This is a genomic window from Modestobacter sp. VKM Ac-2977 (assembly GCF_026968045.1).
GTDB lineage: Bacteria > Actinomycetota > Actinomycetes > Mycobacteriales > Geodermatophilaceae > Modestobacter.
The window spans coordinates 112,040-169,710 of record NZ_JAPVBQ010000004.1; the positions used below are offsets into that span (position 1 = coordinate 112,040).

At 73.6% G+C, this 57,671-nt stretch carries 46 protein-coding genes (1 of these 46 cut by a window edge); 11 read left to right on the top strand and 35 right to left on the bottom strand.

The window, feature by feature from the left end:
- Positions 1-28: 28 nt before the first annotated feature.
- The 3 genes from O2V63_RS17185 to O2V63_RS17195 are packed head-to-tail and all read right to left on the bottom strand — an operon-like array spanning position 29 to position 2,515.
- Entirely contained in the window at positions 29-892 is an 864-nt protein-coding gene (locus O2V63_RS17185) for an ABC transporter ATP-binding protein (RefSeq protein ID WP_269168753.1), read from the bottom strand.
- Complete coding sequence (locus O2V63_RS17190) at positions 892-1,680, bottom strand: ABC transporter permease (protein ID WP_269168754.1); 789 nt, start codon at positions 1,678-1,680, stop codon at positions 892-894. Before O2V63_RS17190 ends, O2V63_RS17185 begins: the two co-directional genes overlap by 1 nt.
- Position 1,681: 1 nt before the next feature.
- A complete protein-coding gene (locus tag O2V63_RS17195; RefSeq protein ID WP_269168755.1) occupies positions 1,682-2,515 on the bottom strand; it encodes an ABC transporter permease in 834 nt (277 codons plus the stop codon).
- A gap of 223 nt (positions 2,516-2,738) precedes the next feature.
- On the opposite strand from O2V63_RS17195, the gene O2V63_RS17200 reads away from it, so the two are divergent.
- Positions 2,739-3,545, top strand: a complete 807-nt coding sequence (locus O2V63_RS17200; protein WP_269168756.1) for an IclR family transcriptional regulator domain-containing protein — start codon at positions 2,739-2,741, stop codon at positions 3,543-3,545.
- Positions 3,546-3,555: 10 nt separating this feature from the next.
- On the opposite strand, the gene cimA is transcribed toward O2V63_RS17200, so the two are convergent.
- From cimA to serA, 5 genes are all read right to left on the bottom strand, one after another.
- Positions 3,556-5,160 (bottom strand): citramalate synthase, encoded by a 1,605-nt coding sequence (cimA, locus tag O2V63_RS17205; protein WP_269168757.1) that lies wholly within the window; start codon positions 5,158-5,160, stop codon positions 3,556-3,558.
- A gap of 199 nt (positions 5,161-5,359) precedes the next feature.
- Positions 5,360-6,325, bottom strand: coding sequence for an NAD(P)-dependent alcohol dehydrogenase (locus O2V63_RS17210; RefSeq protein WP_269168758.1), 966 nt, complete (start codon positions 6,323-6,325; stop codon positions 5,360-5,362).
- Positions 6,326-6,370: 45 nt separating this feature from the next.
- Positions 6,371-7,390: a 3-isopropylmalate dehydrogenase gene (locus O2V63_RS17215; protein WP_269168759.1), complete on the bottom strand. Its 1,020-nt coding sequence runs from the start codon at positions 7,388-7,390 to the stop codon at positions 6,371-6,373.
- Between the two features lie 104 nt (positions 7,391-7,494).
- Positions 7,495-10,815, bottom strand: a complete 3,321-nt coding sequence (locus tag O2V63_RS17220) for a S8 family peptidase (protein ID WP_269168760.1) — start codon at positions 10,813-10,815, stop codon at positions 7,495-7,497.
- Between the two features lie 450 nt (positions 10,816-11,265).
- Positions 11,266-12,867: a phosphoglycerate dehydrogenase gene (gene serA, locus O2V63_RS17225; protein ID WP_269168761.1), complete on the bottom strand. Its 1,602-nt coding sequence runs from the start codon at positions 12,865-12,867 to the stop codon at positions 11,266-11,268.
- A 159-nt stretch (positions 12,868-13,026) separates the two neighbouring features.
- On the opposite strand from serA, the gene O2V63_RS17230 reads away from it, so the two are divergent.
- Complete coding sequence (locus O2V63_RS17230; RefSeq protein ID WP_269168762.1) at positions 13,027-14,001, top strand: hypothetical protein; 975 nt, start codon at positions 13,027-13,029, stop codon at positions 13,999-14,001.
- A 116-nt stretch (positions 14,002-14,117) separates the two neighbouring features.
- Here O2V63_RS17230 and ilvC read toward each other — a convergent pair whose 3' ends face one another.
- From ilvC to O2V63_RS17265, 7 genes are all read right to left on the bottom strand, one after another.
- Positions 14,118-15,143, bottom strand: a complete 1,026-nt coding sequence (gene ilvC, locus O2V63_RS17235; RefSeq protein WP_269168763.1) for a ketol-acid reductoisomerase — start codon at positions 15,141-15,143, stop codon at positions 14,118-14,120.
- A 102-nt stretch (positions 15,144-15,245) separates the two neighbouring features.
- A complete protein-coding gene (gene ilvN, locus O2V63_RS17240) occupies positions 15,246-15,770 on the bottom strand; it encodes an acetolactate synthase small subunit (protein WP_036340025.1) in 525 nt (174 codons plus the stop codon).
- A complete protein-coding gene (locus tag O2V63_RS17245; RefSeq protein WP_269168764.1) occupies positions 15,770-17,731 on the bottom strand; it encodes an acetolactate synthase large subunit in 1,962 nt (653 codons plus the stop codon). The genes ilvN and O2V63_RS17245 overlap by 1 nt, the downstream gene beginning before the upstream one ends.
- A gap of 249 nt (positions 17,732-17,980) precedes the next feature.
- Entirely contained in the window at positions 17,981-20,746 is a 2,766-nt protein-coding gene (locus tag O2V63_RS17250) for a bifunctional diguanylate cyclase/phosphodiesterase (RefSeq protein WP_269168765.1), read from the bottom strand.
- Entirely contained in the window at positions 20,743-23,382 is a 2,640-nt protein-coding gene (locus O2V63_RS17255; RefSeq protein ID WP_269168766.1) for a putative bifunctional diguanylate cyclase/phosphodiesterase, read from the bottom strand. Before O2V63_RS17255 ends, O2V63_RS17250 begins: the two co-directional genes overlap by 4 nt.
- 87 nt (positions 23,383-23,469) lie before the next feature.
- Positions 23,470-25,236 (bottom strand): dihydroxy-acid dehydratase, encoded by a 1,767-nt coding sequence (ilvD, locus tag O2V63_RS17260; RefSeq protein WP_269168767.1) that lies wholly within the window; start codon positions 25,234-25,236, stop codon positions 23,470-23,472.
- Between the two features lie 13 nt (positions 25,237-25,249).
- Complete coding sequence (locus O2V63_RS17265; RefSeq protein WP_269168768.1) at positions 25,250-26,209, bottom strand: bile acid:sodium symporter family protein; 960 nt, start codon at positions 26,207-26,209, stop codon at positions 25,250-25,252.
- Between the two features lie 142 nt (positions 26,210-26,351).
- Between O2V63_RS17265 and O2V63_RS17270 the strand changes: the two genes are divergently transcribed.
- Both O2V63_RS17270 and O2V63_RS17275 read left to right on the top strand, forming a co-directional pair.
- Positions 26,352-27,179 (top strand): helix-turn-helix transcriptional regulator, encoded by an 828-nt coding sequence (locus tag O2V63_RS17270; RefSeq protein WP_269168769.1) that lies wholly within the window; start codon positions 26,352-26,354, stop codon positions 27,177-27,179.
- A gap of 44 nt (positions 27,180-27,223) precedes the next feature.
- Complete coding sequence (locus O2V63_RS17275; protein WP_269168770.1) at positions 27,224-27,586, top strand: PH domain-containing protein; 363 nt, start codon at positions 27,224-27,226, stop codon at positions 27,584-27,586.
- A 60-nt stretch (positions 27,587-27,646) separates the two neighbouring features.
- Here the strand turns inward: O2V63_RS17275 and O2V63_RS17280 are convergent, their stop codons facing one another.
- Positions 27,647-28,612, bottom strand: coding sequence for a 2-hydroxyacid dehydrogenase (locus O2V63_RS17280; protein ID WP_269168771.1), 966 nt, complete (start codon positions 28,610-28,612; stop codon positions 27,647-27,649).
- A gap of 65 nt (positions 28,613-28,677) precedes the next feature.
- Here O2V63_RS17280 and O2V63_RS17285 point away from each other — a divergent pair, with 65 nt between their 5' ends.
- Positions 28,678-29,826: a PQQ-dependent sugar dehydrogenase gene (locus O2V63_RS17285; RefSeq protein ID WP_269168772.1), complete on the top strand. Its 1,149-nt coding sequence runs from the start codon at positions 28,678-28,680 to the stop codon at positions 29,824-29,826.
- Between the two features lie 11 nt (positions 29,827-29,837).
- On the opposite strand, the gene O2V63_RS17290 is transcribed toward O2V63_RS17285, so the two are convergent.
- Genes O2V63_RS17290 through gatC form a run of 5 tightly spaced genes read right to left on the bottom strand, consistent with a single transcriptional unit; the run spans position 29,838 to position 33,920 of the window.
- Positions 29,838-30,380 carry a GNAT family N-acetyltransferase gene (locus O2V63_RS17290; RefSeq protein WP_269168773.1) on the bottom strand — a complete coding sequence of 181 codons (543 nt, stop codon included), beginning with the start codon at positions 30,378-30,380 and terminating at the stop codon, positions 29,838-29,840.
- 9 nt (positions 30,381-30,389) lie between these two features.
- Positions 30,390-31,898, bottom strand: coding sequence for an Asp-tRNA(Asn)/Glu-tRNA(Gln) amidotransferase subunit GatB (gene gatB, locus O2V63_RS17295; protein WP_269168774.1), 1,509 nt, complete (start codon positions 31,896-31,898; stop codon positions 30,390-30,392).
- Positions 31,895-32,083: a hypothetical protein gene (locus O2V63_RS17300; RefSeq protein ID WP_269168775.1), complete on the bottom strand. Its 189-nt coding sequence runs from the start codon at positions 32,081-32,083 to the stop codon at positions 31,895-31,897. Before O2V63_RS17300 ends, gatB begins: the two co-directional genes overlap by 4 nt.
- An 8-nt stretch (positions 32,084-32,091) precedes the next feature.
- Complete coding sequence (gatA, locus tag O2V63_RS17305; RefSeq protein ID WP_269168776.1) at positions 32,092-33,624, bottom strand: Asp-tRNA(Asn)/Glu-tRNA(Gln) amidotransferase subunit GatA; 1,533 nt, start codon at positions 33,622-33,624, stop codon at positions 32,092-32,094.
- Positions 33,621-33,920, bottom strand: coding sequence for an Asp-tRNA(Asn)/Glu-tRNA(Gln) amidotransferase subunit GatC (gene gatC / locus O2V63_RS17310; protein ID WP_269168777.1), 300 nt, complete (start codon positions 33,918-33,920; stop codon positions 33,621-33,623). The genes gatA and gatC overlap by 4 nt, the downstream gene beginning before the upstream one ends.
- Before the next feature lie 195 nt (positions 33,921-34,115).
- On the opposite strand from gatC, the gene O2V63_RS17315 reads away from it, so the two are divergent.
- Complete coding sequence (locus O2V63_RS17315) at positions 34,116-34,778, top strand: ACT domain-containing protein (RefSeq protein ID WP_269168778.1); 663 nt, start codon at positions 34,116-34,118, stop codon at positions 34,776-34,778.
- Positions 34,779-34,813: 35 nt separating this feature from the next.
- Here the strand turns inward: O2V63_RS17315 and ligA are convergent, their stop codons facing one another.
- Positions 34,814-36,985: an NAD-dependent DNA ligase LigA gene (gene ligA / locus O2V63_RS17320; RefSeq protein WP_269168779.1), complete on the bottom strand. Its 2,172-nt coding sequence runs from the start codon at positions 36,983-36,985 to the stop codon at positions 34,814-34,816.
- Between the two features lie 88 nt (positions 36,986-37,073).
- On the bottom strand, positions 37,074-38,273 hold the full coding sequence (locus O2V63_RS17325; protein WP_269168780.1) for an HNH endonuclease signature motif containing protein: 1,200 nt from the start codon (positions 38,271-38,273) through the stop codon (positions 37,074-37,076).
- 143 nt (positions 38,274-38,416) lie between these two features.
- On the opposite strand from O2V63_RS17325, the gene O2V63_RS17330 reads away from it, so the two are divergent.
- Positions 38,417-38,809, top strand: a complete 393-nt coding sequence (locus O2V63_RS17330) for a hypothetical protein (RefSeq protein ID WP_269168781.1) — start codon at positions 38,417-38,419, stop codon at positions 38,807-38,809.
- Positions 38,810-38,818: 9 nt separating this feature from the next.
- Here the strand turns inward: O2V63_RS17330 and O2V63_RS17335 are convergent, their stop codons facing one another.
- The 9 genes from O2V63_RS17335 to O2V63_RS17375 all read right to left on the bottom strand — a co-directional run bounded on the left by O2V63_RS17335 (position 38,819) and on the right by O2V63_RS17375 (position 47,468).
- Positions 38,819-39,865: a methionine synthase gene (locus O2V63_RS17335; RefSeq protein WP_269168782.1), complete on the bottom strand. Its 1,047-nt coding sequence runs from the start codon at positions 39,863-39,865 to the stop codon at positions 38,819-38,821.
- A gap of 41 nt (positions 39,866-39,906) precedes the next feature.
- On the bottom strand, positions 39,907-41,004 hold the full coding sequence (mnmA, locus tag O2V63_RS17340; protein WP_269168783.1) for a tRNA 2-thiouridine(34) synthase MnmA: 1,098 nt from the start codon (positions 41,002-41,004) through the stop codon (positions 39,907-39,909).
- A 1-nt stretch (position 41,005) separates the two neighbouring features.
- Positions 41,006-42,196, bottom strand: coding sequence for a cysteine desulfurase family protein (locus O2V63_RS17345; RefSeq protein ID WP_269168784.1), 1,191 nt, complete (start codon positions 42,194-42,196; stop codon positions 41,006-41,008).
- A 198-nt stretch (positions 42,197-42,394) separates the two neighbouring features.
- Entirely contained in the window at positions 42,395-43,357 is a 963-nt protein-coding gene (locus O2V63_RS17350; protein ID WP_269164731.1) for an electron transfer flavoprotein subunit alpha/FixB family protein, read from the bottom strand.
- A gap of 46 nt (positions 43,358-43,403) precedes the next feature.
- On the bottom strand, positions 43,404-44,183 hold the full coding sequence (locus tag O2V63_RS17355) for an electron transfer flavoprotein subunit beta/FixA family protein (protein WP_269158845.1): 780 nt from the start codon (positions 44,181-44,183) through the stop codon (positions 43,404-43,406).
- 116 nt (positions 44,184-44,299) lie between these two features.
- Positions 44,300-45,409 (bottom strand): PLP-dependent cysteine synthase family protein, encoded by a 1,110-nt coding sequence (locus O2V63_RS17360; RefSeq protein ID WP_269168785.1) that lies wholly within the window; start codon positions 45,407-45,409, stop codon positions 44,300-44,302.
- 49 nt (positions 45,410-45,458) lie between these two features.
- Positions 45,459-45,872: a VOC family protein gene (locus O2V63_RS17365; protein ID WP_269168786.1), complete on the bottom strand. Its 414-nt coding sequence runs from the start codon at positions 45,870-45,872 to the stop codon at positions 45,459-45,461.
- Positions 45,869-46,654 (bottom strand): enoyl-CoA hydratase/isomerase family protein, encoded by a 786-nt coding sequence (locus O2V63_RS17370; protein ID WP_269168787.1) that lies wholly within the window; start codon positions 46,652-46,654, stop codon positions 45,869-45,871. The genes O2V63_RS17365 and O2V63_RS17370 overlap by 4 nt, the downstream gene beginning before the upstream one ends.
- A gap of 55 nt (positions 46,655-46,709) precedes the next feature.
- The gene (locus O2V63_RS17375; RefSeq protein WP_269168788.1) at positions 46,710-47,468 is read right to left on the bottom strand and encodes an ABC transporter ATP-binding protein; all 759 of its coding nucleotides are present in this window, start codon (positions 47,466-47,468) and stop codon (positions 46,710-46,712) included.
- Between the two features lie 105 nt (positions 47,469-47,573).
- Between O2V63_RS17375 and glgX the strand changes: the two genes are divergently transcribed.
- Positions 47,574-49,742 carry a glycogen debranching protein GlgX gene (gene glgX / locus O2V63_RS17380; RefSeq protein ID WP_269168789.1) on the top strand — a complete coding sequence of 723 codons (2,169 nt, stop codon included), beginning with the start codon at positions 47,574-47,576 and terminating at the stop codon, positions 49,740-49,742.
- A 7-nt stretch (positions 49,743-49,749) separates the two neighbouring features.
- Here glgX and O2V63_RS17385 read toward each other — a convergent pair whose 3' ends face one another.
- Positions 49,750-50,577, bottom strand: a complete 828-nt coding sequence (locus O2V63_RS17385) for an NAD(P)H-binding protein (protein WP_269168790.1) — start codon at positions 50,575-50,577, stop codon at positions 49,750-49,752.
- Positions 50,578-50,660: 83 nt separating this feature from the next.
- Here O2V63_RS17385 and O2V63_RS17390 point away from each other — a divergent pair, with 83 nt between their 5' ends.
- Positions 50,661-51,074, top strand: a complete 414-nt coding sequence (locus tag O2V63_RS17390) for a winged helix-turn-helix transcriptional regulator (RefSeq protein ID WP_269168791.1) — start codon at positions 50,661-50,663, stop codon at positions 51,072-51,074.
- Positions 51,075-51,115: 41 nt separating this feature from the next.
- On the opposite strand, the gene O2V63_RS17395 is transcribed toward O2V63_RS17390, so the two are convergent.
- Together O2V63_RS17395 and glgP are read right to left on the bottom strand one after the other, a co-directional pair.
- The gene (locus tag O2V63_RS17395) at positions 51,116-52,084 is read right to left on the bottom strand and encodes an FHA domain-containing protein (protein WP_269168792.1); all 969 of its coding nucleotides are present in this window, start codon (positions 52,082-52,084) and stop codon (positions 51,116-51,118) included.
- A gap of 156 nt (positions 52,085-52,240) precedes the next feature.
- On the bottom strand, positions 52,241-54,790 hold the full coding sequence (gene glgP, locus O2V63_RS17400) for an alpha-glucan family phosphorylase (protein WP_269168793.1): 2,550 nt from the start codon (positions 54,788-54,790) through the stop codon (positions 52,241-52,243).
- A 159-nt stretch (positions 54,791-54,949) separates the two neighbouring features.
- Here glgP and O2V63_RS17405 point away from each other — a divergent pair, with 159 nt between their 5' ends.
- Positions 54,950-56,956, top strand: coding sequence for an alpha-1,4-glucan--maltose-1-phosphate maltosyltransferase (locus tag O2V63_RS17405; protein WP_269168794.1), 2,007 nt, complete (start codon positions 54,950-54,952; stop codon positions 56,954-56,956).
- Between the two features lie 97 nt (positions 56,957-57,053).
- Positions 57,054-57,671, top strand: partial view of a maltose alpha-D-glucosyltransferase gene (gene treS, locus O2V63_RS17410; protein ID WP_269168795.1) — the 5' end (the start) only. Its footprint extends 1,254 nt past the window's final position; 618 of the gene's 1,872 nt are visible here — the first part of the coding sequence; the start codon lies at positions 57,054-57,056; its stop codon lies beyond the right edge, outside the window.

Sequence of the window (57,671 nt, forward strand, 5' to 3'; positions counted from 1 at the left end):
ACGGGGTGGAGAGGGGGCGGAGCCTGGACTAGTGACCGGGGTCCGCGGCCACGGTGGGCTGCCCGGCCCGGTGGCTGCCGGTGGTGAGCTCGTCGCGCTGGTGCTGGTCGCCCTTGCGGTGCTTGGCCAGCTGGATCTGCTCGTAGACGTGCCCGCGCAGCTCGGCGAACCGCGGGGAGGAACGGGTCTCCAGCTGGTTGCGCTCGTCGGGCAGGTCGATGGCGAGGTCCTCCATGATCACGGTGGGCGAGGAGGAGAGGACCAGCACGCGCTGCCCCAGGTAGACCGACTCGTCGATGTCGTGGGTGACGAAGAGGATGGTCACCCCCAGCTTGTGCCACAGCGACCGGATCAGGTCCTCCAGGTCGGCGCGGGTCTGGGCGTCGACGGCGGCGAACGGCTCGTCCATCAGCAGCACCTTGGGCTCGTACGCCACCGCCCGGGCGATCGCCACCCGCTGCTGCATGCCGCCGGACAGCTGCCACGGGTAGGCGCTGTGCACGTCGGCCAGGCCCACGGCCTCCAGCGCGTCGCGCACCAGCTCCCGCCGGCGGGCCTTGTCCAGCTTCTTCTGCTTCAGCGGCAGCTCGACGTTGCCCTCCACCGTCAGCCACGGGTACAGGCTGCGGCCGTACTCCTGGAAGACCACCGCCATCGCCTCCGGCGGCCCGTCGACCCGCGAGCCGGCGAGGGTGACCGTGCCGGAGGTGGGCTCCAGCAGCCCGGCGATGCACTTGAGCAGCGTCGTCTTCCCCGCGCCCGAGGGGCCCACGATGCAGACCAGTTCGCCGTCCCCGACGGAGAAGGTCAGGTCACGGACGGCCTCGACGGTGCGGCCAGAACCGGTGTAGGTCTTCTGCACCCCGGCGACGTCGAGCAGCGGCTGGGTCATCAGTTCTCTCCTCGCTGAGATCGGCGCAGGCCGTGGTACCAGCGCAGGGTGCGCCGTTCGAAGAGCTGGAAGAGCAGGGACAGGACGAACCCGAGCAGGCCGAGCAGCAGGATGCCGCTCCACATCTCCGGGATGGCGAAGCTGCGCTGGAACTGGATCACGCTGAAGCCCAGCCCGTTGGTGGAGGCGAACATCTCGCTGATGACCATGAGGATGATCGAGATCGACAGCGCCTGGCGCATGCCGGCGACGATCTGCGGGCTGGCGGCCGGGAGCACCAGGTGGCGCAGCCGGGCCAGGCCGGTGACGCCGTAGGACCGGGAGGTGTCGGACAGGACGTCGTCGACCGCGCGCACCCCCTCGACGGTGTTCAGCAGCACCGGCCAGACCGCGCCGGAGATGATCACGATGACCTTCGCGGTGTCCCCGATGCCGGCGAACAGGAACAGGATCGGGATCAGCGCCGGTGGCGGGATGGCTCGGAAGAACTCCAGCACCGGCTCGGTCACCCGGCGCAGGGTGCGGTTGGCGCCCAGCAGCACGCCCAGCCCGACCCCGACGACGACCGCACCGGTGTAGCCGATCAGCAGCCGGGTGACGCTGGGCAGGACGTCGGCGCGCAGCCGCTCGGAGAACCAGACGTCACCGAAGGTCGTCAGGATCGTCTGCAGCGGTGGTGCGTAGTAGCTCGTGCTGTCCGCCGACCACACCCACCACAGCGTGACCAGGACGACGGGCAGGGTGAGCGCGTAGCCCAGCGTCCTGCCCCAGCGCAGCACCGGGTTCATGTCAGCCCCCCACGTCCGCGCGCACCGACGAGTGCCATGCCAGCGTCCGGCGCTCCAGCACCCGTGCCGCCAGGTTGACCACCACACCGAGCAACCCGGTGAAGATCACCAGGCCGTAGACCAGCGGGACGGCGTTCGACGACTGGGCCAGCGCGATCTCCGCGCCCAGCCCGGTGCCGATGCCGACCAGGCCGGCGGTCACGGCCAGGATCAGGGCGACCGCCGCACCCAGCCGCACGCCGGTCATCACGTAGGGCAGCGCCGTCGGCCAGATCAGGTACCGGACCCGGGCCCAGCGGCCCAGGTGGTAGGAGCGCGCCGTCTCCCGGGCCACCGGGTCGACGTCCTGCACCCCGTAGATCACCTGGATCAGGATCTGCCAGAACGAGGCGTAGACCACCAGCAGCAGCGTCGACTGCAACCCCAGGCCGAGCAGCAGCACCGCCAGCGGGATCAGCGCCACCGACGGCACCGGCCGCAGGAACTCGATCGTCGAGGCGGTGAACCGGCGCAGGACCTCGACGCTGCCGATCAGCAGGCCGAGACCGATGCCGGCGAGCAACGCGATCCCCAGCCCGATGCCCCACGCCTGGACCGTCTCCGCGGTCGCGGCCCAGAAGCGGTCGGTGCCGGCCGCCTCCACCAGCGCCCGGACCATCTCGCTGAACGGCGGGAAGTAGTCGGCCGACACGATGCCGGTGCGGGGCAGCAGCTCGAGCAGCGCGGCGAAGGCGATGAGGCCGACCAGGCCGAGGACCGACGACGGGAGCTCGGGACGGCGCCGTCGAGCGGGCTCGGCGCCCGCGCGGGCGGGGCGCACCTCCGTCGCGCTCATGGCGCCGCCCGGGTGAGCAGGTGCATCAGGTGCCTGTCCTCCACGGTGAGGGCGGGTGGCCGAACCTGTCAGCCGATGGGGTGGACGACCACGTCGGTTCCACTACGGTGTGCGCCATACGAACATGCGTTCAGCTAGAGAACGTAGGTCGTGAGGCCAGTCACGTCAACGCTCGTGATGGAGCCGTGATCGGGCGCCGAGGCAGCCGCCCGGGAGGAGTTCGATGGACGCGACGGCACCCCCCGTCGACGAGGGCGGCAGCGAGCGACCGGCCGCCTTCGTCCAGTCACTGGAGCGCGGTCTCGCCGTCATCCGTGCCTTCGACGCCGAGCACACCCAGCTGACTCTCAGCGAGGTCGCCCGGCAGACCGGCCTCACCCGGGCAGCTGCCCGCCGGTTCCTGCTCACCCTGGTCGAGCTGGGGTACGTCCGCTTCGACGGCCGGCTGTTCGCGCTGCGACCGCGGGTGCTGGAACTGGGCTACGCCTACCTCTCCGGGCTGTCCCTGCCCGAGGTCGCCCGCCCGCACATGGAGCAGCTGGCCGCCGACGTGCACGAGTCGTGCTCGCTGTCGGTGCTGGACGGCGAGGACATCGTCTACGTCGCCCGGGTGCCCACCAAGCGGATCATGACCGTCGCCATCAACGTGGGCACCCGGTTCCCGGCGTACGCGACCTCCATGGGCCGCGTGCTGCTGGCGTCCCGGCCGGAGACCGAGCGCGAGCGCTACCTGCAGACCGCACGACTGGCGGCGCTGACCCCGTTCACCGTCACCGACCCCGACCGGCTCCGCCGGGCCCTCGAGGAGACCCACGCCCAGGGCTGGGCACTGGTCGACCAGGAGCTCGAGGAGGGGCTGCGGTCGATCGCCGTGCCCGTGCGGGACGGCGACGGCGCGGTGCTCGCCGCCATGAACATCTCCGCCTCCGCCCGGCACAGCACCCCCGAGGCGGTCCGGGACGAGCTGCTCCCCCCGCTCCGGGCGGCGGCCCGGGAGATCGAGCTGGACCTGCGCCGCAGCCCGGGCTGACCGGGTCGGGTCAGCGGCGCCGCACCGCGTAGGTGAACGCGTCGACCAGGGCGTGCCAGGAGGCCTCGACGATGTTGTCGTGCACCCCGACGGTGGTCCACTCCCCCACGCCGTCGCTGCTGTCGACGAGCACCCGGGTGGTGGCGCTGGTGCCGCCGTTCCACCCCAGGATGCGCACCTTGTAGTCGGCCAGCGAGACGTCGGCCAGGTGCGGGTACCGGCTGACCAGGGCTTGGCGCAGCGCGTTGTCCAGGGCGTTGACCGGGCCGTTGCCCTCGCCGGTGCTGATCACCCGCTCCGTCGTCCCGTCGTCGTTCGGCACGTGGACCTTGACCGTGGCCTCGCTGACCACGACCCCGTTCCCCCAGTGCTCCACGGAGGTGCGGTAGCTCTCCAGCTCGAACAGCGGCGCGGGGGCACCAGGCAGCTGCGCGCGCAGCAGGAGTTCGAACGAGGCATCGGCGGCCTCGAAGGACCAGCCGTCGGCCTCCAGCACCTTGACCTGGTCGACCACCCGGCCGATCGCGTCGGCCTGCCCGGCCAGGTCGACCCCCAGCTCCCGCCCCTTGAGCTCGATCGAGGCCCGGCCGGCCATCTCGGTGACCAGGATGCGCATGTCGTTGCCGACGACGGCGGGGTCGAGGTGGTTGTAGAGCTCCGGGCTCACCTTGATCGCGCTGGCGTGCAGGCCGGCCTTGTGCGCGAACGCCGAGGCGCCGACGAACGGCTGGTGGTCGTCGGGGGCGATGTTGGCCAGCTCCGCGATGGCGTGGCTGACCCGCTTGAGCTCCGGCAGGCACTCGGGCGGCACGACCGGCAGGTCCATCTTGGTGACCAGGTTGCCGATCAGCGCGAACGTGTCGGCGTTGCCGGCCCGCTCGCCGTAGCCGTTGGCGGTGCCCTGCACGTGCGTCACCCCGGCCTCGACGGCGGCCAGGGTGTTGGCGACCGCGCACCCGGTGTCGTCCTGGCAGTGGATGCCGAGCTTGCCGGTGGTGCGCGCGCGGACGTCGGCGACCACGCGGCCCACGCCCATCGGCAGCATGCCGCCGTTGGTGTCGCAGAGCACGCCCACCTCGGCGCCGGCGGCGAAGGCGGCCTCCAGCACCGCGACGCCGTGGTCGGGGTCGGCGGCGTACCCGTCGAAGAAGTGCTCGCAGTCGAGGAAGACCCGCCGTCCGTGGGAGACCAGGAAGGCGACGGTGTCGGCGACCATCGCGAGGTTCTCCTCGGGCGTGGTGCGCAGCGCCTCCCGCACGTGCCGCACGTCGGACTTGGCCACCAGGCACACCACCGGGGTCTGCGCGTCCAGCAGGGCGCGCACCTGCGGGTCGTCCTCGACCCGGACGCCGACCTTGCGGGTGGCGCCGAAGGCCACCAGCTGCGCGTGCTGGAGGTCCAGCTCGGTGCGCGCCCGGGCGAAGAACTCGGTGTCCTTGGGCATCGCCCCCGGCCAGCCGCCCTCGATGAAGCCGACCCCGATCTCGTCGAGCAGCCGGGCGACGGCGAGCTTGTCGGCGACCGAGTAGCTCACGCCCTCGCGCTGGGCGCCGTCGCGCAGCGTCGTGTCGAAGACGTGGAACGAGGTGGTGTCAGTGGCGGGGGGCTTGGCCACGGTGTCTCCCGGGTCGGCTCGGTACTGGGCCCAGACACGAAAAAACCTCCCGGGGTACGGGAGGTTGCGCGCAGTCCGGGGAGGTGACTGCGCGCTAGCTGATGATGATCGTGCGGGTGGCGTCCATCACCACCAGTACAGCACGCCGGGTCCCTGGAGTGGAACCGGCGTTCCACCCCCTGGGACGGCGGACACCGGGTCACCCGACGTCGATCACCACGCTGCCGGTCTTCTGTCCGCGCTCGACGTACCGGTGGGCCTCGACGATCTGCGCGAGAGGCCAGCGCCGGTCGTCGAGGACGGGCCGGAAGGCGCCCGAGGCCAGGAGGTCCCGCAGGTCGGTGGGCATGGCCGGGTCCTGTACCGGGACGGGGAAGACGACCCGGCGCCGGCGCAGCAACGGCGTGACCGCGGCCAGCACCGGGTTCTGCGCCAGCCGCCCCAGGTCGGTGGACACGTAGCGGCCGCGGGGGCGCAGGAGCCCACGGCACTGGCGGAACGAGCTCTTCCCGACCGCGTCCACGACGACGTCGTAGCGGTGCGGGTCGGCCCGGAAGTCCTCGGTCGTGCGGTCGATGACCCGTTCGGCGCCCAGGCTGCGCACCAGGTCGGCCCGGGCCCCGTCGCAGACGGCGGTGACGTGTGCACCGAGGTCGCGCAGCAGCTGGACCACCGCCGAGCCGATCGCCCCGGTGGCGCCGTGGACGAGGACGTCCTCACCCGCCCTGATCCGCGCCCGCCGCAGGACCGCCACCGCGTAGTGGGCGCCCTCGGTGGCGGCCGCCGCGACGTCGTCGGGGACGTCGTCGGGCACCCGCGCCAGGAAGCCGTCGGCGGGGACGGTGAGGAACTGCGCGTGCGCACCGAACCGGCCCTCGACGTAGCCGAACACCCGGTCACCGACCGCGAGGTCACCCACCCCGGCACCGACCGCCGCCACCACGCCGGCGAACTCGGTGCCCAGGACGGTCGCGCGGGGCCGGCGCACCCCGGTGAGCAGCCGGGTGAGCAGGGGTGTGCCCGCCCGGTACGCGCAGTCGGTGCGGTTGACCGTGGTGCAGCGCACCCGGACCAGCAGCTCGCCCGGGCCGGCGACCGGCATCGGCACCTCGGTGACCCGGACGACGTCCGGCGGACCGTAGCGTTCCCGCACCGCAGCCAGCACGGCGGTGACGCTAGCGCCGGGGCGACCCGGCCGGTAGCTCCCCGCTCAGCCGGCGAGGGCGGCCAGTCGGTCGCCCACCTCGGTGGTGCGTATCGTCGCCTTCGGGTCGCGGGTGGAGAGGTCGAAGGCGACGGCGGCGTTGACCTTCTTGGCCAGCTCCGGCCGGCCCAGGTGCTCCAGCAACAGCCCGACCGAGAGCACGGTGGCCGTCGGGTCGGCGATGCCCTGCCCGGCGATGTCCGGCGCGGAGCCGTGCACCGGCTCGAACATGCTCGGGTTGGTGCCCGACACGTCGAGGTTTCCGCTGGCGGCCAGCCCGATCCCGCCGGTGACCGCGGCGGCGACGTCGGTGACGATGTCGCCGAAGAGGTTGTCGGTGACGATCACGTCGTAGCGGCCCGGGTCGGTGATGAAGAACATCGCCGCGGCGTCGACGTGCTGGTAGGCCACGCTGACCTCGGGGAACTCGGCGGAGAGCTCCTCGACGGTGCGCGACCACAGCGAGCCGGCGTGGGTGAGCACGTTGGTCTTGTGGATCAGCGTGAGGTGCTTGCGCGGCCGTGCGACCGCCCGCTCGAAGGCGTACCGGACGACGCGCTCCACGCCGAAGGCGGTGTTGAGACTGACCTCGGTGGCCACCTCGTGCGGCGTGTCCCGCCGCAGGACACCGCCGTTGCCGACGTAGGGACCCTCGGTGCCCTCGCGCACGCAGAGCATGTCGATCTCACCGGGCTCGGCCAGCGGGCTGCGCACGCCGTCGAAGAGCCGCGCCGGGCGGAGGTTGACGTGGTGGTCGAGCTCGAAGCGCAGCTTGAGCAGCAGCCCGCGCTCCAGGATGCCGCTGGGCACCCCGGGGTCACCGACCGCACCCAGCAGGATCGCGTCGTGCTGCCGTAGCTCCTCCAGCACCGAGTCCGGGAGCAGCTCACCGCTGCGGTGCCAGCGGGCCGCCCCCAGGTCGTAGAAGGTGCTCTCGATGTCCGGGGCGACCGCGCCCAGGACCTTGAGGCCCTCGGCCACCACCTCGGGACCGATGCCGTCTCCAGGGACCACTGCCAGGCGCATGAGGCCAGAGGTTAGTGGGCGCCCGGCTCGGGCCCCGCACCCGCACACGCCGGACGCCCCCCGCAGGTGGTGCTCGCGGAGGGCGTCCGGGTCGTGCGGTGTGGTCAGGGCGCCGTGGGCGCCCCCGGCCGCACTGCGATCGGGACCGTCAGGGCCCGGCCGGTGCCGGTGTCGTTGTGCGACACCACCACCATCGCCCCCTTGAAGCCGCCGACCGACGTGTCGGCCGCGTACGACGCGCTCTGGGTGACCGCGATCGTCGTGCCGTTCATGGCCGGGACGAGCACCGCCGGTGCGCCGTCCACGGTGAACGACAGCCCCGGGTCCAGCGGGTCGAAGCTCATCCGCTCCGAGGCCAGCTCGGCCTCACCCGTCAGGCTCAGCACGGTGCCCACGCCGTCGACCGTGCCGTACGCGCTGGCGGACTGGACCCCGAAGGAGATCCGGCCCTGCACCAGCGGCATGACCGACGTCGGCACGCCCATGACCTGGACGTCGGAGTCGTACACGTTGGTGTCGACCGTGCCGTCGGCCACGTTGAGGAAACCGATGTACGGGTCCGCGGCCGGCAGCAGCTGGTACTGACGGTCGGTGACGACCACCAGCGGCACGTCGTAGTCGGGGATCCGGGTGGTGGTCACCTGGTAGTCCCACGCGCCGTCACCGGTCGCGTCGACGTAGACGCCGTAGTTCACGGCCGTCTCCGGCGAGGTGGACCGGCCGTGCGCGGTGACCCCGAAGTACAGCCACGGGTCCGCCGGGCTGGCTGCCACGTCGGAGGCCACCCCCACCATCGCCAGGTCGACCGACCGTTCCAGCTCGGACTTGTAGCAGTCCGGGAGGGCGGCGTCGACGCACCGGGGCATCTCCGGGCTGCGGCCCAGGCCCTCGAAGGCGGTGGCCAGCGAGGTGTAGGACGTCGGCTCGAACGCCGGGCCGTTGCTCACGCCCCGACCGACCAGGGTGATCGAGGTGCCGCCCCGGCGGTCCTGCGCGATCAGGTTCGACGCCGGCTCCGGGTTCGCGTGCACCGGCACCCGGAGCGTCGGTGCGTCGCCCTTCTGCGGGGTGAGCACCACCCGGCCACTGGCCTCGCCCAGGAACTGCCGGCCGTCGTCGGTGACCATCGTCGGGTCGGCCACCTTGCGCAGCTGGTCCCGCTTGACGGTCAGGACGACGTTGACCACCGTCTTCGTGTTCGGCGCGACGTGCACCACCGAGGGCTCCACCCGGTAGCTGGCACCGGGCTGGTCGACCAGCGCCTCGTACCGGAGCTTGTAGCCGACGGTCCGGTCACTCTTGTTGGAGACGGTGATCTGCTTGTTCTGCACCAGCTTCGGGTCGACCGCCTCGATCACCCCGAACGAGGCGGACACGACGCCGGAGCCGGCGTCGGCGTAGGCCAGCACCTGGTTGTCCAGGGCCGCCCGGGCGTCGATGCGGCCGGCGCCCTGCCGGTTCGGGCCGTAGACGACCCCGTCGGCGGTGCGGATGTCGTGGACGGCGGTGTTCATCAGGTCGGCCTTGACCTCCTCCGTCGTCCAGTCCGGGTGCGCGGCGCGGATCAGCGCGGTGACCCCGGAGGTGACCGGGGCGGCCATCGACGTGCCGGACTGGCTGACGCCCTCGTCGCCGGTGCCGACCGCTGCGGAGTACACCGTCACGCCGGGCGCGGAGACGTCCGGCTTGAGGCCACCGGCCTGGCGGGTGCCGCGCGAGGAGAACGACGCGAGCAGGTCGACCTGCGCCGGGTCGTCGACGGTGGCGGCGTCCTTGAGGCTCGGGCCGAAGGTGACCGTCACCGGGCCGGCCTGGACGGCGGCGGTGAGCGCCGCACCGTCGGTCGCGGTGATGAGGATGCCCGGGATCTCCGGGACCCCGGTGATCCCGGTCTCGAGCAGGTCGTCGTCACCGATGATCATGAACCCGACGGCGCCGTGGTCCCGGGCGTTGGAGCCCTTGGCCACCGAACCGCAGGCGAACCCGTCGGCCTCGATGAGGACGATCTCGCCGGTGTAGTCCCCGCTCCACGGAGCGCAGCCGGTCGGGTCGTCCCCGGCCTCGGGCAGGACGACCGGGCCGGTCACGTCCGGCTTGAGCTCCCCTGCCTCGTCGCGGTCGCTGTAGGCGATCGAGCGCAGGCCCGGCCGGATGCCGCTGGGCCCCCCGCCGGAGACGACCTGCCAGCCGTCGAAGATGCCGTAGCCGTCGTTGGACGCGGCGACGCCGATCCCGCGCGGGGCGTTGCCCGGCGAGCCGCCGATGTCGTAGCTGTCACCGGCGTTGCCGGCGGACATGACGACGAGCATGCCGTGCTCCATCGCCTCGTTCGCGACCATCGCGTCCGCGTCGTCGGCCAGGCCGTAGTCCGAGCCGAGGGAGAGGTTGACGACGTCGAGGTGGTCGTCGATCGACCCGTCGCCGTTGGGGTCCATCGCCCACTCCAGGGCCTGGATGGTGACGTCGGTCGAGCCGTCGCAGCCGAACACCTTGAGCGCGTACAGCGAGGCGTCCGGCGCCATCCCGGGACCGATCCGCAGCGGGCCCGGGTCGAAGGACTCGTCGTAGGCACCGGTGTAGGTCTGCCCGTCCGCGGTCACGCCGTAGCCCGCTGCGGTGCCGGCCACGTGGGTGCCGTGCCCGTTGCAGTCCAGCGGGTTGTCGTCGGGCATGGCCACCGGCTGGTGGTCCGGGGAACTCGGATCGGCGTTGTAGCTGTCGCCGACGAAGTCGCGCCCGCCGACCACCTTGGCGTTCGGGTAGACCCCGGCGGGGGCGGGGGCTGCCTCGGCGGCCTGGAGCGCCGCGTACTGCGCGACGTCGCCGCTGCCGCCGAAGTCGGCGTGGGTGTAGTCGATGCCCGTGTCGATGATGCCGATGGAGACGCCCTCGCCGGTGTTGCCCAGCGCCTGCCAGGCCTCGACGGCCCGGACGACCTCGGCGGCGCCGGTGTTGCTGATCTCCTTCGGCGTGATCGCGTGCACCGCGGTGACCCCGGGCAGCGCGGTCAGCGCCTCGTAGTCGCTGGCGTCCGCGGACACCGCAACGCCGGGCACGACCGTGGAGGCGGTGTAGAGCACCTCGGCGTCGGCCACCGAGTCCGGCAGGTCGGCGACGACCTGGTCGGCGGCGGCCTCGACCTCCGGCTTGGCGGCCCGGGCCGCGTCCGCGGCCTGCGCCTGCCCCTCCCCCTCGTCGAGTGCGTCGGAGTAGACCTGCGAGGTGCCGGTCTCGTCGATCTCCAGGAAGAAGGACGTCGGACCGCTCTGCGGCAGGCCCGCCGGCCGCGCCTGGGCGGCCAGCTGGGACCTGAGCTGGTCCAGCTGACCGGCGCTCAGGTCGGCCTGCCCCCGGTCGGCCACCGGTGCGGCGGGCGCGGCCAGCGCACCGCCGACGCCCCCCGTCGTGACCAGGGCGGCCGTCATGGCGACGACCCCCGTCCGGACGGCGACGCGTCGGCGTCCCGCCCGGTTCGTGTGCGTGCTGCTCGGACCCACGGGCACCCCTGTCAGTGATTCGTGCGGGAGGACCGCCCGACCGACCACCTGGAGCGGTGACCAGCTGAGACGGACCAGTCACACGGTGCTCGCCGTGGTCACCAGCGGCCAATAGGCCGTTCGGCGCAGAGCAGCGCGTCGCGCAGCGCATCTGCGCGGTGTTCCCCGGCATCGACCCGGCACCGGAGCCATCGACATCCGGTTCCCGGCGTGCCGCAGACCGTTCGGCGGAACGAGATCGGGCAGACGACACGTTGAGTCAGCGCTCAACCACCATTCGGCCCAGTCGGCTGTCCGCCGGATCGACCCCGGACACGACGAGGCCGCGTCGTCCCCGTGGGGACGACGCGGCCGGTGGTCGCGCGCGGTACGAGTGGGTCAGCTCGGGTTGAGGTCGGCGGTCCGGGCCTGCCGGGCGCCGATCCGCTGGCCGATGTCGGCCAGCAGCTCCCCGCTGACCGGGCTGTCGACGGTCACGGCCATCAGCGCCTCACCGCCCTGGGTGGTGCGGCTGACCTGTGCGCCGGCGATGTTGACCCCCGCCTCGCCGAGCGCGGCCCCGACCGTACCGACGACGCCGGGCCGGTCGGCGTAGACGAAGAACATCAGGTAGCCGTCAGCGGCCAGGTCGATCTCGAAGCCACCGACCTCGGTCAGCTTGGGCACCTGGTTCTTGCCGTAGAGCGTGCCCGAGACGGTCACCTCCGTGCCGTCGGCCATCGCCCCCCGCACGGTGATCAGGTTGCGGTAGTGCGGGCTCTCGGTGCTGCTGGACAGCGTGACGTCCAGGCCCCGCTGGTCGGCCAGCAGCGGCGCGTTGACGTAGGTGACCGGCTCCTCGACGACGTCGGAGAAGACGCCGCGCAGCACCGCCAGCTGCACGACGGAGACGTCGAACTCGGCGATCTTGCCCTGCACCTCCACGTGCACCGACTGGGCCAGCCCACCGGCGACCGCGGTGAACACCCGGCCCAGCTTCTCGGCCAGCGGCAGCCCGGGGCGGACGTCCTCGGCGACGATGCCGCCGGCCTGGACGTTCACCGCGTCGGGCACGAAGTCGCCCTGCAGCGCCAGCCGGACGCTGCGTGCCACGGCGGTGCCGGCCTTGTCCTGCGCCTCGGTCGTGGAGGCGCCCAGGTGCGGGGTGACCACCACGTTCGGCAGGCCGAACAGCGGGCTGTCGGTGCAAGGCTCCTTGGAGTACACGTCGATGCCGGCGGCCCCCACCTGCCCCGACTGCAGCGCCTCGGCCAGGGCGGCCTCGTCGACCAGCCCACCCCGGGCGGCGTTGACGATGATCACACCGCGCTTGGTGGCGGCGAGCTGCTCGGCGCCGATCAGCCCGAGGGTCTCCGGCGTCTTGGGCAGGTGGACGGTGATGAAGTCCGACTCGCGCAGCAGCTCGTCCAGGGACACCAGGCGGACACCGAGCTGGGCGGCCCGGCCGGGCTGGATGTAGGGGTCGTAGGCGATCAGGGTGACGCCGAAGGCGGCCAGGCGCTGGGCGACCAGCACCCCGATCCGGCCCAGCCCGACGACGCCCACGGTCTTCTCGGTGACCTCGACGCCGGTGAACTTCGACCGCGCCCACTTCCCCTCCCGCAGCGAGGCGTCGGCAGCCGGGATGTGCCGGGCGGCGGCGAGGAGCAGCGCGACGGCGTGCTCGGCGGCGCTGACGATGTTGGAGGTCGGGGCGTTGACGACCAGGACACCGCGCTCGGTGGCCGCGGGGACGTCGACGTTGTCCAGGCCGATGCCGGCCCGCGCGACGACCTTGAGCTGCGGCGCCGCCGCGAGCGCTTCGGCGTCGATCTGGGTGGCGGAGCGGATGAGCACGGCCGAAGCGTCGGCCAGTGCGGGCAGCAGGGCGCCCCGGTCGGCGCCGTCGACGTGGCGGATCTCGACGTCGCCTCCCAGCACCTCCAACACGCTGGGCGCGAGCTCTTCGGCGATCAGGACGACGGGCGTGGTCGTGGTCACGGCTCCACAGCGTAGGGACGCCGCCCACCCCGCGGCGCGCCGGTGTCCGCTGGTCCCACTGGGTGGACACACGGACGGACCCCCGTGCTTGCCCGGCCCTGCGGGCACCGCCAAGCTGACGGCGAAGCGCCGGTACCACCGGCCTCGTCGGAGGAGACCATGAGCAGCGACCGGGACGACGCCCAGGGCCGTCACGAGACGACCCCGTTCGGCCAGCAGCCGGAGGAGGGGGTGCCGCCGCAGGCCCCGAGCAACACCGGCTCCACCGCGTTCGGGCAGGGCTCCCAGCCCGGCGAGCAGTACGGCGAGCAGTACGGCGAGCAGCAGCACGGCCAGGAGCAGTACGGGCAGCCCTCGTACGGGCCCCCGGCCGGCCAGAACCCGTACGAGCAGCCGGACCCGCAGTACGGCCAGACCGGGTACGGCCAGGCCCAGTACGGGCAGCCCCAGTACGGCCAGCCCCAGTACGGCCAGGGCCAGTACGGGCAACCGCAGTACGGCCAGCAGCAGTACGGCCAGTACGGGCAGGCTCAGTACGGGCAGGGTCAGTACGGGCAGCCGCAGTACGGACAGGGCCAGTACGGCCAGCCCGACCCCTACGGCCAGCAGCAGTACGGCCAGCAGGGCCAGTCCTACGGGCAGTACGGGTATGGGGAGCCCCCGTCGACCGCGCGCCCCGGCGCGGTGATCACCGCCGCCGTCCTGGGCTTCGTGCTGGCGGCGTTCGGCGTCCTGGTCGGCTTCTTCCTGATCGTCTTCGGCGCTGCGGCCCTCGCCGGCGCCGAGGGCTTCGACGAGGAGCTCTTCGACGTCGCCGGCGGCGGGCTCGGTGCGGTCGGCGGGATCTCGCTGGCCTTCGGGTTGATCACCGTGCTCTGGACGGTGCTGATGATCTGGGGCTCGGTCTGGGCGCTGACCGGCCGCAACCGGGTGCTGCTCATCGTCGGCGGGTCGATCGCCATCGCGTTCACCGGCCTGACCCTCATCGGCGCCCTCGGCGACGGGGACGGCGGGGCCATCCTCTTCTCCCTGCTGCTGGTGGCCGCCGCGGTCGCGACCGTCGTGCTGGTGTGCCTCAAGCCGGCCGGCCGCTACTTCGCCGCCCGCCGGGCCCAGCGAGCAGCGATCCGCTGAGCCCTCCCCCGGACACGACACGGCCCCCGCAGCAGACGCTGCGGGGGCCGTGTCGTGCGGCCCCGCTCAGAGGCTCACCCCGAGCGTGCGAGGGGTGAGGAGAGCGGGGTCCTCCTTCAGCGGGCGGCGGTACCGGTGTAGTCGTCGCTGGCGCTGACCCAGCTCATCAAGCCACGGAGCTTGCGGCCGGTCTCCTCGATCGGGTGCGCCTCGGCCGCGGCGCGCTTGGCCGTGAAGTCCGGCGCACCGGCGTCCTGGTCGGCGATGAAGGCGGCTGCCCAGGAGCCGTCCTTGATCGCGGCGAGGACCTCCTTCATCGACTCCTTGACGCGGGCGTCGACGACCTTCGGGCCGGAGGTGTAGTCGCCGTACTCGGCCGTGTCGCTGACCGACCAGCGCTGCTTGGCGATGCCGCCCTCGTACATCAGGTCGACGATCAGCTTGAGCTCGTGCAGGCACTCGAAGTAGGCGATCTCGGGCTGGTAGCCGGCCTCGGTGAGGGTCTCGAACCCGGCGGCCACGAGAGCGGACATGCCGCCGCAGAGCACGGCCTGCTCACCGAACAGGTCGGTCTCGGTCTCCTCGGCGAACGTCGTCTTGATGACGCCGGCCCGGCTGCCGCCGATGCCCTTCGCGTAGGAGAGCGCGAGGGCCTGCGCGCTGCCGCTGGCGTCCTGCTCGACGGCGATGAGGCACGGCACGCCCTTGCCGTCGCTGAACTCGCGGCGCACCAGGTGCCCCGGGCCCTTGGGGGCGACCATCGCGACGTCGACCCCGGCCGGGGGCTTGATGTAGCCGAAGCGGATGTTGAAGCCGTGGCCGAAGAACAGCGCGTCGCCGTCCTGCAGGTTGGGCTCGACCGACTCGGTGTACAGCGTCCGCTGCACGTGGTCCGGGGCGAGGATCATGATCAGGTCGGCCTCGGCGGACGCCTCGGCGGGGGTGACCACGCGCAGGCCCTCGGCCTCGGCCTTGGCCCGGCTCCTGGAGCCCTCGGGCAGGCCGACCCGGACGTCGACGCCGGAGTCACGCAGCGACAGCGCGTGGGCGTGGCCCTGGCTGCCGTAGCCCAGGACGGCGACGGTGCGCCCCTGGATGATCGAGAGGTCGGCGTCGTCGTCGTAGAAGATCTCGGCGGCCATGCGGTTCGTGCTCCTTCGGTTCGGTTCGTTCGTGGATGAGTTCAGCGGCCCCCTCCAGAGGCTCGTCCCGAGCGTGCGAGGGATGAGGAGGAGGGGGTCCTTTCAGGCGGAGCGCTCGACCGGGCGCAAGGTACCGGCGCCGCTCATCGACCGCGGTCCACGGCCCAGTGCGACGGTGCCGGACTGGGCCATCTCCTTGATGCCGAGCGGCGCGAGGACGGCCAGCAGCGCCTGCAGCTTGTCCGGCGTGCCGGTGGCCTCGAGGGTGACGGTGTCGGTGTTGACGTCGATCACCCGGGCGCGGAAGAGCTCGGCGGTCTGCAGCACCTGGGCGCGGTCGGCCAGCGGCGCGCGCACCTTGACCAGCAGCAGCTCGCGCTGCACCGCGGCGGTGTCCAGCTCGACGATCTTGATGACCTCGATCAGCTTGTTCAGCTGCTTGGTGATCTGCTCCAGCGGCTGCGCCTCGGCGTCGGCCACGATCGTCATCCGGGACAGGTCCGGGTTCTCCGTCGGCCCCACGGCGAGGGACTCGATGTTGAACCCGCGCCGGCTGAACAGCGCCGAGACCCGGGCCAGGACGCCGGACTTGTTCTCGACCAGGACCGAGAGCGTGTGACGGGTCATCAGACTTGCCCTTCCCCGAAGACCGGGCGCACGTCGCGCGCGGCCAGGATCTCGTCGTTGCTCTTGCCGGCGGCGACCATCGGCCACACCTGGGCGTCGGAGCCGACGATGAAGTCGATGACGACGGGCGCGTCGTTGATCGCCATGGCCTTCTCGATCACCGCGTCGACGTCGTCCTTGGACTCGCAGCGCAGCCCGACGCAGCCCAGCGCCTCGGCGAGGGTGACGAAGTCGGGGATGCGGACCTGCCGGGCCGTCCCGTCCTTGCCACCGTGGGTGTTCAGGTGGGTGTTGGAGTAGCGGCCCTCGTAGAACAGGGTCTGCCACTGCCGGACCATGCCGAGGTTGCCGTTGTTGATGACGGCGACCTTGATCGGGATGCCCTCGATGGCGCAGGTGGCCAGCTCCTGGTTGGTCATCTGGAAGCAGCCGTCGCCGTCGATGGCCCACACGGTCGTACCGGGCATGCCGTACTTGGCGCCCATCGCGGCCGGGACGGCGTAGCCCATCGTGCCGAGTCCGCCGCTGTTCAACCAGGTGCCGGGCTTCTCGTAGGAGATGAACTGGGCCGCCCACATCTGGTGCTGCCCGACCCCGGATGCGTAGATGGCGTCCGGGCCGGCGATGGCACCCAGCCGCTCGATCACGTACTGCGGCGAGAGCATCCCGTCCTCGGGCCAGTCGTAGCCCAGTGGGTACCGGGTGCGCCAGTCCTCCAACTGCGTCCACCAGGCGTCCAGGTCCGGGGTGCGCCCGGCCTCGTGCTCGGCGCGCAGCGCGGACACCAGCTCGACGATCGTGGCCTTGGCGTCGCCGACGATCGGCACGTCGGCCTTGCGGTTCTTGCCGATCTCGGCCGGGTCGATGTCGGCGTGGACGACGGCGGCGTGCGGGGCGAAGCTGGACAGCTCGCCGGTCACCCGGTCGTCGAAGCGGGCGCCCAGGGCGACCAGCAGGTCGGCCTTCTGCAGCGCGGTGACCGCGGTGACGTTGCCGTGCATGCCCGGCATGCCCAGGTTCTGCCGGTGGCTGTCCGGGAAGGCCCCGCGGGCCATCAGCGTGGTGACCACCGGGGCGCCGGTCAGCTCGGCCAGCTCGGCCAGCTCCTCGGCGGCACCGGCCTTGAGGACGCCGCCGCCGACGTAGAGGACCGGCTGGCGGGCGGCGGCGATGAGCGCCGCGGCCTCGCGCACCTGCTTGCCGTGCGGACGGGTGGTCGGCTTGTAGCCGGGCAGGTCCAGCCGCGGCGGCCAGCTGAAGTCGGTGGTCGCCTGCAGCGCGTCCTTGGAGATGTCGACCAGCACCGGCCCGGGGCGGCCGGTGCCGGCCAGGTGGAACGCCTCGGCGATCCGCTGCGGGATCTCGTCGGGGTCGGTGACCAGGAAGTTGTGCTTGGTGATCGGCATGGTGATGCCGCGGATGTCGGCCTCCTGGAAGGCGTCCGTCCCGATCGCGGCGCTGGGCACCTGGCCGGTGATGGCGACGACGGGCACCGAGTCCATGTAGGCGTCGGCGAGCGGGGTGACCAGGTTCGTCGCACCCGGCCCGGAGGTGGCCATGCAGACGCCCACCCGGCCGGTGGCCTGGGCGTACCCGGTGGCGGCGTGCCCGGCGCCCTGTTCGTGCCGGACCAGCACGTGCCGCAGCGCGGAGTCGAAGAGCGGGTCGTAGGCCGGCAGGATCGCCCCGCCGGGGATGCCGAAGACGACCTCGACACCGACCGCCTCCAGGGACCGGACCAGGCTCTGCGCGCCGGTGATCCCGGTGACCGGCTCGGCGGCCGCCTCGGCCATCGACCGGGCGGTCGTCTCGACCCCGAGGGTGGCCTGCGCGGCCGCCTCGCTGGGGGCCACCGCCGTGGCCGGCGCGGGACCCGCGCCGGGGGCGGGACCGGCCGCGGGGCCGGCTGCGGAGGAGGGACGGGCCGCGGCGGTGCGGCCGGTGCTGCTGGTGGTGCTCATCTGGACGATCTCCCTGGGCGCGGGGTGGGGTGCTGCGGCGGACGCCTGTCGGTGGGCGGAGGGGCCGGCGAGGCGGTGCCCGGCCAACAAAAAACCCCTCGTGCCGCTGGCACGGAGGGGTGGCGCGTCGGTCGGGAGGGACCGGCGCGCTAGTGGATCGCTACGAGCAGACGAGTGCGTGGCACGAGGACACTGTGCGCCCCGCAGCACGACCCCGTCAACCGCATCGTCCCACAGGATGGGACCGGGTCAGACGGTTCCTGAGACGGTGACTGCCGTCTGCCCGGCCACGACGTCGAGCGACCGCGGGTCGAAGGCGTCGATGACGGCCGGCAGCTCCGCGGAGGCGGTCGGGCGGCCCAGCAGGAACCCCTGCAGGTACCGGCAGCCGAGGTCGCGCAGCGCCGCCAGCTGGTCGGAGGTCTCCACGCCCTCGGCGACGACGTCGATGGACAGCCGCTGCCCGAGCTCGATGACGCTGTGCACGAGCGCGGCGCTGCGTGCGTCCTCGGCGATGCCGGCGAGGAACTCGCGGTCCATCTTGAGCACGTCGACCGGCAGCCGGGCCAGGTACGCGAAGGTCGAGTACCCGCGCCCGAAGTCGTCGAGGGAGATGACGCACCCCATGTCGTGCAGCGTCTGCAGGTCGCCGTCGGCCCGGTCCGGCTGACCGATGAACAGCGACTCGGTCACCTCCAGCATGAGCCGCTGCGGCGGCAGCCCGGCCCGTGCGAGGGCGGCGGCGACGTCGGGCACCAGGCTGCCCGACTGCAGGTGCCGCACGCTGATGTTCACCCCCAGCCGCAGGTCGCGGCCCGCGCGGACCAGGCCGGCGAGCTCGGCGGTCGCCTGTTCCAGCACCCACCGCTGCAGCGGCACGATCAGCCCGTCGTCCTCGGCCAGCGGGACGAACTCCTCCGGCGACACCTCACCGAGCACCGGGTGGTCCCACCGGACCAGCGCCTCGACGCCCAGCACCCGGCGCTCCAGGACGCCGACGACCGGCTGGTAGACCAGCCGGAGCTGCCCCCGGGACAGCGCGTCGGGCAGGTCGCGGGCCAGCCGGGTGCGCCGGACGGTGGCGCTGTCGGCGGTCTCGCCGTGGCGGCGGACGCGCCCCTTGCCGGCGGCCTTGGCCGCACGCAGGGCCAGGTCCGCGTGCCGGATCGTCACCGCGACCTCGTCGGCAGGGGCCAGCTCGGTGACCCCGATGCTGCAGGAGACGTCGAAGACCAGGTCCGGGTCCGCTCCCGGGGTGGGCACCGAGCGGTGGACGCCGGCCAGCTCGGCGATGATCCGCTCCCCCAGCGCCGTCGCCTCGTCCAGGTCGGCCCGCACGAGGACGGCGAACTCGTCACCGCCGAGCCGGCCGACCAGGTCACGGTCCCGCACCGAGGCGCGCAGCCGGTCGGCGACCTCGGTCAGCAGCAGGTCACCGGCCTCGTGCCCGGCGATGTCGTTGACCGCCTTGAAGCCGTCGAGGTCCAACAGCAGCAGGCACGAGGCCTCCCCCTCCGCGGCCCGGCTGCGGGCGCCGGACAGCGCGGCCATCAGCCGGGCCCGGTTGGGCAGCCCGGTGAGGTAGTCGGTGTAGGCCATCCGCTCCAGCTCGAGCTCGCTGTGCCGGCGCTCGTCGACGTTGCGCAGGTGCAGCACCAGCCCGCCGCTGCCCAGCTCGGGGGCGGTGACGTCGGGGCGCTGCAGGTCACCGGAGGCGACCACCCGCACCATCTCGTAGGACCGCCAGCTCCCGTCCTTGCCGCGCAGCCGGAAGACCCGCCCGCGGGCCCGCCCAGGATCGGCGCCCGCGGCCAGCGCCGCCGCCAGCTCCGCCCGGTCCTCGCCGTGCACGAACTCCACCAGCTGCCGGCCCTCGAGGTCGCGCGCCGACCATCCGTGCGGGTGCTGGCCCGCGGTGGAGTCCCAGGTGATCCGACCGCGGTGGTCCAGGACGATGGTGACGTCGGCGGCGCTGTGCACCAGCGTCCGGAAGTACGCCTCGGTGCGCAGCACCTGCCGGGTCAGCCGGGCACCGTCCGCCGCCCACACCAGCGTGCGGGCGAAGGTCAGCACCAGGAGCAGGGCTGCGGCCGCCGCCTCCACCGGCAGGATCGACCTCCCGGCGATCCGGCCGGCCAGCAGCAGGAGGACCACGCCGAAGGCGGCGCAGTAGCCGACCACCACGCCCAGCAGGGGGACCTCGGGGGGCTCGTCCGGGTCGGTGGACCGCCCCGGGTCGGCGGCGATGGCGAGGGTGCCGAAGGCGAGCATGGCCAGCCAGGCCGTGCCGCTGACCACGTCGGTGACGACGGAGGGACGGACGACGGCGATGGCGCCGCTGACGGTCACCACGGCCACCGAGGCGAAGCAGGCCAGCAGCCATCCGGCCGCGGCCCGGCGGGCCTGGCCCACCCCCGCGAAGGTGACCAGCCCGACGGTGCACAGCACCACCCCGGCGGCGGGATAGCCCCACGCCATGAGGTCGTCGACGGAGTCGACCGTCCGGTCCAGCGCCGTGTCGATCACCACCTCGGCCAGCGCGGACAGGGCGACGAGGGAGACGGCGGCGTCCAGCGCCACCCGGGCACCGATCCCGGTGGCGGCCGACCGGATCAGCCGGGCGCAGCCCAGCAGTGCGAACGGGACCGCGGCCACCAGCGGGACGTCCTGCGGCCCGGCGGTCGCCGCGTTGACCCCGACCCCGCGGACGGCGGCGATCGCCTCGCCCAGCGTCAGCAGGCCGGCGATGACGGCGAACGCCCGCCAGGGCGCCGCCGACTCCCGGTCCAGCCGCATCGCGTGCCGCACCACGAGCACCCCGATGGCCAGCGACGCAGCGCTGAGAACCGCCGGCACCCAGTGCGCCGAGGCCGTGGGCCAGACCGTCTCCACGACGGCGAGGCAGACGGCGACCGCGCCGAGCAGGGACAGCACCGTGGCCCTGGGCCAGCGCGCCACCGCGGGCACCAGGGGCAGCGCCGGCACACCGGCCGACGGCGCCGGCAGCGCGGTCACGAGGCGCCCACCCGACCGGTCAGGCCGGGCCACAGCCGCCCGGTGTCGGACTCCAGCAGCTGCACCAGCCCGGCCAGCCCGACCGGGCGGGAGAGCAGGAAACCCTGCGCGTACCCGCAGCCGAGGCTGCGCAGGACCGTCAGCTGACTGGTGGTCTCCACGCCCTCGGCCACGACGTCGACGCCCAGGGTCGCGGCCAGCGTGACCACGGCCTGGCAGACCGCCCGGCTGTAGGGGTCCCGGTCGACCCGGGACAGCAGGCTCCGGTCCAGCTTGATGATGTCGACCGGCAGCCGGCCGAGGGCAGGCAGCGAGGAGCGTCCGCTGCCGAAGTCGTCGAGGGCGAGCCGCACGCCCATCAGCCGCAGCGCCGCCACGTCGTCGGCGAGCGCCTCGACCTCGAGGGTGGACTCGGCGATCTCCACCACGAGTCTCTCCGGCGGCAGGCCGCTGTCCCGCAGGGCAGTCGTCACGTCACCGACCAGCGTCCCGGCCGCGAGGTGGGCGGCCGAGACGTTGACCGCCAGCTTCAGCACACCACCTCCCCGCGGCAGGGTCAGCGCAGCGGCGGTCGCCTCGCGCAGCACCCAGCGCTGCAGGTCCACCACCAGCCCGGCCCGCTCGGCGACCGGCAGGAACTCCTCCGGCGGCACCTCCCCGTACAGCGGGTGCTGCCAGCGCAGCAGCGCCTCGACCCCGGTGACCCGCTGGTCGTCCAGAGCGACGATCGGCTGCCAGGCCAGTGCGAGCTCGCCGCGCTCCCGGGCACCGACCAGGTCCTCACGCAACTGCTCCCGGCGGTCGCGGGCCGCGGACAGCTCAGCGCGGTACCGGCGCACCGAGCCGCTGCCGGCCGACCGGGCGTCCACGACGGCGAGCTCGGCCCGGTCGACCGCCTCCCCCTCGGTCAGCCCGGGCTCCAGCGACACCAGCCCGACCGCACCGGACAGGTCCACGATCCCGGCGTCGGTCGCGATCGGCTCCTCGATCACCGCCAGGCAGCGGTCGGCGAGCCGGTCGTGCTCGTCCCCGGTCCCGTGCGCCAGCACGCTGAACAGCTCGGTACCGACCCGGGCCACCTGGTCCTCGCCGCGCACGGTCGCGCGCAGCCGGCGGGCGACCTCGGTCAGCGTCGTCTCGACGACCTCGCTGCCGGCGTTCTCCAGAGCCTCGCGCAGGCCGTGCAGCTCGACCAGCAGCAGCGCGGCGTCGGTCGGTGCGTCGTCCGCACCGGCCAGCAGCCCGGCCAGGGCCAGCCGTTGGGCCGCTCGGTTCGGCAGCCCGGTGAGCGGGTCGACGAAGGCCAGCGAGCGCAGCTCGTGCTCCCGGTCGAGTCGGGCGGTGACGTCGCGGCAGGCCAACACGAGCGCGGCGACGTCGGCGTCCGCACGCAGGTCGCTGACCCCGGCCTCGAAGACCCGCCAGGCGCCGGTGCGGTCGGCCAGCCGGAAGCAACGCAGCCCGATGACGTCCCCGTCCGCCCCCTCGCCGGTGAGCCATGCGGTCACCTCGGCGGCGTCCTCCGGGTGCACGACGTGCGGCAGCAGCCGGCCCCGCAAGCCCGGCCCGGCGGCCGGCTCCACGGCGGGAGCCGCCCAGCTGATCCGCAGGTCGCCGTCGAGGATGAGCACCGCGTCGCTGCTGGAGCGGACCAGCGAGCGGAAGTAGGCCTCGCGCCGTCGCAGCCGCGCGGCGATCCGGTGCTCGACCCGGGCGGCGGTGGCCCGGTGGACGGCGGTCAGGGAGAGACAGGCCAGCAGGGCGATCGTGGCGGCCGGGGAGGGATCGGCACCCAGCAGCGGCGCACCGAGGTAGGCGACCCCGGCGGCCACGGTCACCAGGTGCGGGAGCAGTTGGCCGACCACGTTGAGCCGGGCACTGGTCCGGGTCGGCGGCGCCTCGGCGTGCGCGCCCGGGTCACGCACCGCCGCCAGGCAGACCAGCAGCAGGCCGACGAGCTCACCGGCGGGTGCGGCGCCGTCCAGGACGGAGAGGTGCAGCTCCTCGCCGGCGATCGCGAGGCCGTGCGTGGTCGCCCAGGTCGCTGCGGCGAGCAGCAGCAGGGCGCCGGCACACCGGCGCGGCCCGGGGGACGCCGCGATCAGCAGGAGGACGGCGGACAGCACCGAGGCGGTCACCAGGCAGGCGACCTCCAGGACGATGCGGTCCGCGCCCTCCAGGGTCTGCGTCCGCATCGCCGGTCCGACCACCAGCACCTGGGCCAGGACGAGGGAGGCGCAGAAGAACAGGGCGGTCTCGGTGGCCAGCCGGGCACCGCCACGGCGCAGCCTGCCCGGGGACAGCAGGGTGAGGACGGCGACCAGCGCGAGCAGCGCCGCCGGCAGCTGGACCAGTTGCCCGGCGGCGTCGAACACGCCCTCCGGCCGAGGGTCGGGCAGCAGCCGGGCGAGCAGGCTGGTGCCCAGCCCGAGGAGCACGGCGAGGGAGAGCAGTCGCCAGCCGCGCAGGCCACCGGAGAGCCGGCCCCCGGCGCGCCAGAGCAGCCCGGCGGTGACCAGCGCGGCAGCGCACAGCAGCAGGTCGGCGGCCAACGGGGCGGCACCGCCCGCTGCCCCGGTGAGCACCGGGACGGCGACCAGCCACCCATGTGCCCGCCACCGGCGCGTCCGCTCCACCCCAGGACTGTCGGCGCGGGAGCGCGCCGGCAACAGCGCGAGCGGCCCGGCCTCACCCCATCGGGCGGGGCCGGGCCGGTGCGGGCGTCAGCCGCAGACCGCGCCCTGGGCCGCCGAGCCGACCAGCTTGGCGTACTTGGCGAGCACGCCCCGGGTGTAGCGCGGGGCCGGCGGCGCCCAGCCCTCCCGGCGGCGGGCCAGCTCCTCGTCGTCGACCAGGAGCTCCAGCGTGCGGGCGGCGAGGTCGAGCCGGATCGTGTCGCCGTCGCGGACGAAGGCGATCGGGCCGCCGTCGACGGCCTCGGGCGCGATGTGGCCGACGCACAGGCCGGTGGTGCCGCCGGAGAACCGGCCGTCGGTGAGCAGCAGCACGTCCTTGCCCAGCCCGGCGCCCTTGATCGCACCGGTGACGGCGAGCATCTCGCGCATGCCGGGGCCGCCGCGCGGGCCCTCGTAGCGGATCACCACGACGTCGTCCTTCTTGAGCGTGCCCTCGGTGACGGCGTCCATCGCACCCTGCTCGCCGTCGAAGACGCGGGCGGTGCCCTCGAAGACGTCGGCGTCGAAGCCGGCGGACTTCACCACCGCACCCTCCGGCGCGAGCGAGCCGCGCAGGATCGTCAGGCCGCCGGTCTTGTGGATCGGGTCGTTCATCGCGTGCACGATCGTGCCGTCGAGGTCCGGCGGGCTGATCTCGGCGAGGTTCTCGGCCATCGTCTTCCCGGTGACGGTGAGCACGTCGCCGTGCAGCAGACCGGCGTCCAGGAGTGCGCGCAGCACGACCGGCACGCCGCCGACGCGGTCGACGTCGGTCATCACGAACCGGCCGAACGGCTTCACGTCGGCCAGGTGCGGGGTGCGGTCACCGATCCGGTTGAAGTCGTCGAGGGTGAGGTCGACGTCGGCCTCGTGTGCGATCGCCATCAGGTGCAGGACGGCGTTGGTCGAGCCGCCCAGCGCCATGACGACGGTGATCGCGTTCTCGAACGCCTTCTTGGTCATGATCTGCCGCGCGGTGATGCCCTTGCGCAGCAGCTCGACGACGGCCTCACCGGAGGCGATCGCGATGGCGTCCCGGCGGGCGTCCGGCGCCGGCGGCGCAGCACTGCCGGGCAGGGCCATCCCCAGCGCCTCGGACACGCTGGCCATCGTGTTGGCGGTGTACATGCCACCGCAGGAGCCCATCCCGGGGCAGGCGGCCTTCTCGATGGCGGTCAGCTCGTCGCGGGTGATCTTCCCGGCGGCGCAGGCGCCGACGCCCTCGAAGACGTCGATCAGGGTGAGGTCCTTGTCGCCGAGCTTCCCCGGCAGGGTGGAGCCGGAGTAGACGAACACGCTGGCCAGGTCGAGGCGGGCGGCGGCCATCAGCATGCCGGGCAGCGACTTGTCGCAGCCGGCCAGCAGCACCGACCCGTCCAGCCGTTCGGCGAACATGACCGTCTCGACCGAGTCGGCGATGACCTCGCGGGAGACCAGCGAGGCGCGCATCCCCTCGTGGCCCATGGAGATGCCGTCGGAGACGGAGATGGTGCCGAACTCCAGCGGGTAGCCGCCGGCGGCGAACACGCCCTCCTTGGCCCGCTTGGCCAACCGGTCCAGCGACAGGTTGCAGGGGGTGATCTCGTTCCAGGACGAGGCGACGCCGATCTGCGGCTTGGCGAAGTCGTCGTCGCCCATGCCCACCGCCCGGAGCATGGCCCGGGCCGGGGCCTTGGCATCCCCGTCGGTGACCTCGCGGCTGCGGGGCTTGATGTCGGCGGTGGCGGAGCTGGTGGGGCGGTCCTCGACGGTCGTCACGACCGGCGATGGTAGGCCGGTCGCGGCCGGTGCACCGGTCGGCTGGGTGGTCGTCATGGCGTGCTCCTGATCAGGGACGGGGGCCGGGGGCACCGGCCGGGAGGGTGGGCTCGGACGCAGGCGCGGCGCTCCGGCGCGCCCAGTGGCCGGCCAGCAGCGAGCCCGAGACGTTGTGCCAGACCGAGAAGAGCGCCGCCGGCAGCGCGGCGGCGGCGGAGAAGTGCGCCGTGGCCAGGGCGGCGGCGAGGCCGGAGTTCTGCATGCCGACCTCGATGCTGACCGCCCGCCGGCCCTGCTCGTCGAAGCCGCAGGCGCGGGCCACCGCGTAGCCCAGCGCCAGGCCGAGCAGGTTGTGCGCGACGACCGCCACGACCACGAGCAGCCCCACCGACAGCAGGGTGTCCGCGCTCGCCGCGACGACGATCGCCACCACGACCGCGATCCCGGCGACCGAGACCAGCGGGAGCAGGTCGAGCAGCCGTTCGATCAGCCGCGGGACGAGCCGGCGCAGCAGCAGCCCGAGCAGGACCGGCACCAGCACGATCTGCAGGATGGAGGTGAACAGCCCGGCGCCGTCGACCGGGAGGTACTGCCCGGCCAGCCACAGCACCAGCAGCGGGGTGAGCAGCGGCGCCAGCAGCGTGGAGACCGACGTCATCGCCACCGACAGCGCGGTGTCGCCACGGGCCAGGTAGACGATCACGTTCGACGCGGTGCCGCCGGGGGCGGAGCCGACCAGCACCATCCCGGCCGAGAGCGCCGGGGAGAGGTCGAGCGCCTCGGCGATGCCGAACGCCAGCCCGGGCATGACGACGAACTGGGTGGCCACCCCGGCCAGCAGCGCCCAGGGACGGCGCGCCACGATCGCGAAGTCGACCGGCCGCAGGGTCATGCCCATCCCGAGCATGATCACCGCGAGCAGCCACGGGACCGCCGCCGTCCCCCCGGCGAACGCCCCGGGGACCGCCAGCGCCAGCGCGCCGGCCAGCACGACGATGACGGCGAACCAGCGCCCGACGAACGAGCTCACGGCCCTGACCTGGTGCACCCCGGACTCCTCTCGCGCGCAGCACTGCGGCCGGCCAAGCGTGCGGGCCGGTGGACGGGGGCACAAGGAGACCCTTGATGCTGGTACTGGCACCACCACCCGACGTCGTCCCGAGGAGGTCCGCGTGACCGGTTCCCCACGCACCGAGCTGGCGGCCTTCCTGCGCTCCCGGCGCCGGCAGGTGGAGCCCGCCTCGGTGGGGCTGCCCGGGCACGGCGCCCGGCGCGCACCCGGGCTGCGCCGGGAGGAGGTCGCGCTGCTGTCCGGGGTCAGCCACACCTGGTACACGTGGCTGGAGCAGGGCCGGGACATCTCGCCGTCCCGGCAGGTGGTGGACGCCGTCGCCCGCACACTGCAGCTCTCGCCGGCCGAGCACGAGTACGTGCTGCGGCTGACCGGGCACGCCGCGACGGCACCGGCCGAGCCCGGTCCGGCGGAGCTGCCGGCACACGCCGTGCGGCTGCTGGACGCCCTGGGCCCCTCCCCCGCGTTCGTCCTCACGCACAGCTGGTCGATCCTCGGCTGGAACACCGCCTACGAGCGGCTCTACCCCGGGGTGGCCACGGCGCCGGAGGACGAGCGGAACCTGCTGTGGGTGGTGTTCACCGACCCCGCCGTGCGCAGCCTGCTCGGCGACTGGGCCACCGACAGCCGACGCTTCCTCACCCAGTTCCGGGCCGAGGTCGGCAGCCGGGTGCACGACCCGGCCGTCGTCGACCTGGTCGCCCGGCTGCAGGCGGCCAGCGAGCACTTCCGGGCCGGCTGGGCCAGCCACGACGTCGACTCGTTCAGCTCCAGCGAGCGCCGCTTCGAGCACCCCGAGGTGGGCGGCCTGCTGCTGGAGCACCACCAGCTCACCCTGGCTGACTCCCCGGACCTGCACCTGGTCGTCTACACGGCCGCCGCGGGCACCGACAGCGCCGCCCGGCTGGCCCGGCTGAGCAGCGACTGACCGACCCCCACCGGCCACCCCGCCGGATCTGGGACCATCGAGGGGTGGCTGTCGCTCGGATGCGGATGAGCCGGATCGCGCTCGTCCCCGTCCTCTTCCTGACGATCTGCGTGCTCCCGGTGACCGTCGGCACGCCCTGGGCGTGGCTGCTGATGGCGGTGCCGCTGGCGCTGGCCGCCTGGGTGTTCCGGGTCGGCGTCGACCTCGGGGACGACGGGGTCACCGTGCGGTCGCTGGTCGCCCGCCGCACGATCGCCTGGCCCGAGGTGGCCGGCATCCGGGTCGGTGCACGCGCCGACCTGTGGCTGGTCACGACCGCCGGCACCCAGCTGCAGCTGCCGGTGCTGCGGGCCCGCGACCTGCCCCGCCTGGCCGCCCTCTCCGGCGGCCGCATCCCCGCCCCCTGAGGAAGGACCCCACTGCCCCCACCACTCGCAAGCTCGCGGCGGGCCCCTGCAGCGGGGCCGTCAGTACTCGGTGACCACGTTGGACAGGGGCTCCCCGGCCAGCACCCGGGCCAGCTGGTCGGTGACGGCTGCGGTGGCGCGGTCATTGGTGGCGGGCACCGCGCCGGCCACGTGCGGGGTGAGCAGCAGGTTCGGCGCGGACCACAGCGGGTGGCCGGCGGGCAGCGGCTCGGGGTCGGTCACGTCCAGGGCGGCGCGCAGCCGGCCCGAGGTCAGCTCGGCCAGCAGGGCGTCGGTGTCGACCACCACACCGCGGGCGGCGTTGACCAGCAGGGCGTCGTCCTTCATCGCGGCGAGGAAGGCGGCGTCGACGAGGCCGGTGGTCTGCGGGGTCACCGGCACGATGAGCACCACGACGTCGGCCTCGGGCAGCAGCTGCGGCAGTTCGTCGATGCTCCGCACCCCGTCCCGGGCGGTGCGGGCGACGTAGGTGAGGTCGACGTCGAAGCCGGCCATCATCCGGCCGATCGTCCGGCCGATGTCCCCGGCGCCCACCATCAGCACCTTGGCGCCGATCAGCGAGTGCTCGGTGCGGAAGTCCCAGCGGCCGGCGTCCTGCTCGCGGGTGAAGTGCGGGATGCCCCGCTGCGCGGCCAGCGTGGCGGCGACCGCCCACTCCGCGGTGGAGGGGGTGTGCGCGCCGCGGGCGTTGCACAGGGTGACCCGCTCGGGGAGCCGGCCGACGAACTTCTCCGCCCCGGCGCTCATCAGCTGCACCAGCCGCAGCTGCGGCAGCGCGTCCAGCACCTCGGCGGCGATCTCCCCGCCGCCGCGCGGCACGAGCACCTGCGCCTGCGTCGCCTCCCCGGTGGGCGCCCCCTCGTCGGGGAACCGGTGGGCGCGGACGCGGGGCGAGAGGGCCTCGACCGCCTCGGCGAGGGCACGGGAGGGGACGAGCACGTGCAGCGTCTCCTCCGGGCCCAGGGGCAGCGTGGTGGCGGGGTCGGAGCCGGTGACGTCGGGCACGGGTCCCGACCCTAGGCGGGCCCGCTCGGCGCGGCGCGCCGGGCAGCCGCCGTACTGTTGCCGAGGTGGGACGGCGGACGACGGCACCCGGTGCCCGGCGGCTGACGGCACTGCTCCTGGGCGGGCTGCTGCTGGCCGGTTGCGGTGGCGGCTACGAGCCGGCCGGCCCCTTCCGCGACGTGCCGCAGGGTCAGCCCCCGCAGGTCGCCCCGCCGCTGGAGAGCACCCCGATCCCGGCGCCCGGCCGGCCGTCCACCCCGGGCGCCGAGGACGAGCAGGCCGGTGACCCGAACGTGGTCGCCACCGACCTCGTCGTGCCCACCGCCCTGGCGCTGCTGCCCGACGGGACGGCGGTGGTCGGTGAGCGGGACACCGGGCGGCTGCTGCAGGTCTTCCCAGACCGCGCCGAGCCGCGGGAGCTGATGACCGTGCCGGGCGTCGACACCGGCGGGGAGGGCGGGCTGCTCGGGCTGGCCCTCTCGCCGACGTTCGCCGAGGACGGGCTGTTCTACGCCTACGTCTCCACCGCGACCGACAACCGGGTGGTGCGCTTCCCGATCGGCGGCACGCCCAACCCGGTGCTGACCGGCATCCCCCGCGGCGAGGTGCACAACGGCGGCGGCCTGCTCTTCGGGCCGGACGGCGTGCTGTACGTGGGCACCGGCGACGTCGGCGACCCGGCTCTGGCGGCCGACCCGGCATCGCTGGCCGGCAAGGTGCTGGCCGTCGACGTCTTCGGTCAGCCGGTCGGCGCCGGCCCGGTCCTGACCCTCGGGCACCGGGACGTCACCGCGCTCTGCCAGGGCGGCGAGCAGCTCTACGGGACCGACGACGCGCTGCAGGGGCCCGACGAGTTCAACGCCCTCGTGGCCGGCGGCGACTACGGGCCCGGCGGCATCGCACCGGTGCTCGAGGTGCCCGGGGAGGAAGGCGGGTTGGGTGGCTGCGCGGTCACCGGGCCCTACGTCTTCCTCGGGGCGCTCGACGGGCAGCAGGTGCACGTCGTCGAGCTCGACGGGGCGCGGGTCCCGGTCGAGGAGCCGACGGCGTTCCTGGACGAGGACTACGGCCGGCTGCGCGCGGTGGCCCTGGACGCCGAGGGCGCGCTGTGGATCACCACCTCCAACCGCGACGGGGTGGGCACGCCGGCCGAGGACGACGACAAGGTGCTGCGGGTGCTCCCGCCGACCTCCTCGGCCGGCTCCCCGCTGTAGCCGGGCCGGGACTACCGGGTGAAGCGGTGGACCACGTGGTCCGGCGGGTCGACCGGGTTGTCCGGCACCAGCTCACCGTCGGCGTACCAGTGGGCCCCGGCGCGGCGCAGCGCCCGCCACGAGGCCTCGTTGCCCAGCGCCACGGCGACCAGCACGTCCCGCGCCTCAGGGTGGTCGGCGAAGCCCCGCGCCACGGCGGCGGCGATCATCGCCGCCCCCAGCCCCCGGCCGCGCGCCTCCGGCTCACCGACCAGGTAGTCGATGCTCAGCGCGCCAGCGGGCACCTCGCAGATCGCCGACAGCTCGGTGAGCGACTCCGGTTCGTCGGCGAACGCGTACACCTGCACCAGGCCGAACGGCTGCCCGTCGTGGACGCCGAGGTACACCGCGGTCGGGTCGGTGCCGTCGACGCTGGGCCCGTACTGCCGCTCGACCGCGGCGAGGCTCGGGTCGTCGTCCCACCGGCGGGCGACCAGCGGCTCGGCCAGCCAGCGGCTGAGCAGCGGGAAGTCCGCCCGCCGCAGCGGGCGCAGCTCGACGGCGGGCAGCCCCACCGCCCCAGGCTAGGAGCCCAGCACCCGCTCCTCCAGCATCCGCTTCACGGTGGGGGCATCGGCCTTGCCGCGGGTGGTCTTCATGACCGCCCCGACGAGCGCACCCAGCGCCTGGACCTTGCCGGCCTTGACCTTGGCGATGACGTCGGGGGCGCCGGCGATCGCAGCCTCGACGGCGGCGACCAGCTCGTCGGACTCCCCCATCACCGCCAGCCCCTGCGCCTCGACGACCTGCGCCGGGTCGCCCTGGCCGGCCAGCACGCCGTCGAGCACCTGGCGGGCGAGCCCGTCGTTGATGGTGCCCTCGTTGACCAGCCGGACCAGCTCGGCCACCTGTGCCGGGGTGATCGACAGCTCGGCGAGCTCGGTGCCGGCCTCGTTGGCCCGGCGGGCGAGGTCGCCCAGCCACCACTTGCGGGCGTCACCCGGGGTGGCGCCGGCGGCAACGGTCTGCTCGACCAGGCCGAGCGCTCCGGCGTTGGCCAGCCAGGTCATCTCGGTGCCGGAGATGCCCCACTCCTGCTGGAGCCGGGTACGGCGGGCAGCGGGCAGCTCGGGCAGCTCGGCGCGCAGCTTCTCGATCCACTCGGCGTCGGGCGCCAGCGGCACCAGGTCGGGCTCGGGGAAGTACCGGTAGTCGGTCGCCTCCTCCTTGCTGCGCCCGGAGGAGGTGCTGCCGGTGTCCTCGTGGAAGTGCCGGGTCTCCTGCACGATCCGGCCACCTCCGTCGAGGACGGCGGCCTGCCGGCGCATCTCGAAGCGGACGGCGCGCTCGACCGACCGCAGCGAGTTCACGTTCTTGGTCTCGGTGCGGGTGCCCCACTCCAGGTCGCCGACCGGGTTGAGCGAGATGTTGACGTCGCAGCGCAGGCTGCCCTGCTCCATCCGTACGTCGGAGACGCCGAGGGCCTGGACGATCTCGCGCAGCTCGGTGACGTAGGCGCGGGCGACCTCGGGGGCCAGCCGGCCGGCACCGGGCACCGGGCGGGTGACGATCTCGACCAGCGGGATGCCGGCCCGGTTGAAGTCGATCAGCGAGTGGTCGGCGCCGTGGATGCGCCCGGTGGCCCCACCGACGTGCAGGTTCTTGCCGGTGTCCTCCTCCAGGTGCACCCGCTCGATCTCCACGCGGTGCGTCGTCCCGTCGACCTCGACGTCCAGGTGGCCGGCGACGCACAGCGGCTCGTCGTACTGGCTGGTCTGGAAGCCCTTGGGGATGTCGGGGTAGAAGTAGTTCTTCCGGGCGAACCGCGACCAGTTCGCGATCCGGCAGCCCAGCGCCAGGCCGATCTTGATGGTCGCCTCGACGGCGGCGGCGTTGGCCACCGGCAGCGAGCCGGGCATGCCCAGGCACACCGGGCAGGTGTGCGTGTTGGGCTCGGCACCGAAGGTGGTGGCGCAGCCGCAGAACATCTTGGAGGCGGTGCCCAGCTCGACGTGGGTCTCCAGCCCGATGACCGGCTCGTAGCGGGTCAGGACGTCGTCGAACTCGACCAGCCGGTCGGCGGTGCTGGTCATGGCTTCTCCTCCGGGTGGGACGTCGTGGTCGAGCCGGTGGCGGCGCTGCGGGTGGTGAACCAGGCACCGATCGCGGTCAGCACGCCCAGCACGATGAAGACGGCGAAGATCGCCTGGCCGGTCACGGCCCAGAGCACGGCGCCGGCGACGATCACGAAGACGGTCAGCCCCCAGGCTGCCTTCATGGGCCCGTTCACGCGGCACCCGCCGGGGTGCCCAGCTCGTCGAGCAGCCGGTGGCCTCGGGCGGCGTCCTGCGCGGCCTCCAGCGCGGCGGCGACCCGGTAGCAGCGGTCGTCGGCCAGCGCCGGGGCCATCACCTGCAGCCCGACCGGCAGCCCCTCGGACAGCCCACTGGGCACCGAGATCGCCGGGAGGCCGGCCAGGCTGGCCGGCAGGGTGCACAGGTCGGCGGCGTACATCGAGATCGGGTCGTCGACCCGGGTGCCGATCGGGAACGCGACGGTCGGGGTGGTGGGGCTGACCAGCACGTCGACGCCGGCGAAGGCGGCGCTGAAGTCGCGGGTGATCAGCGTGCGCACCTTCTGCGCCTGGCCGTAGTAGGCCTCGTAGTACCCGCTGGACAGCGCGTAGGTGCCCAGGATGATCCGCCGCTTGACCTCCGGGCCGAAGCCCTGCTCCCGGGTGATCGCCATGACCTCGTCGAGGTCCCGGCTGCCGTCGTCGCCGGCCCGCAGGCCGAACCGGACACCCTCGTAGCGGGCCAGGTTGCTGGAGGCCTCGCTCGGCGCGATCAGGTAGTAGGCGGGCAGCGCCAGGTCGAAGGAGGGGCAGGAGACCTCGGTGACCTCCGCGCCCAGCCCGGCCAACACCTCGATCGCCTCGCGGGTGCGGGCCAGGACGCCGGGCTCGTAGCCCTCGGCGTGGCCCTCCCCACCGAGCTCGCGGACGACCCCGACCCGCACGCCGCGCAGGTCGCCGGCCGCGCCTTCCCGGGCGGCGTCGGCCAGCCGGGCCAGCGGGGTGTCGATGCTGGTGGAGTCGCGCGGGTCGTGGCCGCCGATGACCTCGTGCATCACCGCGGCGTCCAGCACCGTGCGGGCCATCGGCCCCGCCTGGTCCAGGCTGGAGGAGAAGGCGATCAGGCCGTAGCGGGAGACCGAGCCGTAGGTCGGCTTGTGCCCGACCAGCCCGGTGAGCGCGGCCGGCTGCCGGATGGAGCCGCCGGTGTCGGTGCCGATGGACCAGGGCGCGAGGTGCCCAGCGACCGCGGCGCTGGAGCCGCCGGAGGAGCCGCCGGGGATGCGCTCGGCATCCCAGGGGTTGCGGGTCACCTGGTAGGCGGAGTTCTCGGTGGAGGAGCCCATCGCGAACTCGTCCATGTTGGTCTTGCCCAGCAGCACGGTGCCGGCCTCGGCGAGCCGGGTGGCGACCGTGGCGCTGTACGGCGGGCGCCAGCCCTCGAGGATCTTCGAGCCGCTCGTGGTGGGCACGCCCTCAGTGACCACCAGGTCCTTCAGCGCCAGCGGCACGCCGGCCAGCGGGCCGAGCTCGGCGCCGGTGGCGCGGGCCTGGTCGACCGCGGCGGCCGCGGCGAGCGCGGCGTCGTCCTCGACGTGCAGGTAGGCGCCGAGCCGGCCGTCGTCGGCGGCGATCCGGTCCAGGTGCGCGCGGGTCACCTCGACGGCGCTCACCTCGCCGGAGCCCAGCAGCCGGGACAGCTCGGCGACGTCGGCGCGGGTCAGGTCACTGCTGGTGCCGGTCACTCGGCGTCCCCCAGGATGCGCGGCACGCGGATGCGGCCGTCCTCGGCGGCGGGCGCACCGGCCAGCACGACGTCGCGGTCCAGGCTGGGGGTCACCTCGTCGGGGCGGAGCACGTTGGTCAGCGGGACGGCGTGGGTCATCGGCGGCACGTCGGCCACCGCGGCCTCACCGACCCGGGCGACGGCGGCGAGCACCTGGTCGAGCTGGCCGGCGAACCGGTCGAGCTCCTCGTCGGTGACGGCCAGGCGCGACAGACGCGCCAGGTGTGCGACGTCGGAACGGGAGATGCTGCTCATGCTGCGCTGGGACCCCACTTCGGCGGCCGGACGGGCCCGGCCTCGACTCGCTCCAGGACTCAGCCACTCTACGTGGCGCGACCGGGCCACCCGACCGCGAGCCGGGTTGGTCCCGGGGCCCTCGATGCGGCAGGCTCCCCCTGTCCGCGATCGACGGTGATCGGCCCCGCCTCAGCACCACGTCCGGGGGGATCCGTGTCCTACCTCTTGCGGCTGGTCGTCCCCGACCGGCCCGGCACCCTGGGCGCCGTCGCGACGGCGCTCGGCCAGGCCGGCATCGACATCGTCTCCGTCGACGTCCTGGAGCGCGGCAACGGTGTCGCCGTCGACGACATCGTCGTGGAGCTCCCGGCCGACCGGGTCGCCGACAGCCTGATCACCGCCGCCACCGCGGTGCCGGGTGTGCAGGTCGAGTCGCTGCGCCCCTTCGCCGGTCCGATGGACACCCACCGGGAGCTGGAGCTGCTCGAGGCGCTGGCCCCGGCCGGGGCGGGCACCGCCAAGGTGCTCGCCGCCGAGCTCCCCCGGGTGTTCCGCAGCGGCTGGGCGGTGGTGCTCGCCGGTTCCGCCGACCAGCTCACCGTGCTGGCCGCGTCCGACGCCGCACCTTCACTGGAGGACATCCGCACCCCGTGGCTGCCGTTGACCACGCCCCTGCTGCTGCCCAGCGACGGTGACTGGGTGCCCCTGCGCTGGCAGGAGATGGCGGTGGAGATGATGGCCGCGCCGCTGGGCCCCGAGGGCACCGCGGTGCTGCTCGGCCGGTCCGGCGGGCCGGCGTTCCGGCGCTCGGAGCTGCTGCGCCTGGCCCACCTGACCGGGCTCGCCGCGACGGTCACCCGGCTCCCACCGGCCTGAAGGACCCCGCTGCCCCCCACCCTGCAGCGGGGCCGTCAGGCTTCGGCGGGCTCCGAGCCGTCGCCGATGGTGGCGACCTCGCGGGCGGCGTCCGGCCCCTGCTCGAGCAGCACCGTGAAGCCGTCGTCGTCCAGGACCGGCGCCTTCACCGCGACGGCCTTGTCGTACTTGCTGCCGGGGTCGGCGCCGACGACGACGAAGCCGGTCTTCTTCGACACCGAGCCGGTGACCTTGCCCCCGCGCTCCTGGATGGCGGCGATCGCCTGGTCCCGGCTGTGGTCGCGCAGTGAGCCGGTGACGACGACGGTGATGCCGGTCAGCGGCCCGGGCCCGGAATCGGACTCGGGGTCGGCCAGCCGCACCCCCGCGGCCCGCCACTTCTCCACCACGTCGCGGTGCCAGTCGACGGTGAACCAGTCGCGCACCGCCGTGGCGATGGTCGGCCCGACGCCCTCGGCGGCGGCCAGCTCCTCCTCGCTCGCGGCCATCAACCGGTCGACCGAGCGGAACTCCCGGGCGAGCGCCTGGGCCGCCGTGGGGCCGACGTGCCGGATCGACAGCGCCACGAGCACCCGCCACAGCGGGACGTCCTTGCGGGTCTGCAGGTTGGTCAGCAGCCGCTTCCCGTTGGCCGAGAGGGTGCCGTCCTTCTTGGTGAAGAAGTCGGTGCGGCACAGCGCGTCCTCGTCGAGGGTGAAGACGTCGCCCTCGTCGGCGAGCAGCCGGCTCTCCAGCAGGGCGGTCGCCGCCTCGTAGCCGAGCACCTCGATGTCGAAGGCGCCGCGGCCGGCGACGTGGAAGACCCGCTCCCGGAGCTGGGCGGGGCAGGAGCGGGCGTTCGGGCAGCGGATGTCGGCGTCGCCCTCCTTCTCCGGCCGCAGCTCGGTGCCGCACTCGGGGCAGTGCGTGGGGAAGACGAACTCCCGCTCGGAGCCGTCGCGGGCCGCCACCACCGGGCCGAGCACCTCGGGGATGACGTCGCCGGCCTTGCGGATGACGACCGTGTCGCCGATCAGCACGCCCTTGCGCTTGACCTCGCTGGCGTTGTGCAGCGTGGCCAGCTGCACGGTGGACCCGGCGACCTTCACCGGCTCCATGTAGGCGAACGGGGTGACCCGCCCGGTGCGGCCGACGTTGACCCGGATGTCGTGCAGCTTCGTCGTCGCCTCCTCCGGGGGGTACTTGAACGCGATGGCCCACCGCGGCGCGCGGCTGGTGGACCCGAGCCGGCGCTGCAGGGCGACCTGGTCGACCTTGACGACGACGCCGTCGATCTCGTGCTCGACGGCGTGCCGCTGCTCGCGGTACCGCTCGATGTAGGCCCAGACGCCGGTGAGGTCGTCGACCACCTCGTACCGGGCGCTGACCGGCAGCCCCCAGGCGCGCAGCTGCTCGTAGGCGTCGGACTGGCGGGCGGGCTCGAAGCCGCGGCGCGCGCCGATGCCGTGCACGACCATGCTGAGCGGGCGCTTCGCCGTCTCCCGGGCGTCCTTCTGCCGCAGCGAGCCGGCCGCGGCGTTGCGCGGGTTGGCGAACGGCGCCTTGCCCGCCTCGACCAGGCCGGCGTTGACCTCGGCGAACGCGGCGACCGGGAAGTAGACCTCGCCGCGGACCTCGAGGAACTCCGGCACGTCGTCGCCGGTGAGCTGCTGGGGGACGACGGCCAGGGTGCGGACGTTGGCGGTGACGTCCTCCCCCGTCGTCCCGTCGCCGCGGGTGGCCGCGCCGACCAGCCGGCCGCGTTCGTAGACCAGGTCGATGGCCAGCCCGTCGACCTTCAGCTCGCAGAGGTAACCGGCGCCGGCGGCGCCGTCCCGCTCCGCGCGGGCAGCCCAGGCGGAGAGCTCGTCGGAGGAGAAGGCGTTGTCCAGGCTCTGCATCCGCTCCGGGTGGGTGACCGGGGCGAAGGTGGCGCCGAAGCCGCCGTTGACCTTCTGGCTGGGTGACTCCGGGGTCAGCAGTGCGGGGTGGGCCACCTCCAACGCCGTGAGCTCGCCCATCAGCTCGTCGTACTGGCCGTCGCTGACCAGCGGGGCGTCCTGCACGTAGTAGGCGAAGGCGTACCGGTCGAGCTCCTCGGACAGGTCGCGGTGCCGGGTGCGGACCTCGTCGGGCACCTCGGTGACGTCCTGCCGGTCGACGGCCGCCTCGACCGTGGGCTGGTCGGCCCGCTCCACCGTGTCCTGCTCCCCTGCCTCGCTGCTCACGGACGAGACGTTATCCGGCGACTCCGACGGGAAACGGCAGCACAGGCGGCAGCGCGCCACCTCGGGCAGCGAGCAGCTTCCGACGCCGCTACAGCGGTGGGCCGATGAGGATCTCGGTGTCGTCGGGGCGGTAGGTGCGCCATCGACCACCGGGATCTCGCTGCACCCGGAAGCCGTGGTGGACCTTCGTGTGGTGCCGTTCGCACAACAACGCTGAGTTCTGCAGCGAGGTCTCGCCGCCGTGCAGCCAGTGGATCAGGTGGTGGACGTCGCACCACCAACTCGGGGCGCCGCAGCCGGCGAACACGCAGCTCTTGTCCCGCCGTTCCACGGCCTTGCGCAGCCCGGGAGTGACCACCCGGTGGTCCCGCCCCAGGTCCAGCGGCACCCCATCGGGGCCCATCACGATCCGGGAGATGCTGCCGTCACAAGCCAGGTAGCGGGCCCGCGCGGCCGAGATCGTCGCCCCGAACCCGGTGCTCGCCGCCCCGGCACCGGTGGCCGGGTCCACCAGGTCGTCGAGGTCGATGCCCACCACCACGTGCGGCTTCACCGTCCGCAGGATCGGCAGATCACCGCTGGCCAACTGGTTGTCACACAGCTGCACCAGCGCGTCGGCGTTCTGCTGCGCCCGGGTCCGCTCATCGCCCCGGGGGCGGTCGGCCTGCACCATCGACTCGATCGCCGCCTGCACCTTCTCCCCACCCACGGCGTCGAGGTCGAACCGGCCGGTGACGCTGCCGTCGGCGTGCTTGGCGATCGTCAACCGCCGGCCCTCGGTCGGGTCCGGCTCCGGGCCGTCGGGGTCCAGCGCGTCCTCGAAGGCCTGCACTGCAGCGACCAACGACTGGTGCGGAGCGACCGCGGCCACCTGTGCCCACGCCTGGTCGAACGCGGCCAGGTCGATCCCCTGCTCCTCGGCTCGAGCCCGCTCACGCTCCCCCACCGCGGCAGCGACCACGTCCATCTGAGCCGCGGTCACTGACCCCTCCGCGAAACCGGCCGCCAGCGCCGGGAAGTGCTCCAACGCCCGCCCGGACCGCAGGATCCGCGACGCGTCGCTCGCCGACAGCCGGGCGTGCCCGATCAGCCACGACCGCATCGACTTCAACCCGTCGTGCTCGGCGGCCTGCACGGTGTCCGCGCGGCGCACCGTGCGGGTCAGCTCCGCCGACGCACGGTTGACCACCTGCACCAGCAAGGCGGTCCGATCCAGCATCTGCCCGTCGGACAACCCGTGCAGGTCATCGGCCGCCAAGGCGTCCAGAGCTGACAGCAACTCGCTCACGGACACCTCCTGACGTGTTCGAACGTGTGTACGAATTCTATCGCCGATAAAGGCCTTCAGCAACCCATACCCGCAGGTCAGAGGCATGTCCACAGATGCGGAAAGCCGCTTGACACGGCTCGCGCGGCACCCATCATGGCTCCGTGCACCCAGACCTCGAGCGCGCTCTCCAGCCGGTCCTCGACGACCTCCGGGCCACGTCGGCGCCGCTTCCCCGCCGGGTCGACGACGACCGGCCCGACAGCGACGACGACGGACCGTTCGCGGCGCGGGCGATGCTGTGGGGCCACGACGGCAGAGGTCAGGGCGTCTTCGTGGAGCTCCGCCTCTCACAGCCCGAACAGGTCGCGCAGGTGGCCGACGGGGTGCAGGCGTGGGCCGTCGAGGAACTGTGGGGCAGCGCCCCCACCAACTGGCCGCGCTGCCCGCGGCACCCCGACACCCACCCCCTCCAGGCACAGGTGCGGGACGCCGCCGCCTGGTGGGTGTGTCCGCGTGACGACGTCCCGGTCAGCGAGGTCGGGGGCCTCGGCTGAGCCGGGGCGTCACTCCGGCAGCAGGTACTTCGCGGCCTCGCGGACGTGCGCCATCGCCGTCCGGGCGTAGGCCTGGCTCGCCCCGGCCAAGCCACAGGACGGCGTGAGCGTCACCGCGCCGGCCAGCTCCTCGGCCGGGAAGCCCAGCTCCCGCCACCAGGCCTGCACGCGGCTGGCGGTCGCCTTCGGCCGGCCCAGGTCGGTGTCGGTACCGGGGACGACGCCCACGAGCAGGTGGGTGCCGGCCTCGATGGCGGTGCCGACGGCGTCGAGGTCCTGCACCAGGCCCAGGTCGAAGGAGAGCCCCTGCGCCCCGGCGGCCCGGAAGAGGTCGAGCGGGGCGCGCTGGGCGCAGCAGTGCACCACGACCGGTGCCGACACCTGGCGGACGAGCCCGGTGAGCTGCTCCTCCACGACGTTCGACTCGATCGCCGACAGCTTGCCGAACCCGCTGGCGGTGGGCAGCCCGCCCTGCAGCACGGCGGGCACCGACGGCTCGTCCAGCTGCACGACGACCGAGGCCCCCGGCACCCGGGCGGAGACGGCGGCGACGTGGGCACCGATCCCCTCGGCGAGGGACTGCGCCAGGTCGCGGAGCGCCCCGGCGTCCACCACGGCCCGGTCGCCACGACTGCGCTCCAGCCCGGCGGCCAGGGTCCACGGCCCGGCCACCTGGATCTTCAACGGCCCCACGTAGCGCTCGGCCACCTCGTAGAGGGCGTCGAGGTCGCGGGCCAGGGCCTCCCGGGCCCGGCGCAGGTCGGCGCCGGGACGGGCGACCAGCCGCCAGCCCGCCGGGGTGAGGTCGACGTAGAGGTCGACCAGCAGGGCGGCCGCGCGACCGATCAGGTCCGACCCGGCGCCGCGGCCGGGCAGCTCGGGCAGGTGCGGGAGGTCCGGCAGCTCGCCGACGACCAGCCGCATCGCCTCGACCGGGTCGGTGCCGGGCAGGGACCCGACGCCGGTGGCCGGCCCCCACACCGGGAGCGCCGACCGCACCTCGCCGTCGGCGCCCGGCTCACTGCTGTCGTCCGGGAGGTGCGTCGCCGAGGTCACGTGCCGACCGTAGCCCGCCGTCCCACCGGCACCTGCGACGGTCAGCTCAGTGCGGTCTCCGGCCGTTCCCCGGCGCGCAGCACGGTGCCCTGGCCGAGCACCAGGTCACCCCGCTCGGCGTCCGGGGCGTACAGCACGGCCGACTGCCCCGGGGCCACTCCGCGCTGGCGCTCCCCGAGCACGAGGCACAGCCCGCCGTCCTCGGCGAGGGAGACCTCGCAGGCGACCGGCGCGGCGTGGGCGCGCAGCTGCACCTGGGCCCGGAACGGGAGGTCGGGCACCGGCCCGGTCCAGGTGGGCGTCCCGGTGCGCACCTCGTCGACCTCAGCCTGCTCCGCGGTGCCGATCGTGACGGTGCGGCTGACCGGCTCGATCCCGAGCACGTACCGCGGGCGCTGGTCCCCGGCGGTGACACCCAGCCCACGACGCTGGCCGATGGTGAAGCCGTGCGCGCCGGCGTGCGTCCCGACGGTCTGCCCGGTGGCGGCGTCGACGACCGGGCCGGGCTGCTCACCCAGCTTGCGGGCGAGGAAGCCGCGGGTGTCGCCGTCGGAGATGAAGCAGATGTCGTGCGAGTCCGGCTTGGTGGCGACCGCGTAGCCGCGCTCGGCCGCCAGCTCCCGCACCCGCTCCTTGGTCATCGAGCCGAGCGGGAAGACGGCGCCCGCCAACTGCCCGGCGGTGAGCACGCCGAGCACGTAGGACTGGTCCTTCGCGGCGTCGACCGAGCGACGCAGCTCACCGTCGGCCAGCCGGGCGTGGTGCCCGGTGACGACGGCGTCGAAGCCCAGCGCCCGTGCCCGGTCGAGCACCGCGGAGAACTTGATCTTCTCGTTGCAGCGCAGGCAGGGGTTCGGGGTCCGGCCAGCGGCGTACTCGGCGACGAAGTCGTCGATGACGTCCTCACGGAAGCGGTCGGCCAGGTCCCAGACGTAGAACGGGATGCCCAGCTCGTCGGCCACCCGCCGGGCGTCATGGGAGTCCTCGACGCTGCAGCACCCTCGGGCGCCGCTGCGCAGCGTCTGCCGGTCGGGTGAGAGCGCCAAGTGCACACCGGTGACGTCGTGCCCCGCCTCGACGGCAAGCGCGGCGGCGACCGCGGAGTCCACTCCGCCGCTCATGGCAGCGATCAGTCGCATCTCAGTGCCCCCCGGTCCCGGCCCGGCGGGCCCGCTCCACGACCGGGCCGATCACCTCGAGCAGTGCGTCGACGTCGGCGTCGGTCGAGGTGTGGCCCAGGCTGAACCGCAACGAGCTGCGGGCCCGGGCGGGGTCGGCGCCGGCGGCCAGCAGCACGTGGCTGGGCCGGGCGACGCCGGCGCTGCAGGCCGACCCGGTCGAGCACTCGATGCCCCGGGCGTCCAGCAGCATGAGCAGCGCGTCGCCCTCCGCACCGGGGAAGGACAGGTGCGCGTTGCCCGGGAGCCGCCCGGGGCCACCGGCCACCACGTCGTCCAGGGGCGGACCGTTGAGCTGGGCGTCGGGCACCTCGGCGACCACCCCGGCGACCAACCGGTCCCGCAGCGCGGCCACCCGCGCAGTGCGCTCGGCCCGGTCGGCGACCGTGGCGTGGGTGGCCGCGGCCAGCCCGACGATCGCGGCGACGTCCAGGGTGCCGGACCGGACGTCGCGCTCCTGGCCACCACCGTGCAGCAGCGGAGTGCACTCGGCGTCCCGCCGCAGCAGCAGCGCCCCGGCGCCCATCGGGCCGCCCACCTTGTGCCCGGTCATGGTCAGGGCGTCGACGCCGCTGGCGGCGAAGTCCAGTGGCGACTGGCCGATCGCCTGCACTGCGTCGGTGTGCAGCGGCACGCCGACCTCGTGGGCGACGGCGGCCAGCGCGGTCACGTCGCTGACGGCGCCGATCTCGTTGTTGGCCCACATGACGGTGGCCAGGGCGACGTCCCGTCCGTCGCCGAGGGCGTCGGCCAGCGCGTCGGCGGTGACCCGGCCGGTCGGCTCGACCCGCAGCCAGGTGACCTCGGCGCCCTCGTGCTTCTCCAGCCACTCGACGCTGTCGAGGACGGCGTGGTGCTCGGCCGGGCTGGCCACGATCCGGCGACGCCCCTGGTCAGCGGTGCGGCGGGCCCAGTACAGCCCCTTGACGGCGAGGTTGTCGCCCTCGGTGCCACCGCCGGTGAACAGCACCTCCGACGGCCGCGCCCCCAGGGCAGCGGCCAGGCGCTCCCGTGACTGCTCGGCCATCCGCCGGGCCTCGCGGCCGCTGGCGTGCAGGGAGGAGGCGTTGCCCACCCGGGCCAGCTGCTCGGTCATGGCCGCGAGCGCGACCGGCAGCATCGGGGTCGTCGCTGCGTGGTCGAGGTAGGTCATGGCACAGCAAGCGTAGGCGCCGGGCGCCGGGGGCAACCCGGTCGTGTCCGACTGGTGGGAGTGCGCACGACTCCTCCGCCTCCTCGTGCCTGTGGCTGCGACGTGCGTCGAGCGCCGACCCGGAGGCCGACGCCCGACGCGACGTGCTCGATCACCCCTCCTGCAGCCCACCGAGGGAGCGCAGGAGGGCCCTCGGTGCTACTTGCGAGCGCTGATCTGCTCGGTGGCCGCCGGGACGACGGTGAACAGGTCGCCCACCACGCCGAAGTCGGCCAGCTCGAAGATCGGCGCCTCGGGGTCCTTGTTGACCGCGACGATGGTCTTCGAGGTCTGCATGCCGGCCCGGTGCTGGATCGCCCCGGAGATGCCCACCGCGATGTACAGCTGCGGCGACACCGTCTTGCCGGTCTGCCCGACCTGGAAGGAGTGCGGGTAGAAGCCGGAGTCGACGGCGGCGCGGGAGGCACCGACGGCGCCACCGAGGGAGTCGGCCAGCCCCTCGATCACCGAGAAGTTCTCCGCGCTCGCCACCCCGCGACCGCCGGAGACGACGATCGCGGCCTCGGTCAGCTCCGGCCGGTTGGACTTCTGCTCCACGACCCGGTCGAGCACCCGGGTCTGCTTGGCGGCCTCGGAGACGGCGACCTGCACCGTCTCCTCGGTGCCTGCGGCCGGGGCCGGCTCGGGGGTGACCGAGTTGCCGCGCAGGGTGTAGATCGGGGTGCCGACCGTGACCTGTGAGTGCACGATCGTCGCCCCGGCGAACGCCACCTGGGTGGCGGTGCCGTCGGCGGCGATCTCGGTGACGTCGGTCAGGAAGCCGCTGCCGGTCTTGATGGCCAGCCGGCCGGCGATCTCCTTGCCCTCCGGGGTGGACGGGATGACGACCGCGGCCGGGGACTTCTCCGCGACCAGCTGTGCCAGCACCTCGGCCTTGGGGGCCACCAGGTAGGCGTCGACGTCGTCGGACTCGGCGACGTAGACCTTCGCCGCGCCGTACTCGGCCAGCACGTCCTTGATGCCCGCAGCGGTGCCGGGGGCACCGATGACGACGGCGGCGGGCTCACCGAGCGCACGAGCGGCGGTCAGCGCCTCCAGCGTCGACTTGCGGGGCCCACCGGCGGCGGGGTTGAGCTCGGCAAGGACCAGGACCTCTGCCATGTCTGTTCTCTCCTCAGCTCTGAGTCTTCAGCACGGTCGCAGCCGGTCAGACGATCTTCTGGGCGGCCAGGTAGCCGACCAGCTTGTCGGCACCGTCGCCCTCGTCGGCGACCTTCACGCCCTCGCCCTTGGGCGGGCGGCCGGCGAAGTCGACGACCTTGCTGGTGGCGGTGGCCAGGCCCACGGTCGACGCGTCGATGCCCAGGTCGGCGAGGGTCTTGGTCTCCACCGGCTTCTTCTTGGCGGCCATGATCCCCTTGAAGGAGGGGTAGCGCGGCTCGTTGATCGTGTCCCAGGTGGAGACGATCGCCGGCAGCGGCGCCTCGACCTCCCAGTAGCCGCCGTCGGTCTGCCGCTCGATCTTGGCCATCGAGCCCTCGATCGTGAGCTTGCGGGCGCCGGACAGCTGCGGGATGCCCAGCCGCTCCGACAGCAGCGCCGGCATCACCGAGACCTGACCGTCGGTGGACTCGGCGCCGCACAGCACCAGGTCGTACTCCAGCTGCGACAGCGCGGCGGCGATGACGGCGCTGGTCTGCACGGCGCAGGAGCCGTGGATCGCCGGGTCGCTGACGTGCACGGCCTTGTCCGCGCCCATCGACAGGGCCTTGCGGATGGCGTCGGTGGCGGTGTCGGGGCCGACGGTCAGCACCGTGACCTCACCGCCCTGCGCCTCCTTGACGGTGAGCGCCTCCTCGATGGCGTACTCGTCCATCTCGTTGATCACGTTGTCGGCGGTGGCCCGCGCGACGGTGTTGTCCGACGGGTCCAGCTTCCGCTCGCTGCCGGAGTCGGGGACCTGCTTGACTAGAACGACGATGTTCATCGTCAGACCAACCTCCGCGGTGGTTCGGGTGGGCGCGGGCGAAGCCCGCCTCGTGCCGATCATCGAGGCTACTTGCGGGTAACACCCGGCGGGGAGGGCGGGGTTGAGTGACCGGCTCACCCGGCGGCTGTCCACTCCCCCGTGCGGGCGAAGTGCTCGAGGACGGCGGTGTGCGGTGCCAGGTCCAGCCCCTGCGCCGTGACCCAGGCGTCGTCGTAGTAGGTGCAGGCGTAGCGCTCCCCGCCGTCGCACAACAGCGTGACCACGCTGCCGGTGCGGCCGGCGGCGAGCATCTCGGCGATGAGCCCGAACGCGCCCCACAGGTTGGTGCCGGTCGACCCGCCGGCCCGGCGCCCGGCGACCCGCTCCAGGTGCCGCATGGCCGCCAGCGAGGCGGCGTCGGGCACGCAGACCATCCGGTCGACGATGGTCGGGACGAACGAGGGCTCCACCCGGGGCCGGCCGATGCCCTCGATCCGCGAGCCCCGCCCGGTGGTGGCCGGGTCGGCGTCCCGCCAGCCGGGGAAGAACGCCGAGCCCTCCGGGTCGACGACGGCGAGCCGGGTGGGCAGCCGGCGGTACCGGACGTACCGGCCGATCGTGGCGCTGGTGCCGCCGGTGCCGGCGCCGACGACGACCCACTCCGGGACCGGGTGCCGCTCCCGGCTCAGCTGCTCGAAGACCGACTCGGCGATGTTGTTGTTCCCGCGCCAGTCGGTGGCCCGCTCGGCGTTGGTGAACTGGTCGAGGTAGTGCCCGCCGGTCTCCGCGGCGATCCGCCGGGCCTCGTCGTAGACCGTGCCGGCGTCGGCCACCAGGTGGCAGCGGCCTCCGTGGAACTCGATCAGGGCGATCTTCTCGGCGCTGGTCGTCGCCGGCATCACCGCGACGAACGGCAGGCCGAGCATCCGGGCGAAGTAGGCCTCGCTGACCGCCGTCGACCCGCTGGAGGCCTCCACCACGGTGCTGCCCTCGTGCAGCTGCCCCGAGCACAGTGCGTAGAGGAACAGCGAGCGCGCCAGCCGGTGCTTGAGGCTGCCGGTGGGGTGCGTCGACTCGTCCTTCAGGTACAGGTCGATGCCCCACTCGGGCGGCAGCGGGTAGACCAGCAGGTGGGTGTCGGCGGACCGGTGTGCGTCGGCCTCGACCAGCGCGACGGCCCGCTCCACCCACGCCCGCCCGCCCGGGTCGGAGCGGTCGACGTCGGTGGGGCGCGGAGCGGTCACCCCGGCATGATGCCCGGTCGGCACGCCTGTCGGCCGCACGCCCGGGCGCTCAACCCGGGAGCAGGCCGGGCAGCCAGGCGACCTCCCAGCGGGTGCCGTCGGGGTCGGCGACGTAGCCGCTGCGCCCACCCCACTCCCGGTCGACCGGAGCGGTGACCACCCGCGCGCCCGCCATCGCGGCTGCGGCGTGCACCTGGTCGACGTCACCGCGCGCGGCGACGTTCACCGCCAAGGTGATCCCGTTCCACGTCCCCGGGGCCGGCAGGTCCGCGTCCGGAGCTGCTTCCGAGGCCAGCCGGTCGAGCGGGAAGAGCGCCAGGCGGGTGGTACCGACGTCGAACTGAGCGAAGTCGTCGCTCCCCCCAGGCCGCTCCTGCCAGCCCCACCCTGCGTAGAAGGCGCGCGACCGGGCCGCGTCCCGGACGCCGATGGTGACGAACGAGAGCCGCTGAGGGACGCTCACCGGCCGGTGAAGGTCGCCTTGCCCGGGCCGCTCTCCAGGAACGAGCGCATCCCGGTCGCCTGGTCCTCGGTGTCGAACAGCTCGGCGAACAGCCGGCTCTCCAGCTCCAGCCCGGCCGTCAGGCTGCCGTCCAGGCCCTCGTCGATGGCCCGCTTCGCGGCGGCCAGCGCCAGCGGCGGACCGGCGGCGAACTTGCGGGCCATCGCCACGGCGGTCGCGTAGACCTCGTCGTCGGGCACGACGGCGTCGGCCAGCCCCATCTCCAGCGCCTCCTCGGCGCCCACGTGCCGGCCGGTGAACACCAGGTCCTTGGCCTTGGCCGGGCCGACCAGTCGGGCCAGCCGCTGGGTGCCGCCGGCGCCCGGGATCACCCCCAGCTGGATCTCCGGCTGCCCCACCTTCGCGTCGCGGCCCATGATCCGGAAGTCGGCGCACAGCGCCAGCTCGTAGCCGCCACCGAGGGCGTAGCCGGTGATCGCGGCGATCACCGGCTTCGGGATGTGGGCGACCGTGGTGAACGAGGCGGTCAGCTCCCGGCCCCAGGCGACCATGCTCGCCCCGGTCAGCTGGGACATCGCCTTGATGTCGGCCCCAGCGGCGAACACCCGCTCCCCGCCGTAGAGGACGACGGCCCGCACCTCGGGGTCCTTGCCGGCCTCCAGTGCCGCGGCCCGCACCTCCCAGTGCAGCTGCTCGTCGATGGCGTTCATCTTCGGCCGGTCGAGCCGGATGGTGCCGACGCCGTCCTCGACCTGGAGGGTGACGAACTCGGGCGCTGCCATGCGGGCCTCCGTGTGCTGCGGGACGTCGGTGTCCGGGGTCGGTGGTGGTCCGACCCTAAGCCGCGCGACGGGCGCTGAAGCGGCCGCCGGTGCGCTCGACCTCCAGGGCCAGCCCGAACGCGTCCGACAGCAGCGGGGCGGTGAGCACGTCGTCCACCGGGCCGGAGCCGACCACCTCACCACCGCGCAGCAGCAGCGCGTGGGTGTACCCCGGCGGGATCTCCTCGACGTGGTGGGTGACCAGCACCTGCGCGGGCGCGTTCGGGTCGCGGGCCAGGTCCGACAGTCGGGTGACCAGGTCCTCGCGGCCGCCCAGGTCCAGCCCGGCACCGGGCTCGTCGAGCAGCAGCAGCTCGGGGTCGGTCATCAGCGCGCGGGCGATCTGGGTGCGCTTGCGCTCCCCCTCCGACAGCGTGCCGAAGGGGCGGTGCGCCATCCGCGCCACACCCCACTGCTGCATGAGCAGCGCCGCGCGGGTCAGGTCGTGCACGTCGTAGCGCTCCCGCCAGCGGCCGACGACGGCGTACCCGGCGCTCACCACGACGTCACCGACCCGCTCGCCCGGGTCGATCCGCTGCGCCAGCGCCGCACTGGTCAGCCCGATCCGCGGCCGCAGCTCGAAGACGTCGACCGCGCCGAGGGTCTCGCCGAGGATCCCCACCTCCCCGCGGGTGGGGTGCAGCTGCGCGCCGACCAGCTGCAGCAGCGTCGTCTTCCCCGCCCCGTTGGGGCCCAGCAGCACCCAGCGCTCGTCGGGCCGGACGGTCCAGTCGACCGCGCGCAACAGGTGCGCCTGGCCCCGGACGACGTCCACTCCGCGGATCTCGACGACCGGCTCAGTCCACACACCTGCCATCCAACCAACCCGCCGCGCGTCGTGGTCACCGGGTGCGGGCCCGTCGTCGGGCACGATGCCGGGGTGACCGCATGGACGAGTGACCGACCGGTCGAGGTGTGGCCCGGTTCGGCGGCGCCGCTGGGCGCCCACTGGGACGGCACGAGCACCAACTTCGCACTGTGGTCGGCCGGCGCGTCCGCAGTCGACCTGTGCCTGTTCGACCCCGACGGCACCGAGCACCGGCAGCGGCTGCAGGAGACCACCCACCAGGTGTGGCACGGCCGGCTGCCGGGCGTGGGCCCCGGCCAGCGCTACGGCTACCGGGTGCACGGCCCGCACGACCCCGCCTCCGGCGCCCGGTACAACCCGGCGAAGCTGCTGCTGGACCCCTACGCCCGGGCCGTGGACGGCGAGCTCGTGCTCGACGACGCCCTCTTCGGCTGGTCCCCGGCCGATCCGTTCGCCGCCGACCCCAACGACTCGGCGCCGTTCGTGCCCCGCGGGGTGGTCATCCACGACTCGTTCCCCTGGGACGGCGACCACGTGCTGCGCACCTCGTGGAGCGACACGGTGATCTACGAGGTGCACGTCAAGGGCGCCACGATGAGCCACCCCGACGTCCCCCCGGCACTGCGCGGCACCTACGCGGGCCTGGCCCACCCGGCGTTCATCGAGCACCTGCTGTCCCTCGGGGTGACCGCGGTCGAACTGCTGCCGGTGCACCACTTCGTCAGCGAGCCGCACCTGCTCCGTCGCGGGCTGACCAACCACTGGGGCTACAACACGCTCGGCTACTTCGCCCCGCACGCGGCCTACAGCTCGGCGGGCACGGGCGGTGGGCAGGTCACCGAGTTCAAGGCGATGGTCAAGGCGATGCACGCCGCGGGCATCGAGGTGATCCTGGACGTCGTCTACAACCACACCGCCGAGGGCGACCACACCGGGCCGACCCTCTCCTTCCGCGGCATCGACAACGCCGGCTACTACCGGTTGGGCGGCCCCGGCAGCGGTGACGACCTGTCGCGCTACACCGACTACACCGGCTGCGGGAACACCCTCGACGTCCGCCGTCCCCCGGTGCTGGCGCTGCTGATGGACTCGCTGCGCTACTGGGTCACCGAGATGCACGTCGACGGCTTCCGGTTCGACCTCGCCTCCGCCCTGGCCCGGTCGATGCACGACGTCGACCGGCTGTCGGCCTTCTTCGACGTGGTGCACCAGGACCCGGTGGTCAGCACGGTGAAGCTGATCGCCGAGCCGTGGGACGTCGGCGAGGGCGGCTACCAGGTCGGCAACTTCCCGCCGCCCTGGACGGAGTGGAACGGCAAGTACCGGGACACCGTGCGCGACGTCTGGTCCGGCGCGCGGGTGGGGGTGCGCGACCTGGCCTACCGGCTCACCGGCTCCTCCGACCTGTACCGCTCCGACGGCCGGCGTCCCTTCGCCTCGGTCAACTTCGTGACCGCCCACGACGGGTTCACCCTGGCCGACCTGGTCGCCTACGAGCAGAAGCGGAACGAGGCCAACGGCGAGGAGAACCGGGACGGCGAGGGCCACAACCGCAACTGGAACTGCGGCGTCGAGGGCCCGACCGACGATCCTGCGGTGCGCGAGCTGCGGGCCCGGCAGGTGCGCAACCACCTGGCCACGCTGCTGCTGTCGACCGGGGTGCCGATGCTGACCGCCGGGGACGAGCTCGGGCGCACCCAGGGCGGCAACAACAACGCCTACTGCCAGGACAACGAGGTCTCCTGGCTCGACTGGGGTGCCATCGACCCCGACCTGTGGAGCTTCGTGTCCACCCTGGTCGGGCTGCGGCGCCGCTCCCCCGTGCTGCGGCAGGAGGCCTTCTTCGAGGGCACCGAGATCGCCGGCACCGGCGGCACCCGGGACCTGGCCTGGTTCGCCCCCGGCGGGCACCAGCTCACCAGCAGCGACTGGTTCGACACCGGCCTGCAGACCCTCGGGATGTACCTGGACGGCCGGGGCCTGCGGCACCGCGACGAGCGGGGGCGGCCGGTGCTCGACGACTCGTGGCTGATCTGGCTGCACGCCGGCGCCGACCCGGTCGACGTCGTCCTCCCAGGAGCGCCCTGGGGCGATGGCTACGAGCTGGTGCTGGCCACCGAGTACCCGACCGGCACTCCCCCGCAGCCGACCGCGCTGCCGCCGGGTCCCGCACAGCTGCCCGGCCACTCCGTGTGGGCGATGCGGGTGGTCCGCACCCCGACGGCGGCCGGCACGCCCTGACCCCTGGTCAGGTCGCCTCGGGCATGCCGGCCGCCACTGCGGTGGCCAACGCGTCCCGGGGCGGGTGCGGCAGCAGGTCGGGCAGGTCGCTGCGGGTGTCGGCGAGCAGCCCGGCGGCCACCGTCGAGTAGATCGACATCAGCATCGCCGGCTGGAAGGGCAGCAGGTCCTGCCCGGCCAGCGCCGTCCGCTGCGCTCCCAGCGTGACCGGCCGGTGCTCCGCCCCCCAGGCCCGGGCCAGCTGCGCTGCGGTGAACGCCGTGGTGCCGGCCAGCTCGTAGACCCGGCCGACGTGGACCGAGGGGTCGGCCGCGACGTCAGCCGCCACCCGGACGGCGACGTCGGCCAGGTCCTGCCGCGCCACCGCGGCGAGCGCACCCGAGCCGAACGGGGCGGCCACCACCCCCTCCTGCGGGGCGGCCAGCTGCCCGAACAGCTCGGCGTAGAGGCCGTTGCGCAGCACGGTCCAGCGCAACCCGCTGGACGCCAGCCGCCGCTCGGTCCAGCGGTGGGCCAGGGCGAACCCGAGGTGGTCCCCGGCCCCGGTCAGGCTGGTGTAGACCACGTGCCCGACCCCCTGCTCCTCGGCGGCGGTCAGCACCCGGTCGTGCCGGGTGAGGACGACGTCGTCCTCGGCGTAGCCCGCCGACACGAGCACCAGGACGTCGACCCCGGCGAGGTCCAGCGTCGCCGGGTCGTCCAGGTCGAGGAGCCGGCCGGCGGGTCCGAACGCGCCGGGGGTGCGGCTGCCCGCGTACGCCGGGAGCCCGGCAGCGACCAGGCCGGTGTGGACGCGTGAGCCGAGCTGACCGGACGCGCCGGTGACGAGCAGCATGGGAGCTTCTTCCTCGAGGGGGGACGATGCACGACTGGCGTGATCGTCGACGGCCCACCGGGGCCGGACAAGGAGGCACTTCCATGTCAGCAGGGCACACCGGGGGAACCGACCTGCTCGACCCCTGTGGATCTCCCACCCACCCGGACTGCGGCATCCGCGACGTCCTGGACCGGGTCGGCGACACCTGGTCGGTGCTGGTCATCGCCGAGCTCTCCGCCGGCACCCGGCGCTTCGGCGAACTGCAGCGGGCGGTCGTGGGCGTCTCCCAGCGGATGCTCACCCTGACCGTGCGGCGGCTGGAGCGCGACGGGCTGGTGACCCGGACCGTCTACCCCACGGTGCCCGCCACGGTCACCTACGAGCTGACCCAGCGCGGCCGCGAGCTCAGCAGCCTGGTCCGGTTGCTCGCGGACTGGTCGGCGAGCAACCGCGCGGCGATCACCCGGTCACGGGCGGAGTGGGACGCGGACAACCCGGGGTCCGGCGTGCGCTGACGGGTGCGTCCCGGCGAGGCCCCCGCACAGGGGGCCTCGCATCACTCCGCGGCCTGCTCGAAGGTGATGACGGTCCAGCCGAGCAGCAGCCGGTCGCCGTCGGCCAGCGGGTGCGGCACGCCGGGCTCCAGCTGGGTCCACTCGGTGGCCTCCGGGCCGGCGACGTGGGTGCCGTTGAGCGAGCCCAGGTCGGTCAGGGAGACCTCCCGCCCGGCGCGCTGGATGGCAGCGTGGGCCGAGGAGAGCACGTTCTGGGTGTCGGCGATCGGCACCGGACGGGCGTTGCCGGTGGTCACCAGGTCGTGGCCGTCGGGACGACGACCGAGGACCAGGTCCTCGTCGACGTTGACGACGAGGCCGTCGTCAAAGCGCAGCACCGGCGCGGCCGGGGGCTCGGGCCGCCAGAAGGCGGTCTGCTCCCCGCCCTGACCGACCGGCTGACTGGCGATCCGACCCGAGTTGCCGAAGCCGGCGTCGGAGCCGGCGGTGAAGGACTCACCGGTGGGCAGCGAGGTGGCCGGCGGGACGGCGACCGACGGCGATGCGGGCGCCGCGAGCTGCAGCAGGGCACCGGATCCGGGCACGGTCCCCTCGACGAGGTCGAGCGCGACACCCGGGGGCATGGCCGCGGCGGGCTGGCCCGGGCCGACGTAGAGGGTCTGCCCGAGCGCGAACCCGGAGGCCAGCGTGCAGCCGTCGACCGCCGAGCCGGAGACCGGGACGCCGTCCACGGCCGGCTGGCCCTTGCCCGACCAGAGCGCGACGCCGGCCCCGGTACCGCCGGAGGTGTCGGCGAGCACGAGGGCGAAGGACGCCGGCCCGTCGGCGAGCCGGGACACCTGACCGGCGACGGCGCCGAGCACGCGCTCGGCCCCGGGGCCGGAGACCCCCAGACAGGCGTGCAGGGCTGCCACCAGCGCCGGTGACCCGGGGGCATCGACCCACAGCAGACCACCGCCACGGCGGGCGACGACAGAGTCTCCGGGGAGGACCTCACAGCGGTCGGGCATGACGGCCAGCCTAATGACCGCGTGGGGATCCCGTGCCCCGCGGGCGCGTGGCTCGCCGGGACGTCGGTCCATTGCGCACGACCTGCCCCAGCCGTCACACCCGTCGCACCCGTGTGGACACCGACCGGGGTCAGGTGACCACCGAGCGCGGCTCGCTCACGCGTTGACGACGACGCCGAGCTCTGCGGGGACCACCAGGTGCGCCGAGTGCGGGAGCACGCGGACGGTGTAGCCGAACGCACCGGTGCGGGTCAGCGGCACGGTGCCGGTGAACCAGTGCCGCGAGCCTTCCGCGCCGTCGTGCCGCAGCTCCAGCGTGGTGACCTGGTGCAGGCCGTCAGCGTCGTCGACCCGGCCGTAGGCCGCCTCGACCAGCACGTCGGACGGGGCGAGACCCGGCAGCTCGACCTCGGCCCGCAGGTCGATGCCGCCACCGATCTCCGGGGTCTCCCCGACCCCGGTCGCCTCCACGTGGGCCACCCGGACACCGTGCCAGTGCTCCAGCAGCTTCGCCCGCCAGGCCGCCTCGGCGCGGGCCGGCTCGTAGCCGCCGGCGGCCATCGAGCGGGCGGCGCCGGCGGCCGGCACGTAGAGCCGCTGCACGTAGTCCCGCACCATCCGGGTGGCCAGCACCTTCGGGCCGGTCTCCCGCAGGGTGTCCCGGACCATCTCCACCCAGCGGGTGGGCAGGCCGTCGGCGTCGACCTCGTAGAAGCGCGGGACCACCTGCCGGTCGAGGAGCTCGTAGATGGCCTGCGCCTCGACGTCGTCCCGCCGCTCCGGGTCCTCGACGCCGTCGGCGGTCGGGATGGCCCAGCCGTTCTGGCCGTCGAACCACTCGTCCCACCACCCGTCGCGGATGGAGAGGTTGAGCCCGCCGTTGAGCGCGGACTTCATCCCCGACGTGCCGCAGGCCTCCAGCGGCCGCAGCGGGTTGTTCAGCCAGACGTCACAGCCCCAGTACAGGTAGCGGGCCATGCCGATGTCGTAGTTGGGCAGGAAGGCGATCCGGTGCCGGATCTCCGGGTCGTCGGCGAACTTCACCATCTGCTGGATCAGCTGCTTGCCGCCGTCGTCGGCCGGGTGGCTCTTGCCGGCGATGACCAGCTGGACCGGCCGCTCGTCGTCCAGCAGCAGCGCCTTGAGCCGGGCGGGGTCGCGCAGCATCAGCGTGAGCCGCTTGTAGGAGGGCACCCGGCGGGCGAAGCCGATGGTCAGCACGTCGGGGTCGAACGCGGTCTCGGTCCAGCCGAGCTCGGCCTCCGCCGCCCCCCGGGACAACGCCGTGGCGCGCACCCGGCGGCGCACCTCCTCGACCAGCCGGCCGCGGAGCAGCCGGCGGGCGCGCCACAGCTCCGCGGCGGGGATCCGGTCGACGCCGTCGAAGTGCACGTCGCCGTCCACCTCGAGCGGGTCGCCCTGGCTGGTGGTCTGGGTGCCCAGCTCCACCAGCTCGCGGGCGGTCCAGGTCGGGGCGTGCACCCCGTTGGTGATCGACCCGATCGGGACGTCGTCGGGGTCGAAGCCCGGCCACAGCGGGCCGAACATGTCCCGGCTGACGTGGCCGTGCAGCTCGCTCACCCCGTTGGCCCGCTGCCCCAGCCGCAGCCCCATGTGGGCCATGTTGAACTTGCTCGGGTCCTCCTCGGCGCCCAGCGGCAGCAACTGGTCGACCGGGACGCCGAAGCCGGCGAAGTAGCGCTCGATCAGCGCCTTGGGGAAACGGTCGATGCCCGCGGGCACTGGGGTGTGGGTGGTGAAGACCGTGCCACCGCGCACGGCCTGCAGCGCCTCGGTGAAGGACAGCCCGTGGGACTCGGTGAGCTCCCGGATCCGCTCGACTCCCTGGAAGCCGGCGTGCCCCTCGTTGGCGTGGAAGACCTCCGGCGGCGGGGTGCCGGTCAGCGAGCAGAAGGCGCGCAGCGCCCGCACCCCGCCGATGCCCAGCAGCATCTCCTGGCGGAGCCGGTGGTCCTCACCACCGCCGTAGAGCCGGTCGGTGACCCCGCGTTCGGCCGGGCTGTTCTCCTCGATGTCGCTGTCCAGCAGCAGCAGCGACACGCGCCCGACCTGGGCCCGGTACACGTGGGCGTACAGCGTGCGCCCCTCCGGCAGCGGCACGGCGATCACCACGGCGTTGCGGTCGGCGTCCCGCACCAGCTTCAGCGGCAGGCCGTGCGGGTCGAGCGCCGGGTAGTGCTCCAGCTGCCAGCCGTCGGCGGACAGGCCCTGGGAGAAGTAGCCCGACCGGTAGAGCAGGCCCACCCCGATCAGCGGGACGCCGAGGTCCGAAGCGGCCTTGAGGTGGTCACCGGCCAGGATCCCCAGCCCGCCGGAGTACTGCGGCAGCACCTCGGTGATGCCGAACTCGGCGGAGAAGTAGGCGATGGTGGCCGGCGCATCGGCGCCCAGGGACTGGTACCAGTGCGGGGCGTCGAGGTACTCGCGGAGGTCGTCGGCGACCGCCTTCAGCCGCTGCAGGAAGGCCGCGTCGTCGGCCAGCGCGGCCAGCCGCTCGGCGCTGACCTCGCCGAGGACCTTGACCGGGTCACCACCGCAGCTCGCCCAGAGCTCGGGGTCCAGCGCCTCGAAGAGGTCACGGGTCTCGGGGTGCCAGGACCAGCGCAGGTTGGTGACCAGCTGCGACAGCGGCATCAGTGCCTCGGGGAGGGAGGCGCGGACGGTGAGTCTGCGGAGGGCTCGCACCTCCAGGACCCTAGCGTGACGACGCTCACGTCCGGGGCGGGGCGACGATCGATCCACACCCTCCGGGACCACTCCTGCCCCTCCCGCCTCTCCCCCTCCCGGTTGAGCCGGTCCCCCGCCGACGTGTGCGCAACAGGGGATCTGGATAGCGTTGCCCCGATGACTGGCCGCGCTGACCTCCGCCTCGGCATCTCCGATGTCGCCCCCGTCGTGTCCTGCGGGTCGTTCTCGACCCGCGCCGTGGTCGGTGAACACCTGCCGATCACCGCCACCGTCTTCCGCGAGGGCCACGACGCCGTGGCCGCCAACGTGGTCTTCACGCCTCCGGGCGAGGAGCCCTCGGCGGCCCCGCTGCTCCGGATGACGAAGTTCGGGCCCGAACCCGACCGCTGGACCGCCACGGTCGTGCCCGACCGCGAGGGCCTCTGGACCTACCAGGTCGAGGCCTGGGACGACCCGCTGAGCACCTGGCACCACGACGTCGAGGTGAAGGTCGAGGCCGGCCAGGGCCCCGAGGAGCTGGCCAACGACCTGGAGTCCGGCGCCCGGCTGTTCGAGGAGGTGGCCGCCGCGGCCCCCGAGGAGCACCGCGAGGCGCTCACCGGTGCGGCCGCCGCGCTGCGGGACGAGTCGCTGGAGCTGACCGCACGGATCGCCCCCGCCCTCTCCCCTGCCCTGCACCGGGTGCTGCACGACCACCCGGTGCGCCGGCTGGTCACCGGATCGCAGCGGTACGAGCTGTGGGTCGACCGGTCGCGTGCGCTCTACGGCTCCTGGTACGAGTTCTTCCCCCGCTCAGAGGGCCCCGTCGTCGGTGGCACCCCGACGCACGGCACGTTCGCCCAGGCCGCCGAGCGCCTGCCGGCGATCGCCGAGATGGGTTTCGACGTGGTGTACCTGCCGCCGATCCACCCGGTCGGCAACGTCAACCGCAAGGGGAAGAACAACACCCTGGTGGCGCAGCCGGACGACGTCGGCTCGCCGTGGGCGATCGGCAGCGACGAGGGCGGGCACGACGCCGTCCACCCCCAGCTCGGCACCCTCGACGACTTCAGGGCCTTCGTCGGCCGGACGCGCGAGCTGGGCATGGAGGTCGCGCTCGACCTGGCCCTGCAGGCAGCGCCGGACCACCCCTGGGTGACCTCGCACCCGGAGTGGTTCACCACCAAGCCCGACGGCACGATCGCCTACGCGGAGAACCCGCCGAAGAAGTACCAGGACATCTACCCGATCAACTTCGACAACGACCCCGAGGGCATCTACGCCGAGGTGCTGCGGGTCGTGCGGCACTGGATGGACGCCGGGGTCCGGGTGTTCCGGGTGGACAACCCGCACACCAAGCCGCTGAACTTCTGGCACTGGCTGATCTGGGAGGTCAAGAAGACCGATCCCGACGTCCTCTTCCTCGCCGAGGCGTTCACCCGGCCGGCGATGATGCACCAGCTGGCGCGGATCGGCTTCACCCAGAGCTACACCTACTTCACCTGGCGCACCGAGCGCTGGGAGCTGGAGGAGTACGGCCGGGAGCTGGCCGAGAACGCGCACTACATGCGGCCGAACTTCTTCGTGAACACCCCGGACATCCTGCACGAGACGCTGCAGGTGGGCGGCCCGCCGATGTTCAAGATCCGCGCGGTGCTGGCCTCGATGATGAGCCCGACCTGGGGCGTCTACTCCGGGTACGAGCTGTTCGAGCACGTCGGCCTCCGTCCGGGCAGCGAGGAGTACCTGGACACCGAGAAGTTCCAGCTGCGCCCCCGTGACTGGGCTGCCGCCGATGCCTCCGGTCGCTCCCTGGCGCCCTACCTGCGCCGGCTGAACGAGATCCGGCGCGCGCACCCGGCCCTGCAGCAGCTGCGCACGCTGCGGTTCCACCCGATCGACAACCCGAACCTGCTCTGCTTCTCCAAGACCGACCCGGGTTCCGACGACTGCGTGCTCGTGGTGGTGTCGCTCAACAGCACCTACACCCAGATCGGGACGACCGCCCTGGACATGCCCGCGCTGGGCCTGGACTGGTCGGACGGCTTCTCGGTCACCGACGACATCACCGGGGCCCACTACGACTGGGGCCAGGCCAACTACGTCGAGCTGGACCCCTACCGGGAGCCGGCGCACGTGTTCACCGTCCACCGCAGCCTGTCCGCGTCGCACCCGCCGCACTGACCCCGTCCTCGACAGCTGCGGGTGTGCCGGCCGAGCCCCGGCCGGCACACCCGCCGCACCGATCCACCGCCCCCAGCAACGAACGAGGACCGAGTTCATGACCCTCCCCGTCCCCGCACAGTCGACCCCCGGCGCGGGCGAGCAGTCGGGCCTGCCCGCCCCTGGCAGCGACCCCGAGTGGTTCAAGCGCGCCGTCTTCTACGAGGTGCTCGTCCGCGGTTTCGCCGACAGCAACGCCGACGGCGTCGGCGACCTGCGCGGCATGCTGGGCAAGCTCGACTACCTGCAGTGGCTCGGTGTCGACTGCCTCTGGCTGCCGCCCTTCTTCGCCTCCCCGCTGCGCGACGGCGGCTACGACGTCAGCGACTACACCGCGGTGCTGCCGGAGTTCGGCGACATCGAGGACTTCAAGGAGCTCATCGGCGAGGCCCACTCCCGTGGGATGCGGATGATCATCGACTTCGTCATGAACCACACCTCGGACCAGCACCCCTGGTTCCAGGCCAGCCGCAGCGACCCCGACGGCCCCTACGGCGACTTCTACGTCTGGGCCGACGACGACACCGGCTACGCCGACGCCCGGATCATCTTCGTCGACACCGAGAGCTCGAACTGGACCTTCGACCCGGTGCGCAAGCAGTACTTCTGGCACCGGTTCTTCAGCCACCAGCCCGACCTGAACTTCGAGAACCCGAAGGTGCAGGAGGCGATCATC

Bases quoted from the DNA above. Each gene is read 5' to 3' on its own strand.
- O2V63_RS17185 (WP_269168753.1), bottom strand. From the start codon at position 892: ATGACCCAGCCGCTGCTCGACGTCGCCGGGGTGCAGAAGACCTACACC.
- O2V63_RS17190 (WP_269168754.1), bottom strand. From the start codon at position 1,680: ATGAACCCGGTGCTGCGCTGGGGCAGGACGCTGGGCTACGCGCTCACC.
- O2V63_RS17195 (WP_269168755.1), bottom strand. From the start codon at position 2,515: ATGAGCGCGACGGAGGTGCGCCCCGCCCGCGCGGGCGCCGAGCCCGCT.
- O2V63_RS17200 (WP_269168756.1), top strand. From the start codon at position 2,739: ATGGACGCGACGGCACCCCCCGTCGACGAGGGCGGCAGCGAGCGACCG.
- O2V63_RS17215 (WP_269168759.1), bottom strand. From the start codon at position 7,390: ATGCGCCTGGCAGTGGTCCCTGGAGACGGCATCGGTCCCGAGGTGGTG.
- O2V63_RS17220 (WP_269168760.1), bottom strand. From the start codon at position 10,815: ATGACGGCCGCCCTGGTCACGACGGGGGGCGTCGGCGGTGCGCTGGCC.
- O2V63_RS17230 (WP_269168762.1), top strand. From the start codon at position 13,027: ATGAGCAGCGACCGGGACGACGCCCAGGGCCGTCACGAGACGACCCCG.
- ilvC (WP_269168763.1), bottom strand. From the start codon at position 15,143: ATGGCCGCCGAGATCTTCTACGACGACGACGCCGACCTCTCGATCATC.
- ilvN (WP_036340025.1), bottom strand. From the start codon at position 15,770: ATGACCCGTCACACGCTCTCGGTCCTGGTCGAGAACAAGTCCGGCGTC.
- O2V63_RS17245 (WP_269168764.1), bottom strand. From the start codon at position 17,731: ATGAGCACCACCAGCAGCACCGGCCGCACCGCCGCGGCCCGTCCCTCC.
- ilvD (WP_269168767.1), bottom strand. From the start codon at position 25,236: ATGACGACCACCCAGCCGACCGGTGCACCGGCCGCGACCGGCCTACCA.
- gatB (WP_269168774.1), bottom strand. From the start codon at position 31,898: ATGACCAGCACCGCCGACCGGCTGGTCGAGTTCGACGACGTCCTGACC.
- O2V63_RS17300 (WP_269168775.1), bottom strand. From the start codon at position 32,083: ATGAAGGCAGCCTGGGGGCTGACCGTCTTCGTGATCGTCGCCGGCGCC.
- gatC (WP_269168777.1), bottom strand. From the start codon at position 33,920: ATGAGCAGCATCTCCCGTTCCGACGTCGCACACCTGGCGCGTCTGTCG.
- mnmA (WP_269168783.1), bottom strand. From the start codon at position 41,004: ATGCGACTGATCGCTGCCATGAGCGGCGGAGTGGACTCCGCGGTCGCC.
- O2V63_RS17345 (WP_269168784.1), bottom strand. From the start codon at position 42,196: ATGACCTACCTCGACCACGCAGCGACGACCCCGATGCTGCCGGTCGCG.
- O2V63_RS17350 (WP_269164731.1), bottom strand. From the start codon at position 43,357: ATGGCAGAGGTCCTGGTCCTTGCCGAGCTCAACCCCGCCGCCGGTGGG.
- O2V63_RS17355 (WP_269158845.1), bottom strand. From the start codon at position 44,183: ATGAACATCGTCGTTCTAGTCAAGCAGGTCCCCGACTCCGGCAGCGAG.
- O2V63_RS17370 (WP_269168787.1), bottom strand. From the start codon at position 46,654: ATGGCAGCGCCCGAGTTCGTCACCCTCCAGGTCGAGGACGGCGTCGGC.
- O2V63_RS17385 (WP_269168790.1), bottom strand. From the start codon at position 50,577: ATGCTGCTCGTCACCGGCGCGTCCGGTCAGCTCGGCTCACGCGTCCAC.
- O2V63_RS17390 (WP_269168791.1), top strand. From the start codon at position 50,661: ATGTCAGCAGGGCACACCGGGGGAACCGACCTGCTCGACCCCTGTGGA.
- O2V63_RS17395 (WP_269168792.1), bottom strand. From the start codon at position 52,084: ATGCCCGACCGCTGTGAGGTCCTCCCCGGAGACTCTGTCGTCGCCCGC.
- O2V63_RS17405 (WP_269168794.1), top strand. From the start codon at position 54,950: ATGACTGGCCGCGCTGACCTCCGCCTCGGCATCTCCGATGTCGCCCCC.